Origin of the sequence: Mariprofundus erugo (assembly GCF_005818865.1) — a bacterium.
Taxonomy (GTDB): Bacteria; Pseudomonadota; Zetaproteobacteria; order Mariprofundales; family Mariprofundaceae; genus Mariprofundus; species Mariprofundus erugo.
On record NZ_VBRY01000004.1, the window covers coordinates 115,344 to 173,014 of the forward strand.

A 57,671-nucleotide genomic window follows, 5' to 3' on the forward strand; every position below is an offset into this window, starting at 1 on the left:
GCAATGCCCATCACCAGGCAACCCAGCAAAAATGGCTGCCATATCGCGGCAAGCCCTGAAAACAGCCATTCAACCGAAAGGTTATCGAAATTGAAGTTGCCACTGGGCACTCCCAGCAGCCAGGCCCCCAACAGGTAGGCGACATAAAAAATCGGTGGCATGGTCAACGGATTGGTCAGCCACACCATCGCCACCGATATAGGCAGGTTACCGTTAAATACAATCGCCCCGCCTGCAGCCAGTACCATCTGGAACGGGACGGGAACAAAGGCGAAGAAGAGGCCGACGGCAAAGGCTGTCGCCACTGAGCGACGGTTCAAATGCCACAATGACGGCTTGTGCAACAGGGTTCCAAAACAGCGCAAATGCTTGTGCGAGCGAATCATCTCGTAGCTGGGCATATAGCGCTGAATCATTCTCTTCGGCATAGGCTGAATGGTGCAACCAAATGCGCTCGTTGACAATATTTCGTGATGCACGTCACAGACAAATCACCTGAATATACTTTAGCGACCTGTCTGTGACACCCGGAACCCGAACAATACAATCACAAATACATATGATTTTTCAACATGTTACATCAACAGATAAAACACTATTCCATGCGCGGGAAAATCGGCTGCGGCTTTTCACACTGATGACCCGCTTTTAAAACACCCCAGCCACCCTGCGAGGCAAACGAGATCTCCTGCGGCAATGAGCCACCATGAATCTGAGTCAGCATTGCAGCCATTCTGGTTGGCATAAACGGCAACAACGCAATGGCGATCAGGCGCAGGGTTTCCACCAGGTGATAGAGGACGGTATCAAGGCGTGCATCATCGCCGGCCCTGGCCAGTGCCCATGGTGCATTCTCTTCCACATAACGGTTACCATGTCTGACCACTACACCGATCCGCTCCAGCGCCAGATGAAATGCCTGATGATCCAGATGTGCTGCAACATCACGCTGCATGCCTTCGATATCAGCAATAAGCGCACGATCCGATGCATGCTCTTCGCCTGCCTCGGCCAGCACACCGCCCCGATATTTCTGCAACATGGCCAGAGAGCGATTGAGAAGATTACCGACATCGTTGGCCAGCTCGCTGTTATAACGCTGTTTGAGGGCGGTAAACGAGAAATCACCATCCTGTCCGAATGGCACTTCCCGAAGCAGGAAATAGCGTATGACATCGGCATCATATTGGGCCAGAAGCTCCGCCGGACGCAGTGCATTGCCCCTGGACTTGCTCATTTTCTCGCCCTCGACCGTCCACCAGCCATGGGCAAAAACCCGTTTAGGCAGCGGCAGGTTTGCAGCCATCAGCATACATGGCCAGTAAACGGCATGGAAACGGAGAATATCCTTGCCGATCAGGTGTACATCGGCCGGCCAGTAGGCTGGTATCTCCTGATCGGGAAAACCGAGCGCGGAGAGATAGTTGGTCAGCGCATCAATCCATACATAAATCACATGCCCTTCATCATCGGGAACAGGTACCCCCCAGGAAAAGGTGGTACGCGATACCGACAGATCATTCAGCCCTGACTCAACAAAGCTCAGCACCTCGTTGCGACGGGAAGCCGGTGCAATGAAATCGGGATTGTTTTTGATATGCTCAATCAAACGCTGCTGATAATCACTCAGACGGAAGAAATAGGACTCCTCCTGCACCTTTTCTACGCTGCGACGGCAATCCGGACAATGCTTGTGATCCCAGCAATCGGCATCCTTGAGCTGGGTCTCCGTCCAGTAGCTCTCACAGGGAACGCAATACCAGTCCTCATAAAAATCTTTATAGATCGCACCGCCATCCTGCAAACGCTTCCACATGGCCTGTACGCCCTTCTTGTGGCGGTCGGAACTGGTACGAATAAAATCATTGTTGGTAATGTGGAGTTCAGGCCACAGGCTGCGATAGCGCTCCACCACCTGATCCGCCAGTGCGATCGGTGCGATGCCACGTGCCTCTGCAGCCTGCTGCACCTTTTGTCCATGTTCATCCACACCAGTCAGAAAAAACACATCACGGCCGGCCAGACGCTGATAACGCGCCAGCACATCTGCCGCAATTGTCGTATAGATATGGCCAAGATGCGGCTCATCATTCACATAATAGATCGGTGTCGTGACGTAGTAACTTTCCATATTCGCAGTCCAGTGAAATAACAAAAATAGTAAACGGGTACGCCGTTACTCTAGGAGCCTGTCGGACTTAAGCAATCCGTAGTGAGCAGGAGCAAGCCATTTGAAGCCATGCCATAGCTTCAAATGCCGCGATAGAAATTTCTGCAAAAAAATATTCCGGGATTGAGGAGCATAGTGGTGACTATGCGACAAAAGACCGGGGCATTTTGGGCCGCTATCCCTGCCGCACAGTAGATTTGAGTTAAGTCGGACAGACTCCCGGGGAGATGCTGATTTATGGCCATCCTGGCAAACATCCGGCTGCAGGGTGCGAATCAGCACACCCCGGTCATGATCAGCTCACAGCTTTAATGCACGGAACCGGTCAGCCAGCCCTGAACCTCGGATACCTGCCGCTCGCCCAGCTCACCCACTGCCGCATAGAGCTGCAGTGCTGCCATGCCCTGGGATGCCACACTGTCAGCGTATCCGGCCCGGGCCGAAGCCAGTCGTTCTTCTGCATCCAGCACCTCTGTCATCGTGCGCAAACCTACCTCAAAACCGGCACGGGCAGCCTCCTGCTCGGCATTGGCACTGGTCAGTGCCGCCTTCATCGCATCCATCTCGTAACCGGTCCCCTGCCACTGCAACCACGCCTGCCGTATTGCCAGCTGTGTGGAGCGCTTTGCTTCATCGAGATCTGCTGCAGCTTTTATTTTCTCCTGTTCACTTTTACGCTGCTGAGCCCATGTACTGCCACCGGCATAAAGCGGCATCGTCATCTCAACGCCAAAATAGCCTGTCTGGGTATGGGAACCCGTACCGAATGTGCCGGAGCTGCTTTTTTCCCGGTCCCAGCCGGCAACAAACTGCACCTTCGGCAGTGCTGCACCAATGGCCTTGAGCTTGCCCGCCTCGGCCAGATCCACGGACCGTTCAGCCAGCTGCACCTGATCGGCATGATCCACCTGCTGCAACCACTCCTGCTGCGGCTTCATCTTCAGCGGAACAAGCTGAGGCGTGGCATTGGCAGCCACATCAGCATCATGTCCCAGCAGTGAGGAAAGTACCGCACGGCTCTGCTCAAGCGCTTGCTCTGCCCTGATGCGCTGGGCACTGGCCAGATCGCGACGGCTGGCTGCGGCAAGCGAGGTATTCACCGGCTCAAGTCCGACATCAAAGGAGGCTTTTGCCTGCTCGGCAAGTCTGGTCATCGCCTGCTCACTGGCACGGGCTGCATTCAGCCGGTCATGGGCACGCATCACATCCAGCCATGCCGCTGCAGCTGCCAGCATCGTTTGCCGTTCGCTGCGCCGGAAGGCCGCTTCCCCCATCGCCTCGGATGCCTTGCCCTGTTCATAATAGGACCATTTCTCCACATCAAACAGCGGCTGATACATCTTGATACCATACTTCTGTTGCTTCATATTCATTTCGTTGGCCAATGGAAGCAGCGCGATCGGTCGGTCATAGACCACATCCTGCTGCATACTTTTCCACGAGCCGCTGGTCACCACATATGGCAACAGCCAGGCACGCCCCAGTAATCTGTCCTCGCGGGCACTGTTGCGTGCAGCCATCGCTGACTGCAGTGCCGGTGCATGATCCAGCGCATCCCTGATCGCCTCCTCCAGCGAAACCGGAGCTGCCAGCCCCCACTGTGGCAGCAGCAACGCAAACAGACAGGGAATCAGCTTAACAGGTTTCATACCTTCTCCTCCTCATGCGGGTGAAAACGGGCACGCAGTCGTGCCAGACCATGCTCAAGCAGCGAATAGGCTGCCGGAACAACGACCAGTGTCAGCAGTGTCGATGACACCATACCACCGATCACGGCGACCGACATCGGAATCGTCATTTCCGACCCTTTACCCATCCCCAATGCCGTCGGCAGCAGGGCGAAAATAATCGTCAGGGAGGTCATCAACACCGGCCGCATACGGACAGGACAGGCCTTGCGCAGTGCCTCATCAATGCCCATTCCCTGCTGACGATACTGATTGGTCAGATCCACCAGCAGAATCGAGTTCTTTGCCACCAGCCCTACCAGCAACACCAGACCGATCATCGAGAAAATATTCAGCGTGTTACCACTGATCCACAGCGCGGCAATACCACCGACGATCGCCATCGGTTGCGCCAGCATCAGCACCCACGGCTGAGCCAGAGAATTAAACTGGCTGGCCAGCACCATAAATACGAGCACCATGGCAATACCGAAGGCGAAAATCATATTCTCACCGGTTTTGCGGAACTCCGATGCCTGACCGGTAAAGATAATACCGTAACCCGGCGGCAGCAGCTCCGCGCCCACGGCATTGATCCGATCCACCGCAGCCCCCAGTGGCAGGGTTGGTGCCGAATAAAACATGCCTGCATAACGAAGATCCATCTTCTGTATCACGGCCGGTCCAAGCCTCGCCTGCCAGCTGGCGATCGTATCCAGGCGCACCTGGGAACCATCACGTGCTCTCAAATAGATCGTACGCAAATCCGCCGGTTGCTGCAGCTCACCCGGTTCAGCCTTCAGACGCACATCATAACGATTACCATCGCCCGGCTGGTCGTTATAACGGGCAATATCAAATCCGCCGGCCAGCACACCGACCGTCTGGGCGACATCGGCAGCGGATATGCCCAAATCACGGGCCCGCACCCGATCCACCTTAATATCCAGCTGGGGTAAATCGAGCTGCAGATCAAGATCCATATGGCCCATCCCGTCAATATCCCGCAAACGCTGGAGCATCTGCCGGGATACTCTGGCCACGGTATCCAGATTCGGACCGTTAATGGCAAACTGCAATGGCTCACCGCGCTGCCCCCCTCCGACAATCGGCACCTTGACGGCAAAAGCGTGCAGACCGGGAATCTCATCCAGCTGCTGCTGAATCACCGGCAACACCTCCCACTGACGGTTGCTGCGCTCGCTCTTCGGCAGCAACCGCACATAGGTAATACCCTGATTCACCTGCCCCAGCTGCCCTGAACCGATCAGACTGAAGTAACTGCTGATATCGGAATTTCCGGCCAGCACCTTCTCCACCGCTTTCAGGCGCATATCGGTATCGCTGATCGAGGCACCCAGTGGCACCTTGAAGATCACCATAAAGCGCCCCTCATCCTCTTCCGGCACAAACCCCTTGCCGATCATTCCGAACAGCGATGTACTGGCAACAAAAATACCGGCAGCCAGCAATAACACGATCACCCGATAATGCAGACAAAAGCCGAGCAGTCGCGTATACATCCGGTCAAGGCGGATAAAGGCCCGGTCAAAGAAACCAAAGAGAGCCCCGTGTGTGTGTTGCACCTTCAGATAGCGCGAAGCCAGCATCGGTACCAGTGTCAGTGACACAAACAGCGACGCCAGCACACCAAAGGTGACGATCACCGCAAATGCATTGAAAAAGCGCCCGATCATGCCATCCATAAAAATCACCGGCGCAAAGATCGCTACCAGCGTCAGACTGGCGGCAATGACAGCAAAGGTAACCTGACTGCTGCCGGCGATCGCCGCCTGTTTCGCATCCGGCTCCAGCCCCTGCTCACGGTGGCGGTAAATATTTTCCAGCACCACAATGGCATCATCCACCACCACGCCGATCAACAACAGCAGTGCCAGCAATGTCATCAGATTCAGGGTAAAACCGAACAGATAGGCCATCGCAATGGCGGCCAGCATCGATACCGGTATAGCCGTCGCCACGATCAGTGTTGAACGTATGCTTTTCAGGAAGATCAGCACCACAAGCGCCGCCAGCAGTACGGATTCAAAGATATGCTCGATCAGGCCATCGACAATTCCCCGCACAATATCGGCATCATTCGAAGCAACACCAATATGCATACCAGCCGGAAGGCCCGGAATAATCTCCTTATCAAGACGGGACTTTACCTCATCCACAATCGCCACCACATTGGCACCGGTCACCCTGACCACACCGATACCCACGGCCGGCTCGCCGTTGTAACGGGCCAGCTGGCGCGGATCGGCCATACCATCCTCGATACGTGCGATATCACTTAGCCGGATCAGGTTGCCGTCACTGGCGCGCACCACCATATCCCTGAGCCCATCCAGCGAATGGAACTCCATATCAAGCTTGATCATATACTCACGCTTGCCGCCGGTCAGGAAGCCACCGGGGAACTGGACATGCTCACTGCGGAAGGCAGCAAGCACATCGGCAATGGTCATATCCATCCCCTGCATGCGCGGCAGATCCAGCCAGATGCGGATATTGCGCTTGCGCTCACCGCCAATCTGGACCTCACCGACCCCATTGATATTTTCCAGCCGCTTTTTAATCACATTACGGGCATACTGATTCAGCTGCTGCAGCGTGCGATCACCACTGAGCGTCAGCCACAGGATCGGCGATGCACCAATTTCCACCTTGGCGACCACAGGAGGATCCGTACCATTGGGCAGTTGCGGCAGGACCTGGTTGACCTTGGCCTGCACCTCATTGAAAGCGACATCGATGTTTTTGGCCAGTTCAAACTGCACCGTTACAATCGACACACCCGGTGTGGAATAGGAGATCACATGGTCGATTCCCGGCACGCTGTTCAGCTTCTCCTCAATCAGCGAGGTGATGGATGTATCGATCACATCCGGGTCAAGGCCTGTCTGGACGGTGGTCACCGAAACCATTGGAAAATCAACGGTAGGAAAGCGGTCCACACCAATGCGCTGGTAGCTGATCAATCCGAACAACACCAGCAACAGCGACATCATCCATGCCAGTACATGGCGATTAATCGAGATAGCGGAGAGATTCACTTGTCGGCCTCATCACCCTGCACAGTAACGGCAGCGCCGTCGCTGAGGTAGCCGGCTCCATTGGCAGCCACAAGCACCCCGGCGCTTATGCCTGCGGTCAACTCAATCATCCCCCCCTGCCTTACTCCGGTCTGAACCAGGACTGCATGCGCCACCCCCTGATCAATTTGGTATATCACCTCACCGGCAGGTCTGAGCACGACACACTCCTCAGGCACCATGACGGCAGCCGCATGGGTATCGGTGATAATTTCAGCCATCACAGAGCCGCCAGCCCTCCAGCCACCGGGGTTATGATCCATCACAACACGTGCCTCAAAGGCATTGCTGCGTCCAACCATGGGGGTCAATTCACTAATCGGCAGCATGGTCAGCTGCTCACTGCCCGGCAAATGCATACGCACCATCTGTCCGACCCGGATGCGGGCTGCACGCGTCTCCGGCAACGCAATGGCCACCGTCAATCGACTGCCATCCGCAACCTGAAACAAGGGCTTGCCGAGACCGATATAGTCACCTGCTGCGACATAACGCACCTGAATCCGGCCGGCTACCGGTGCGGTCACCCGGGTGCGCTGCAGATTTGTTTTCGCCTGCTGCAGACTCGATTCCGCTGCGGCAACGCCTTCGTGCAAGACATCAAGCTGAGCCTCGGCCTGCTCAAGAATCGTTGAAGAAACAAAGCGTTTCTCAATCATATTACGGTAACGCTGCACCAGTCGCTGCTGGGCATCATACTGGGCAGTCAGCCGCTTCAACTCAGCCTGAGCCACCGCCACAGCAGTTTTCGCATCGGCATCATCGAGCTCGGCAAGCAGTTGCCCCTGCTCCACAGCATCCCCGGCATCCACCATGACACGTTGCACACGCCCCGGAAGTTCGGCCCCCACCGTTGTCGCCTGAGGATCTACCACACGCCCCAGTGCCGACTCACTGACCTGAATATCCTGCAGCGTCGTCTGGCTGACGCTGACTTTGACTGTTCGTTGCGGCAACGCCGCATCCTTACCTTCAACGACTGGCTTGTTACTGTCTCCACAACCGGATAACGACAGGATCAGTAGTGCAACCATCAACGACTTCTTCATTTATTTCCCCTGCTCTTTTGGGTGATTCGATTCCCTGAGGCCATGGATCAACAGACTGAACATCGATTCAGCAGCCGTATCCATGCGTACAAACGGCGTATCCGGCAGATGGCGGAGCACCGGCCAGACCAGTAACAGAAACAGATTAATGCTGACCATCGACACAGCAGCAACCCCGGTATCGATATCCGATCTGAGGGTTCCTGCCTGCTGGGACTTTTCCAGCAACCGGCGCAAATGGATGAACTGACCACCGAACACATCCTCGGCCAGCGCCCTGGCCTGCCTGTCATGACCCAGTGTCAATTCACGCAACACCAGACGCACCACATCTGCATGCGCCTGCATCTCTTCAAAATCACGCCGGTGATAATCAGCCAGCGCCGCCAGCGAATGACTGTCCTCACGCGCCACCAGCTGCTCGACGTATGCACCGATTCCCTCACAGGAGCGACGAACCACGGCCTGATACAGGGTATCCTTACTGTCGAAGTAGTGAAATACGGTGGCTTTGGAGATACCGGCAGCCTCCGCTATTTCACGAATAGAGACGGCATCGACACCCCTGGCGGAAAACAGCGATGCCGCGGCATCGAGAATCTTTGTCTCTCCTGACAATGGTCACCCCCGGCCGAACCGCGACGCCAAAGTACAGCACGGTGTCCGGCTCTGAATATGGGCGAAAGCATAAACCAACCGACCGGTCGGTCAATAGCACCATCATTGATGCAGATTCCGAACAAACTCAGACAATATGATAAAAACCCTATGGTTTTATGGGACTCCAGGAAGATGCTGATTGATTGCCAGCCGGGCAAACATCCACCTGCAAAGCGTGACAAAGAGTCAGCAAGCCGATACTGGCAGCCAAAGGCCGCCCGCAGGACAAAGGCATGATGCCCGGGTCATTTTCCCTTTACTTACCCAACGAGACACATATGTGCCTGATTTGACGCTGTATCGTGCAGCTCACCTGGCGATGAAAAGCCGTCCAATCCGGCATCCTGCCGGCGAGACCTCCCCCCTTGATACTCCGCTTCTCACAGGAGAGCGGAATAACAAAAACGGCCGGATCACTCACGCAATCCGGCCGTTCATTTTTACCGCCATTCCTGATTCGGAGGTTAATGAGCCTTCTTTTTAGCCTCGGCAAGCTTGGCTACGGCCTCTGCCTTTCTGCCTTCACTGTATACAGGACGGTTGGCTACGCCTGGCAAGGCGATCACCTTTTCAAAGTATGGGACAGCCTGCTTGTACTTATGCTGCTCCATCCAGTAGTCACCCATAAAATAGTTGGCATCCAGATCATCCGGAGCCACCTTCTGCGCCTTGTTCAAATACTCAAGCGCCTTGGCATCATCACCAAAACCGATAAATCCACCCGGTGTCATATAATAGAAGCTGCCAAGCGTGGTATAGACGGAGCCATGCAATGCATTGGCATCAATTTTTTCAGCCTGCTGCAGCAGCGCCAGCCCTTCCTTCATCTGCGGCATGGCATTAAACATGGAGCTTACGCCGCCCATGGCACCGGCATAACCGGCACGGATAATCGCCTCCCAGATTTTCGGCTCTGCACGATTCGGATACTGCGCATTCAAGGCAGCCGCCTTTTCCACCAGCGCCTTGAAGGCTGCCTCTTTGGCACTGCCGTCAGTTTTATAGTTGGCTGTTGCCCACTCATGCTGGAGGTTCAGCACAGCATCATCCATCGCTTCCGCAGATGCCGTCAGCGGGGCGGAGAAAAGATAAAGCGCAGCTGCCGCTGCAGTAACCCAATGTTTCACACTCATCGAATAAAGCTCCTGTTTATTGTTTCCTGGCAAAGGTACGGGCAATACGGTTCTGCGCTGCCAGCGCCTTGTCCACCAGACGCGGAAAAAGCACATTAACACGCACAAACAACGCCTCGGGAAATCCGAAATAGATATCCTTACGATCATTATTAATGGCGGCAATAATTTTTTGCACAACCTCTTCCGGCGCATCCATATTCATGCCGGTGGCTTCCCCCATCTGCATGACAGCATCGGAATTCATCGGGGTCTTGACCGCACGCGGCGCGATATAGGTGACCTTGATATGCGTATCGGCAAGCTCACGGCGCAGTGCCTCGGAAAAGCCGCGCAGCCCGAACTTCGTTGCTGAATAGACGGAGAAATAGGCGAATCCGATCGAACCAAAAATCGAGCCCACATTGACGATACGACCCGAATTCTGCTTCTGCATGGAGGGTAAAAAGGCCCGTGCCAACCACATCGGCGCAAGCAAATTCACATGCATCATCAACTCGATCTTGCGAGGATCTTCATCCTCATAGGCCGCAAAGCTGTTGATACCGGCAAGATTGATCAACAGATCGATACCGCCAAGCAACTGCATGCATTCATCCGCAGCTACTCGGCACCCTTCTGCCGAAGCAAGATCGCCTGCCACCGGATATACCGTGCCCAGTTTTCCGGCCAGTTGATGCAGCGCATCCGCATTGGCATCCACCATGGCAAGCCTGGCACCGGCAGCCACCAGCTGCTCGGCCAGAATACTTCCCATCCCACCGGCAGCACCGGTTAAAACAACTCTTTTACCGTTAATTTCCATCTACTTCTCCAGCTGAATGACGGGCAGACTGCGGAAGATATCGCCATACAGACGATACATCATTCTCGCACAGTGAATCACCGCCTGCCTGTCCTCTTCCAGTTCCAGACGGTTCATCAGTTTTTCATAAAAATCGACGTGTCCGACATCGAGTGAACCATGGGAGTTCAGATATGAGAATGCGGCCTTGGGCAGATTCAGCGCCTGCTGAATATTGGCGGCCGCGTGCGTCGCCAGCGATACACTGGTTCCCTCAAGCACCAGCACCATTCCAAAAAATCCAACCGGATTATTACGGTAAACAGTATCGTAGGCATACGACACCATCAGCTCGGTTGCCGGCAGAGGCATGGCATGACGCACAGCCTCCTTATCCGCACCACAAGCCTCAATGTCATTCAGAATCCACTCCTGATGTCCCATCTCTTCTTCAATATATTCACCGATTGCAACGCGCAGCCACTCCAGACGCTCGGGCAAGCGCCCGCCTGTCGCCATCAACAGAGGGATGGTATGCTTCACATGGTGATAAGCCTGACCGAGAAACGCCAGATAACTCTCGAGCGACAAACGTCCTTCAGCACCCAGCTGAATCAGCGGAATTGAAAGCAGATCATTGCGTTCAGCTTCAGTCGCCTTGAGCAAATCGTCATAAAATGCCATCTACATTACTCCTCATACATGAGATCCAGTTGATCCCGATAACAGTTTTCCAGATGCTGTCTGCGCGGGCGTCCGGTACCGGTCCACAATCCATTGGCAACCGTAAATGGCTCAACGGCAGGAATCCAGCGGGAAATCCGGGCATAATCCGGCAGTCGCATGTTGGCCGCAGCAATCGCTGCATCCACTGCACCGGGTTCATAACCCTTGCGCGGGCAGATGACAGCCACATTAAACGGCCGCGCCTCTCCGAACACACAACACTGGGCAATTGCCGGCTCAATCGACAGCTCCCGCTCCACCCATTCAGGCGAAACATTGCGCCCGAATGCAGTGATGAATATATGTTTCTTTCTGCCCGAAAGGTGAAGATAACCATCCTTATCAAGATAACCGATATCACCGGTCGGCCATGCCTCATCTGCTGCCAGCTGCCGTTCACCAAGATAGCCGGAAAACAGGCTGCCGCGCACCATGATCTCGCCATCTTCACCAAAGCTCAGGAGCACATGGGGCAACGGACGCCCGACACTGCCCGGACGGTGATCACCCGGGGCATTGACTGCCACCACACTGGAGGCCTCGGAAAGCCCGTAGCCTTCGTATACATGCAGCCCGAGTGCAGCCGCTGCCGCCAGCAGGTGCGGAGAAACCGGCGCGCCCCCCACTGCAATATAACGAAGCCGTTCGGGACGAGGAGCACCGGCGGAAACTGCGGCAACAAGTGCATGCAGCATTTGAGGGATCATGATACAGGTCGATGCACCTGTCGCATGCAACATGGAGACAAACCGCTCCACATCCAGACCACTGGCACCACTCATGCCGATTGCAGCCATGCCGGGCGCATGAATGGTGGCACCCGCTATCAGGGGCGCATACAAGCCGCCGATATTTTCCAGCAATGTCGCATAAGGCAACAATGCCAGGTGATGATCGGTCGAACAGGCAGCGGTTCGTTCAGCCAGTGATGCGGCCACCCGCTCCATCGCGGCCAGCGTCAGACACACACCCTTAGGTTCACCGGTCGAGCCGGATGTATAGGTGATTTTTGCACAGGCTTCCGGCAGTTCACGTGGCTGTGCCGTGATACGGAGCAGCTGCAAGCCGGCGATTCCGGCAACCGATTCATGCGCAATCGACATCGCCGACAACAGCCCGACAAGCTGGTCGGCCCGGTCGGTAAGAATGGCGTCCACACCCGCCTGCTGCAGCATGTGCGCCACCTGGGTTGGCGAGAAAAAATGTGGCACCGGAATCAGCGGAATGGACGCCTGCATACAGGCCAGATCGGCAATCGCCCAGGCCGGTGTATTGTCAGCAGCCAGAGCCATCATATGGATATCGCAGTCACCTAACTGAACAGATGCCTGCGAAACCGCATCAGACAATTCTGCATAACTGATTGATACAGAGCCGGAAACAAGCGCCGGGTGATCAGGCTGATTGACTGCGTGCCCCTGCAGTGCGGAAAGGACGAGACTCACCTGTTGCCCTGCCAGTCACTATTGCTCATAGCCAGGTCACGCATACCGTTATCCTGCAGGCCGGCCTCTTCAGCGGCAGCCCAGGTATCACGCAGACTGGCCCACAAGGCCTGCAGATTATCATGTCCCTGCTGAATATCGGCAAAACAGACTACGGGGTTATTATCGTAATATGCCCCCCACTTGGCCACCTCTTCCGGAGACAGGCGACTCTCATCGGCAGCCATCAACTCGCGTGTATCAAGCCCGAGACGACGAAACACATTGCGCATGCGCGTCACACCGGTAAAAACGACCCAGCGGAAACCACGTGCACTCATATAGGCTGTGGCAGCGATGATCGCCATGCGCGCATCACCGGGATCGGCCTCGGCCAGGTTACCCACCTCAACAATCGTCGAACGGTCTATGCTTTTACCAAGGTAGCGGGAGATCGCCACTTCGATCGGGTCATCCAGATAGTGCTCAAGAAAAAGTTTGCCCTTGCCAGCATCGCGATAGCCCATCACGGCACGATAGGCACCATTGGCATCGGTCACACGCATAATCTGGGGCATGAAAGAATCAATTTTTGCGCCATAGGCGCGGCGATAGGTATCCCGAATAAAGGTGGTCACACCATCCCATTCAGGGTCATCCATACGAATCACTTTAAACAAAGTGCCCTCCCGCCGTCTTGCAGATCATCCAAGCGTATATTACCTCTGCGGGCCGACGCCGGAAAGTGATAAGTCTCCTGCTGCAGCCGGCACAGCCGCAGCAGGAGCACTTCAGAATCAATAATCCCTGAGCATCTGCTCGTATTCGGACATGGACTGGGTAAATGCCGGGCGCTCGAACAGGCGATCCATATAAGCCTCGAGATTCGGCCACTTTCCAGTGTCGATATCCAGCGACTGCAGCCGCCACAAAATCGGAGCAAGGGTAATATCAGCCAGCGTATACTGCTCACCGATAAAGTACTCCTGACGCGCCAGATAACCATTCAAAGACTCAAGGTAGGCAGCGATTTTCTTGATCGCGTCCTTTTTCTTGCGCGGATTAAATGTATCATCGTAAAGCGGATAAAGTTCACGCTCCAGCTGCAAAACAGCCAGACGCATCTGGGCACGCTCGGCAGGTGAGCCCGGCTTCAATGGCGGATGTGGATAACGCTCATCCAGATATTCGTTGACCACAGCAGATTCAAAGAAAACGATATCGCGATCGATCACCGTAGGCAGCTTGCCATAGGGATTCAGCTTGAGAAAATCTGCCGGAAGATTGTCTGCTTCCAGCTCAAACGTTTCGACCGGCAGCTCTTTCTCTGCCAATACGATACGAGTACGATGCGAATCCGGGTTCCGGGCATCGGAATACATTTTAATCATCTAAGCCTCCAAACAAAATCCCGACTGGCAGCACGAGCCTGTCAAAACGGTGGCGCATTATAGCGACACTGCCGAAAAAAGAAAGCTTGTTTAAATTTCTATTTTTATTTCAATAAGTTATAAATGTACGTTCGAGAGAGAAATAGCGGCATCACAAGCCCTGAAAACGCTCGGCTGCTGCAGCAACAGCCTGCTCAGGCACAAGACCCGCGGCCATGGCTGCGGTCACCAGCGATGCCAGCCGACAACCGGTTCCATGAGCCTGCATCTCCCCCCATGGCTGACGCGCATGACGGTAATGGTGAAGCTGACCATCAGCATCACAAAGCACATCAAGCAACATATCCGATTCTTCGGCATGCCCGCCTTTAAGCAGGACCGCGCAACCGAAGCGACCAGCCAACCGGCGGGCAGCCTCCTCCTGATCCGTAACAGTTTCACCAAGCAGCACTGCCGCCTCATCAAGATTCGGGGTCACCATGGTTGCCAGCGGCAACAGCGCATGCACCAGTGTATCTACCGCACCGGCATCGAGCAGCCTTGCCCCGCTGCTTGCGACCATCACCGGGTCGACAATCAATGCGCCACGGTGATGCTGCTGCAGCACTGCGGAAATCACAGCAATATGCTCGGCATCCAGCAGCATGCCGGTTTTAACTGCAGCGACATCGAAATAGTCAAAGATCGCATGCAGCTCGGCATCAAGCTGGGCCAGCGATACCGGTTCAATACGGGTAATTGCACGTGGATTCTGGGCCGTCAGGGCAGTGATGACAGAACAACCATAGACCCCCATGGCGGCAAATGTGCGAAGATCAGCCTGAATACCGGCCCCGCCACAGGAATCGGAGCCACCGATTGTCAGACAAACCGGCCGCCCCTGCAGCGCCATTTTCGAATCCATCTTCATGCCTGATCCCATATCGCCACCAGCTTCTGTGCTTCCGAAACAATATCATCGGCAGCAAAAAGCCCGGAAATCACTGCGGCACAATCAGCGCCTGCCGCCTTGACCATGGCAATATTACCACTGTTGATCCCGCCGATGGCGCAGATATTGGCATCGGGAAACATCTGGCGTGCCTTGGCAAGCCTCGGTAACCCGATCGCCGGCACCTCAGGCTTGGTGGCAGTGGCCCAAACCGCACCAAAAGAGACATAGTCAGCCCCCTCAGCCAGCACATGCTTTGCCAGTGCGGCATCTGCGCGACAGGTCACTCCGACCAGCAAATCATGACCTGCCTCAACACGCAACCGGGTCAGATTAATCAGATCATCACGACCGAGATGGACCCCGTCCGCCTCTGACTCCTGAGCCATCTGCAGTGAGTCATTGACAATAAAACTACAACCGTATGTGCGGGTCAGCGCCCTGAGCGCCTTTGCCCGCTTCAACGCCCGGTGATAGCCGGATTTTTTATCCCGAAACTGCAGGATACGCACCCCGCCCTGCAGCGCGGCTTCCGCCTTCGTTAAAAGTTCGTCGGTTTCCAGCCCGGCAGGAAGAATGGCATAGATACCGGACAGCCGCCTCTCACTCATCCAGCAACCTCAGCAGATCGGTAAAGTGGTGCAGCACAACCAGGCGATCGGCATAGGCTGCAGGTACATCCTGATAACCATGCTCGGCAAATGCGACACTGTGACAACCCGCATTCAAACCGGCCTCCACATCAAACAGTGTATCACCCACCATCACGGTTTCGGACGGATCCACACCCATCACCCGACAGCACTCAAACAGCATGTCAGGGGCCGGCTTCTTGGGAAAGCCATCCTCAGGTGAAAGAGCCAGTGTCAGATAAGGCGTAATACCCAGTGCATTAAGCACCTGCACGCGTGCCTTGGCCGGTTTGGCCGTGACGCAGCACATCGGCACAGCACGCTCTCTGAGCGTATTGAGAACATCCATCACACCGGGAAACGGCTTGCTGAAATCAGCCGGATGCTGCTCATAGATATCGGCAAATGCGTGATAGAGCGCCATGGTCTCTTCATGCTCCATCGGTAAACCGAGCACGTTGGAGGCCAGCTTGTGTGCCCCCCCGCCCACATGCGGCTGGGTATCTTTCAGGCTCAGGCGCAACTCATAACCGAGCGACTCCAGTGCGCGGTTGGCATTGGCCTGAATATCCGGCAATGCATCCACCAGTGTACCATCCAGATCAAATATAAAGGCTTTAGGTGTACTCATGATTCATCCTTATCTGCTCATCGGCCAGAAGCAGCTCCCTGACCACAGCATCATTTTTTTCACGCTCCCGCATCGCAGCCAGGGCCGTGAGGAGCGTATCCCGACAGTCGCGATCTGCCAGCTGCGCCAGTGCCCACACGGCATGGCCGCGTATCAAAGGCTCCGGATCCCCGGTGACCGCCAGCAATGAAGGCACGAAGGTACGGTTGCCCGAATTACCCATGGCGATACATACATTGCGCAACAACTTGCTGCGCCTGCTGCGTCGCACAGGTGATTTTGCAAAACGGAGACGGAATCCATCCTCATCCAGTCGCAGCAGACTAGCCAGTTCCGGCAAATGATTCTCCCCGCGGGGTGTAAGGTGATCCACTGCCAGCCCGCCAAACCCGGCCGCATGAGCGTTCCACGGGCATACCATCTGACAATCATCGCACCCATAGATGCGATTGCCCATCAACGGCCGCAACGCATGCGGAATAAATCCGTCAAACTCGATTGTCAGGTAGGAGATACAACGACGGGCATCAACGATGTACGGGGCAACAATGGCTCCGGTCGGACAGCCACTGATACAGGCACTGCAGCTTCCACAGTGATTGCTCGCCGCCAAATCGGGCAAAAGTTCGGCCGTCGTAAAAATCTCGCCCAGCAAAAACCATGAACCAAGCTGACGGTCAATCGTCAGTGAATGCTTCCCCTGCCAGCCAAGCCCCGACGCCCCGGCCAGCGCATGCTCAAGCACCGGCGCTGTATCGACGTAAATGCGCTGATCGAATGGCCCCAGCAACCCGTCAAGATCGCGGGCCAGCGCCTTCAGCCGTTTTTTCATCACATCATGATAGTCATCACCATGGGCATATGCTGATATCACACCCTTATCAGCAACCGCTGCAGCTTCATCCGGGCGGTATGCAGGCGGTGAATAGCGCATGGCCAGCGTTACCACCGAGCGCACACCATCAAGCATGGAAGCAGGGTCCATACGTCGCTGCAACCGGACCTCTTCCGCCATCCATGCCATCTCCCCCTGCATCCCCTGCTCAAGCCAGTGCTGCAGCGCATCTGTATGACGGGATTCAATGACCGGCCGGGTAATCCGGCACAGGGCAAACCCATGCTCAACCGCTTTGGCACGGATACGTGCAGTCATGGCAAGCGTCCATGCCCCGCCCGCAACCGATGCATCTGTCTGCCCGGACACGGACCTACCTCAGCAACACACGTGAAACCTCGGCACACAGATCGCCTGCATGATAAGGCTTGCTGACAAAACCGTCATAACGCAACTCCCCTTCATCCGCATCCAGGGTCGTCTCACTGTAACCGGTCAGAATCACCACCTTCATTGCATCATAGCGATTGCGAATCGCCCGCAGCGTCTCCAGTCCGCCGATACCGGGCATATTCATATCCAGCAGAACGAGATCAGGCCTGACGACACCTGCGGCCAGCACCTCCAGTGCCTCCTCACCGCTGGCCACCGTATGCACCTCAAGGCCGGAGCTTTCAAGCACACCGGCCCCCACCTCGCGCAACAGTTCTTCATCATCCACCAGCAGCACACAGCCGCTGATCGCCGGTAGTTCCGGATGCAGTGGCTCGCTCTGCTCAGCCGCCTTTTCCGGCTCCTCATAGAGCGGCAGCGAGATTTCGAACGATGTCCCCTTGCCGGGCGCAGAATCCACCGCGATCTGTCCGCCAAGTTTTTCGACAATACCATACACCATGGCCAGACCGAGACCGGTTCCCTTGCCCGTTTCCCTGGTGGTGAAAAACGGCTCGAAAATTCGCTTCATCACCGTGTCGGTCATACCGACACCGGAGTCCACGACACGAATCACCGCCCGACCACCCTTCAGGCGCCCCATCAGTGACAAGCGGCCACCATCAGGCATGGCATGCAACCCGTTAATGGCAAGGTTCATCAACACCTGATGCAGCTGCCCCGGATCACCGGTCACCCTCAATCCCTGGTGGCATTCTACCGACACATGCACGCGACGATCACAGGTCTCCCTGATCAGACCTGCCACCTCATCCAGCAGTGAACAAATCTCGACTGTTTCACGGCGCATGGTGCCCTTGCGGGCAAAACCAAGAAGGTTGCCGGTCAGCTCGGAGGCTCGCTTGGCCGCCTGCATGATCCGCTCGGCATAATGCTGACTCCGCACATCATCACTGATCACATGCCTGACCAGCAGATCGGCATTACCAAGAATGATGGCAAGAAGGTTATTAAAGTCATGCGCAATGCCGCCGGCCAGCTGCCCTACCGCCTCCATTTTCTGAGCCTGCATCAGGTTGTGTTCCAGCACCTTGAACTCGGTCAGATCCTGAATCACACCCTCAACGCCCAATGGATGCCCTTCACTGTCGGTTACCAGGCGGGCGTGCAGCAGACACTGCAGCACACCGCGATCATGCGACATCATCTGCACATCACGACTGACAATACTCTCTTCACGTAACAGCTCGGCCACCAGCAGGTCCCGATCGCCATGGGTTCTGAACAGTTCGGTGGTACGCCGGATATGTTCAAGCATCTCCGGCTCGGTCTCATAACCGAACATCCGGGCCATGGCCGGATTACACTGACGTATCGTGCCATCGATGTCCGCCATATACATGGCAACGGGGATATGAACAAACAGCTCCCTGAAGCGCCGCTCGGACATCGCCAGCGCCATGGTATGAGCCTCGATGGCATGACGATTTCCGGCGAGCGAATCGGTCATGCGGTTAAAGCCAATGGCGATACGGGCCAGAGGCTCTGGAATATCGGCGTTGATGGTAACATCCAGCCGGCCATCGGCCACCGCATCCACGGCGTAAACCAGTTCATTAAGCGGACGGCCCAGCTGCCTGATCGCCAGCCATGCCATCCACCAGAAGAGCAGCAACAGCACAATACTGATCACCGCCGAAGTCATCAGTGCAGATGACAGAGCACCATTGACGACGGCACGGGAAAGCGTCAACACGCTGTAACCGATCACCTCACCACTTTTGGTGTGCATGGCGGCAATGACCCGCTCCTGTTTACCCCCATTGATTGTTTCATAGAGCAGCCCCGACTGAAAAGAGGCCGTCAACTGAGATACGGTTAACGGTTCATGGCTGCCCTTGATCTGAATCATGCGCTGCCCGCTGGCATCATAGATATCCACGGCCAACACATCCGGAATTGCAACCACACTGGCAGCACCGTCACGGACGAAGTCCGTTTCACCGAGCTGCACACCGAGCTGGATACCCTGCTCAAGACCTGCCGACAATGAGCGCCCGTTTTGCTGCAACATTGTTTCCAGCGAGTTACTTTCGGTCCACCAGATCACCGCAAAGAAGGCCAGAAAAACCGCGGCTGCAGCGAGGGTCAGAGCCACATACAGGCGCCCCGTCAGCGAGAGATGACGATTGTTGTGCATTACTCGCGCCCTCTGACCACGCTGTCAGGCGTACGGATACTCAGGCGCATGTGCGCCGGATGCTCGAGCGGAATCCCTGCTGCCACGGCACCGGCCAGAATCCTGTTGGCCATCACCGCAGCCTGCTGGCCGATCTGATGGACATCGGGCGTCCATGCCAGCAGTGCGCCGGCCCGAACATATTTTTCCGACAGTCCAACCAGGGTTTTGCCCTTTTTGGCCAGCGCAAACAGCAACCGGAGTGTATCAGGCGCCACACTCTTGTACTCCATCTGCATCCAGTAACAGTCGGCCCCCTTCATCTGGTTATTCATCTCCGTCCAGATATCACCTTCAGGCCAGGCACGGGCGGCAAGCAGCAACCCCCGCTTTTTGAACAACTCCGCTGCCTCTTTGACATAATCACCGGAATATTCGGGGTTATAGTAACTAAGTACCATGGCTCCCGGTGCCAACAAACGCGAAAGCTCATCGGCAACCATCTGCGGGGCCGGACGCAAATCAATACCGGTCAGAGGAATCCGCTGCTGCAGTTTGGCACGAATCGTCATCGACATGACAGAAAGGACAGGAATACGAATATCTTCCTGTAAGGCCGCCTGCAATGCATCCTCGCCCACCACAATCAGCAAATCCGGCTTGCGCTCGACAATACGCTGCAGCTGAGCCACCTCCTCGCTGATATCCCCGTTCTCGACACCCGAGAACAGACGCACATCATCCGCTCGCAGCCCCTGCTGTATCGCCTGCACCGCTTCCACATGCGGCCTGTGCCTTTCCGATAAAAGCACATCCACCTCAACGGCATTCACCATGGGCACTGCCAGCAACAGCAGCACCGAAAACAGTAGCAACCTTCTCATTACTTAATACGCATAAGAGAGCGAAAGCATAAACTGACGCTCATATATCGGCAGATCCGACATCGTCGGTGTCGCAAGCGGACTGTATATCTTGTGATTAAACAGATTCTTCACAGAAAAGCTTGCACTGGGCCCTGCCACCGGGTTGCCGGTACGCATGGCCAGATCAGCCACCCATGTAGGGGCGAGTGCAGGCCGGGGATCTCCCAAAGCACGCTGCTGGGAGCCTGTCCACTGTACATCTCCGTGCAGATGCGTATCAAATGGCAGCGGTGCATCACCACTGATGCGCACCATCTGATTGGGTACACCGGGCAATTTCTGACCGGTGGAGCTGTTACTACCGGTTTGCCAGGTATAGAACAGCGAGCCGTACAATCCTTTCTGCACATCGGCACGCAGCTCTATCTCCACCCCTTTCAAATCCGTACGACCGGCATTAATGGTCAGCGGACTTGGAGCAATCCGGGCGATCTGGCGATTGTAACGGCTATAGTAGATGTTGCTGTCCAGATGCCAGATACCATCATGGGCTGATCCGCCCAGCTCAAAGGTATCGACTGTTTCAGGTCGAATGGCCGTATTGCCGACAATGGACGGGTTATTGCTTGAGTAAAGCTCGATAAAATTGGGCGCACGGAATGCATGCCCGTACATCGCCTTGATATCGAGCATATCCGACGGGCTCCAGATAGCGGCAAAACGGGGCGAGAAGTGGCTGCCGACATCAGAGTAGCGCTCCATGCGCAGACCGGTGGTAAGGGTCAGTTGTGAAACAGGAGACCACTCGTTCTGGATCACCAGTGCCGGCACCTGTCGCACGGCATTACGGTTGTGATTGAGCGTCGCTGAAACATCCACCCCGTTGTTATAGGTGCGTACACCATACTGCCGGATATGGTCATAGCCCAGACTGAGCGTCCACTCCTGCTTTTTCCAGCCACGGTAATGCAACAGCCCGCGCCCGGTGAGGGTCAGATCCTTCACCTGTGAGCGAACAGTCAGTGCCCCCCCGTACAACTGCCAGTTCGGATCCAGGTTAAACAGATCGGCATCCGTACGCAGCTCTGCATCCCAGTCATCGCCCTCCTGCTTCCAGGTCAGGGCCGCCACACTCTGACGGATGGCAATATCGGTACTGTGATCAATCTGGTTGGTACCATCAAGCAACGAGCCCCTGCGCTTGTTGGCCTGCATGGCAAACAGTGACCAGTTTCCGGACGAGTACGATAAAAAACCAGACTGCTGGCGACGCCAGAAATTGGTAGTACCGCTCGCCCCCACAGCATCCCGTGCCACCGGCAAACGGCTGCCATGGGTGGATGATGCATCCAGACTCAGCATCACCTTCTGCTCGGCGTTATTGTTACCGGTGGTGATATGGCCACGCTGCAGACCGTTATTACCGGCTGAAACTGACGCCCGCGAGCTATGTAACCCATCGGCAGTATTGGTAATGACATGAATCACCGCAGCCATGGCATTGGAACCATACAGAGCTGATCCGGGACCACGGATAATTTCAATCCGGCGCACATCATCGAGCGGAAACTCATCAAAAAGATAGTTCCATGAGCCGGAATAAGGGTTATTCACGCGATGGCCGTTAATCAGCAGCAGGGTTTTTTCCGCCTCGGTGGTTTTAAGGCCGCGTACGGTCAGGGTATTGCTGGTACCGAAATCCTGAGGGTAGCTGATACCAAGTCCGGGTACCGTTTCCAATGCATCAATCAGGGTATGGGCACCCATATCACGAATCTGTTGCTCGGTAATCACAGTGACAATGGCCGGAGCCTGCCCCAGTGCCCGCTGCGACTCGGTCGCCGTAATGACGCTATCCTGCTCATCAAAAAGAAGATCGACCGGTGTTTCCGCCCTTGCAGGTGCGGCAGCAGCCAGCATGATCAACAAGCAGCCAGGCTTCCATACCATAGCGCCCCCCCGATTCCCGTGTTTAAACCCCTTTCGCATAGTACGATTTCCCCTTGAACAAGCAAGTGCCTGTTGATGCTGCTTGCTGCCCCACAGCAAGCTCATATCCATATCACTGCCGATACTGCGCATAGCGGAAGCGCTTGCTTCCTCTCTTCACCTGTTTGCAGGCACCATCGGCAAGTTCGACAGCACCATCATCATAGAGCACGGTCACCGTGCCAGCGCGCACAACCAGTGCTTCCGGCGCCGAGCCCGGACCGGCATCCAGCTTGCTGAGCAGAACCGGTGGCGTCTCCTGATGCGGATGCCACTGATACAACCTGAACGGACCACCGGCAGCGGCTCTTCCGGCGATAATAAGCATACGCCCCTTATCGGCATCATATGCCATATCGCGCAGCCCCAGCCCGCCAAGATCAAGCAGCTGCGGCAATCCGAACCGTGCCCTCACACCACTCCCGCGCATCAATGCGGCCGGATTTTTCAACTCAAGTACCACCGCCTTGCCTTCAATAAGCGGGTTACGCAAACCGATCAACAGCGATTGCTCCTGCGGCCATGCGGCCAGTGCCTCGATATTCACCCCGTCCCGTTTCGGAGCCAGCGCCTTAACCCGTTTTTGGTCAAGCCTGGCCGCCCGCTCCAGAGCACGCATCACGACTGTGACCTCTGCACGGTCTGAATCCCAGCTTTGTGCATCAAGCGCATCCTGCAGCAGCCGACTGTAACTGCCTCCCCAGGAGAGGCTCACCGCTGATAATGGTGACTCACTGACGAGATCCGTGGCAAACAACCGGTAACGATTCGGATGCAGCACGCCTTTACCATTGCGCCCGTGAGAGGTGATCCAGTAGATCCGCTGCCCCAATCTGGCGGCCCCTTCAATATCGCTCTCCCGATCAGGTTCCGGGAGCTTCATCCCGGCAGTAAAATCAAACTGCGCGAGCGGCCCGTGGACATGCCCGTTCATCGCATAAAGCTGCAGTCGATCGCCCTCATCTTCTCCGACCAGAATCCCGTTCTGCCCCACTGCAACGGCGGCCGAAGCGTCACACACTCCGGAGAAGTAACCTTCGCCGGAGAATGCAATTGACTGAAAAGAAATCATAATTACTGCAAAAACAAAAGAAGAAACAGACCACCCCATCAGCATGACACAGCAACGGGGAGCAATGCAATCATCACCCTGAAACCACCTCAGCCTGCATCAGGCAAAAACTCTCGAACGGAATAACGATCCTGCGCCGAGATCTCTCTGGCAGAGTACGTCACCGCCCTGCCCGCATATACCGTCCCCCCCAGCCACAGCTCCTCAGCGGCCACATCGGTCATGGCCACCACCTTGCTCCACACTCCCTTCTTCACATGACCGGAGCGATCGGTAAATGCAGCGTCGGCCAGCCAGTTATAACCCCGCTGTCTGAGTTGATCCTTCATTTCAAACGGAGCACCGATGGCGAAAAAGCGCTTGCTCTTCTCGCGCGCTTTCAGCAGCAACGCCTGCATGGCCCGCTGTCCGGATTGCGGTAGCTGCCGGGTTAACAGATGCAGCGTCGCCTGCGCATCGATCACTGCCCTGTGACCATCAAAAAAGTAACCCAGGCAAAAAGCGATATAATCGAGCTTCCTGCTTCCAATTCCCTCAGCCTGCCAGTCGATTTCCATCAATGTGCAGGCCCAGTTTTTCTCCCGTACCAACGGAAAACGGCGCTCAATCATCTGTCGATCAAATGCCGCATTATGGGCAATCAGCAGGTCGGCCTGCGCCAGCCAGTGTGTGATCTCATCATCATTGAGGTGCTGACCGGCCACCATGGCATCGCTGATGCCCGTCAGCTGTTTGACCACATCACTTAACGGCTCACCCGGATCCTCAAAACCATCGTATGCATGCAGCACCTGATAGACCTGTCCGGAAGCAGCGTCATAGGAGAAAGCAACAAAACCAAGTTCGATGATTTTATCTCTGGCGGTATCAATACCTGTTGTTTCCGTATCAACAACCAGACCGATGCGTGCTGTTGATGGCGCGCCATCAAGATAACGGGCGGGCGGATTCAACCGCTCCAGCACACGATAGCGACCGCTCTTCTGTAAATGTTCTATTGCATCCGTATCATTCATATCTATCCAACCATTAAGGAAGCGCTGATTCATTCGGTGCTTCCGAGCGAGCCATGGACGGCTCGCCAAATCAGACGCGTAAGTGCCTGATTTGTAAGCAAAGACAAAACAACGCTTTTGTCTTTGCGAACTGATTTTTGCCAGGATGGCAATAAATCAGCATCTCCTTAAGGAAGCGCTGATTCATTCGGCGCCTGCGTACGGAAACTGGCAATCACCGCAACCCGACGACACCACCAGATCGGAGGCCTTTGGCCACTCGGCTTACCTGGCGCTGTCTGTATCACTGACACGCGCCTGATGCGCCTCATCATTCGCATTGACAGACCGACATTGATGCCTGTTTCTGAACCATTATTTCATAAATAACAGAACGGCATCTGCAGTCGGCCATGGCATAGGCAGAAGCAGCTTACAAGGCACTGCTTCTGCCGTGATCAGCCCTTATTTTTTATCTTTCACTTCATCCGGACGCAGTTGTCTTGCCAGGTTATCCAGCACACCATTGATAAAACCGCGCGGTGCCTCACCGGCATAATCACGGGTCAGCTCAAGCGCTTCATTGATAATGACTCGATAAGGAATCTCCAGACGATTCTGCATCTCCCAGACGGCCAGACGGATCACATTGATCTCAACCTGGGCAACTGATCGCAAACTTCTGCCGCGCACAGCTGTTTTAATAATTTCATCGAGCGCATCCACATGATCGGTAATCGCATATACAGCCTCACGCAGATATGCCTCATCCTGATCTTCCCGCTCTTCATGCTGCAAACGGGTCGCCAGCAGATCGGGAATCATACCACCGTCCTGAGCTGCCGAACTCCATGCATACAATGTTTCCAGCGCCGATTCTCGCGCCTGATGACGATTCGCCACTATTCCTCCAGCTTCTGCTCTATATACTGTAACTGACGCGCCACTTCGATTGCGGTCAATGCTGCTTCTTCACCCTTGTGCCCGTGGGCACCACCGATTCGCGCCCGTGCCTGCTCGACGGTATCAAGCGTCAACACACCGTTGCCCACACCGATATCCCCGCGCTGGGCAACCACACCGATGGCATCCATCGCCCCCTGGCAGACATAGTCAAAGTGAGCTGTATCGCCACGGATCACACAACCGAGACAAACGATGGCATCAAAGCGCCCGGAGTTGGCCATTTTGGCCGCAATCGTACCAATCTCAAAAGCACCCGGCACATGAATGATCATCAGATCTTCATCAAGGCTGCCATGCTCTTTCAGAGCACGAACAGCACCATCAAGCAGTGCCTCGGTAATTTCGGTATTAAAACGACTGACAATAATGCCAACCTTCAGCCCTGTGGCATCCACATTTCCCGCCAGGTGCGGTGCATCAAGACTCATGCCTTGCCTCCTTTCAAATCCAGCAGGTGCCCCATCTTCTCCCGCTTGGTTGTAAGATAGGCGATATTGTCCTCATGCGAGGAGGTTTCCAGCTGAACACGTTCACATACTTCCAGACCATAACCATCCAAAGCGATGATTTTCTTCGGATTATTGGTCAGAAGATTCAATCTTCTCAAGCCAAGATCACGCAGAATCTGGGCGCCGATACCGTAGTCCCGCAAGTCGGCCTTAAAGCCGAGTTTGTGGTTGGCCTCAACCGTATCATGCCCCTGATCCTGCAGGTTGTAGGCTCGCAACTTGTTCAGCAGGCCGATACCCCGCCCTTCCTGACGCAGATAAAGAATCACCCCTTCACCGGCTTCGCTGACCTGTCGCATGGCGGCATGCAGCTGTGAGCCGCAGTCACAGCGACGAGAGGCAAACACATCACCGGTCAGACACTCTGAGTGGACACGCACCATACACGGACGTTCAGCCGATGGCTCACCCATCACCAGTGCCACATGTTCGGCACCATCAATGGCATTGGTGTAACCGATCATACGGAATTCACCAAACTCGGTCGGCATACGCACTTCAACCTCTCGCTTGACCAGTGAGTCATGCTGCAGGCGATGCCTGATCACGTCGGCAATCGTGCCCACCTTGAGGTTGTGTTTACGGGCAAACTGCTTGAGCTCGGGCATGCGCGCCATCGAACCGTCATCATTCATAATCTCGCAGATCACACCCGCCGCTTTCAAACCGGCCAGACGGGCAAGATCGATACTGGCCTCGGTATGACCGGCACGCACCAGCAGGCCGCCATCACGTCCCACCAGAGGGAACACATGGCCCGGGGTATGAATATCGGCCGGCGTTGCGTCATCGCGTATTGCCGTCCGAATGGTATGCGCGCGATCAAACGCCGAAATACCCGTGGTCACCCCTTCCGCCGCTTCAATAGAAATGGTGAAATTGGTTTTAAACTTGGCATTGGTATTGGCCACCATCAACGGCAATTGCAGCTGATCGGCGTGCTCCTGCGTCATGGCCAGACAAATCAGACCACGACCATGCGTGGCCATAAAGTTAATGGCTTCCGGAGTCACCCACTCTGCGGCCATGACCAGATCGCCTTCATTTTCGCGATCCTCATCATCGGCCAGAATAATCATGCGACCGGCGCGTAACTCATCAATCAATTCCTGACTGCTGGCGAGACTCATTGGGGCTCCTGTAAATAGTGATGCAAACCCGCATCGGGCAAGCTGCTTATCATGTTGTTCTTTTTAGCGACCGGCAAACTGACTCAACCGTTCTACGTAACGCCCGTACATATCGGTTTCAATATTAACGGCATCACCCTCAACAAGCTGACCAAGTGAGGTATGAGCAAGCGTATGCGGAATCAGATTCACCGAGAAACGACATTCATCTACTGCGTTGACCGTCAGACTGACACCGTGCACAGCCACCGAGCCCTTCACCACCACATAGCGGGCAAGTGATACCGGCAGCTCAAACTCAAGTACGCGGTGCTCACCCACCTCGGTCAGCCGGCAGAGATGCCCCATACCATCGACATGACCACTGACCATATGACCGCCAAGTGCATCACCCATACGAAGGGCAGGCTCCAGATTCACCGCATCACCCACGGCCGCCGATGAAAAACAGGTCAGCGCCAGGGTTTCAGGCGAAAGTGTTGCGGCAAAACGATCTGTTGCAGGAAATGCTGTCACCGTCAGGCAGCAGCCATTGACGGCAACCGAATCACCAAGCTGCCACCCCTGCATCTGCAGCGAGGTCTGCACCTCGATATGCATCTGCTGAGGCTCGCGCCTGACTACGGCAATTCGGCCTACATCCTGAATAATTCCGGTAAACATCGCCGCACCCTAACCCGATTTATCCTCGACGCCATGCGTTTTTAATTCCACGACCATCGGCGCCGGATGATCGCCCCGGGAATATGCAGATAAATAAAAGTATCGAAGCCGCAGCCTCTTTTGATCAGGGCCGCCTATTTCCGTCACGCCTGTGAATAGTCACAGAATATATAACTACCTTTTCAAGTCGTGGCTTACCCTGTTCTCGCGCACGGCCTGCATTGGCAGTGGAGATGTCATTGTATTGCCATCCTGACAACAATCAGTCCGCCAAGACAAAAGCGTGACAAAGAGGCAGGAAGCCGATTGGATGGCCAACAGCCGCCCGCAGGGCAAGGGCATGATGCCCGAGTCATTATGTCTTTACTTACAAATCAGACACTTACGCGTCTGATTTGTCTCGCTGCATCCTGCAGCCACAGGGAAGCGCCGAGTTAATCAGCGTTTCCCTGTGGCTGATTTAAAATCACTTCCCCTCAGCACTGCATGATCAGCGCTACGACTTCGAAAGCGACTTGCGGGCACTTGTTTGATACAACGACTGGCTGGCATCCTCCCCCATGGCAGGCATGTCGAACATAATCGCCCTCGGAGTGATCCGATATATCGGCTGCGCGGGCAGATATATCATTTGCCATCGGTACATTTGATTGCATACAACAGTATTCACTACCCCTCTGCGGGCAGCGGATTCACTGCGGATCAGCGGGCTTTTGCCACAACCATTCACCGGTAATCCGGCAACCAATGGCCTCCGGCAGGCTGTGCAGCCAGGCATAAGCCTCTTCACGCTGACCCGGAGTCGTCCAGAACTGCTGACGTCCGCTGACCCGATCAAAACTGCGAACCACGCCGAGCCCGTCTTCTCCCTGCAGGATCGATTGCAACAAGATCTGCTGCTGTTGCGGAATTTCCAGCTCGATAATCAAAACCTGGTCGATATCACTCATCTATTTACCCTGGTTACGCTGGCGCTCAATACGAACCCACTGGCGCACGTTTTTATCATGCTCGGCCAGCGTCGAGGCAAAGGCATGACCGCCACTGCCATCGGCAACAAAATAGAGATAACTGACATCTGCCGGCGCTGCCGCTGCACGCAATGAGGCAGCACCCGGATTACAGATCGGTGTCGGTGGCAAGCCCTTGCGCGTATAGGTATTCCAAAGCGTATCGGTGGAGAGATCCTGCTTGTGGATATTGCCCGAAAAAGAGCCTTTGGTGCGGTAAATACCGTAAATCACGGTCGGATCCATCTGCAGCGGCATCCCCTTTTTCAGGCGATTATGAATGGCCGCCGATACCAGCGGACGCTCGCGGTCCAGAGCTGTCTCTTTCTCAATCACAGAAGCCATAATGCGCAGCCGCTGTTGCTGTTCGGCATCGCTGGTCAGGCTATCGAGCAGTTGTTGCTGGGCCTGCACTATCGTTTTAAGCAGCCGCTGCGGATCCAGCGGTTTCGTATACTCCCATGTTTCCGGCAACAGCCGCCCTTCTGTTTCACCACTGATCAGCGACTTCAGGCTCTGTTGCCATTTTTCTACCGGAACTCCCGTCTGTGTCGCCAGCAACTGTATGATTTCGTCATTGCGCAACCCTTCCGGTACCGTCACACTAAAATGCATGACATCGCCCTTTTCCAGACGCTGCACAATCGTCCGCATCGAATCAGCATGCTCAAACCGGTAAAGGCCGCTCTTCAGCCCGTTTTCACCATGATTCAAACGCAACCACAAACGGAATACCAGTGCTGAGGAGACCACCCCTTTTTCCTCCAGCATACGGGCGATATGGCTGCTGGCTGTCCCCGGCGGAATCATCAACTCCACTGCTGAGGCCGGCGCATAAGGCTTGCCCACCTGAGCATAAAACCAGCCTCCGGCTGCCAGTGGCAACAGCAGCAGGGCCAGCAACAACCATATCAATTTACGCATCCATATCCTCCGGAACACCGGCATGACCGGCGAGGCAGGTGGTCAACTCATCACACCGGCCCGCCTTCATGAGCACCCCTTTCTCACTGATGATCGAGCCAACGTTACGAACAAAAAAACCACTTGCTGTCAGTGCGATAGCCTCACAATCCTCAAGCCATGTCACAGGGCATGCAGCCTCATGCACAACGCCCGCCAGAATCAGCTGCTGCCTGATAATACCCGGCAGGACCCCTGCGCTTAACGCCGGCGTCCACCACTGACCGCCTCTGCGAATCATCACATTGGCCGTCGCTGCACAAAGCAGCTGCTGCTCATGACTAAACAGTACATTGGCATGCCCCACCCCCTGCAATGCCCGCAAGGTAAGCGCATAATCGGCTGTAAATTTCGCCACCCGTGCGGCCGGCGGGTGATGCCATTCGAGCAGCGTTAACTGAACCGGCTGTAACTGTGCATGATACGGCATCGCCTGAATCCTGATGACCGGCTCACCGCCAGCAGCAAACAGCCCCCATGGCGCTTCACCACCCGATACCGTCAGCCGGATCAGTACATCATGGCCATGATCTGCCGCAGCACGAATACAACCGGCATAAAGCCGGGCCAGATGATCATCGTTCAATCCAATGGAAAACGCCTGTAATCCCCGCTGCAACCTCGCCGCATGCAGCGGCCAGGCAAAGATCTCGCCCCGGATCACCCTGAACGTCTCGAAACAGGCCTCGGCATAACCAAGTCCCCGCTCCATTTTCCCGATCACCTCAATTTTCAAACTCGAATCCGCCTGACATTCATGGTAGAAGCCGCCCCTATGTGCGATTTATACCTTGAAGCTATCGAACAGGCACGCGTCTATGATGTCGCGATCGAATCTCCGCTGGAGCTTGCCCCCAAACTATCCGCCCGTCTTCATAATGAAGTGCTCTTCAAACGTGAGGATCTGCAACAGGTTTTCTCATTCAAGTTGCGCGGTGCCTACAACAAAATTGCCCAGTTAACCGATGAAGAGCGCCAGCGCGGTGTCATCTGCGCATCGGCGGGCAACCATGCCCAGGGCGTAGCGCTTGCCAGTCATCGTCTTGGCATCACCGCCACCATCGTCATGCCGGTCACGACGCCCGAGCTGAAGGTGAATGCCGTACGCCGTATGGGAGCCAATGTCGTTCTCTTCGGTGACAACTATTCCGATGCCAGCGTCGAAGCCGATCGTCTCTGCCGTGAACATCAGATGACATTCGTCCACCCCTACGATGACCCCCTGGTCATTGCCGGCCAGGGCACCATTGCTGAAGAGATGATGCGCCAGTATCCGGGTGATCTGGATGCGGTATTTGTCCCCATCGGTGGCGGCGGTCTGATTGCCGGCATCGCGCTGTATCTGAAAACCCACTCACCGAACACCCGTATTATCGGTGTTGAACCGGTCGATTCCGCCGCCATGCATGATTCCATCAGGGCTGGCGAACGCGTGACCCTGCCGCAGGTCGGCATCTTTGCCGATGGTGTCGCCGTCAAAAAGGTCGGCGAGTACACCTTTGATCTGGTCCGGCGCTATGTCGATGACATTCTTCTTGTCGATACCGATGAGATCTGTGCCGCCATCAAGGATATTTACGAGGATAATCGCTCGATTGTCGAACCAGCCGGTGCGCTGGGCGTAGCCGGCCTGAAGAAATATGTACGCCAGACCGGTGTGCGCGGCCAGTTACTGGCAGCCATTAACAGTGGCGCCAACATGAACTTCGACCGCCTTCGCCATGTGGCCGAGAGAACAGAAATGGGCGAAGGGCGCGAAGCGCTGTTTGCCGTCACCATCCCCGAGCGCCCCGGTTCATTTCTCGAGTTCTGCCGCATTATCGGCAACCACAACATCACCGAATTCAACTACCGCATGTCCAGCCGCAGTGAGGCGCATGTATTTGCCGGCATCAGTATTGCCAATGCAGCGGAGGCGGAAAAGCTGCAACAGACCATGGAAGCAGCCGGACTGCCGACACTGAACCTGCTCGACAATGAGCTGGCCAAGCTGCATATCCGCCACATGGTTGGTGGCCGCTGCCCGCTGGTGGAAAACGAACTGCTCTATCGTTTTGAGTTCCCGGAACGGCCCGGTGCCCTGCTTGAGTTTTTAAGCCGCGCCGGTGGACGGTGGAATATATCCCTGTTCCACTATCGCAACCATGCGGCCGCATTCGGACGTGTACTGGCCGGTGTCGAAGTACCCCCAGGTGATCGGGAGGCATTCGAGCAGTACCTTGACGGACTTGGCTATCCCTATGTGAATGAATCGGAAAACCCTGCCTACACCCTGTTCCTGAAATAACAAAACGAAGGGCCCGTTGTGATCAACGGGCCCTTCGTTTTTCATTCACTGGCAGATGCTGACTCTACTGTCGTCGATGGCTCGCACACGTAAGCCTGAAAACGTTACTTCTCTTTTTTATCGCCCTCGCCATCACTGCTGACAGCATCAACCACAGCGCCCCCGACCTTGAATGGCACCTTGATCACCTCGGTGGTCACATCCACTGCCGTACTTACGGCAGTGGCTACACAGCCACCCAGCAATGACAGCAGTGCAAGCAAATAAAGCATTCGTTTCATCATCACCTCACGCCACCATACTGACACGACGCAATGACAGAGCCAGAAAAATTGCTGCCGGCAACCACATTCACATCGCCCGGGATAAATACACGGTCACCACTTCCACTGACTGACATTGGCGCATAGCGTTACCCCCATGCCTGTCGTTTTCCGCTGGATATTTTTCGGTTGCCTGAGTCGTTCGCTGATCACCATGTCAGCGCTGCTGGCCATATTTATTATCGTCGAATCGTTCGATAAAGCCCGTTATCTCGGGCACGGCCTAGACGCCGCACTGATGATCGAATACATGCTGCTGAAGATTCCCTTTATGCTCGCCGAGTTCATGCCGATTATCGTGCTGATCGGTGCCAGCCTTTATCTGATCGAGCTCTCCCGCAATCAGGAGCTGGTTGCCATCCGGGCAGCAGGCATGGGCATCAGCAAAATTCTGATTCCGCTGGCGGCGGTCGCCGGCATGGCCGCCCTGACCAGTTTTATCATCGGTGAATGGGTCACCCCTGTCACCAACCAGCGCCTCGACTCGATCGAAGAGATTCATATCCAGCACAAACAGAGTAATAAGCAAGGCATTCAATGGCTTAAGGATGGGCGCAGCTTTTTCCGTCTGACCCCGCTGGCAGACCACCAGTTTGCCATGCTGGTGCTGAAAACCGACCCGCAGGGCAGCTGGCTTGAGCGCATCGACAGCCCCCGCGCCAGCTACAGCAACGGTGTATGGCACCTGAGCAAGGCTCTGATCAGTACCCCTACCGATGATCAGATGATGCACATGGAACAACGGGAAACAATGGAAATCATTTCCGATATCGGCCCTGAGGCGGTCGAGCTGCCCAATGCCCATCACATGAACTTTGCCGAGCTCCATCGCTATATCGGTGAGCTGAAACATGCGGGCCTGGGTACGGGTGCATATACCTATGCACTGCAACGTAAATTTTCCGCACCATTCGCATGCCTGCTGATGGTGATCATGGCTGCTGCACTCTGCCTGCATGCCGGCAATCGCAACAACCAGGCTTCATGGGGGCTGGTCCTCTCACTATCACTGGGCCTGGCATTCTATGTCTTCGGTAATGCCGGTTATCTTTTGGCCGGCAGCAACCGGATTCCGCCTGCTTTTGCTGCCTGGCTGCCAAGTCTGGTATATGGTGGTACGGCAGTGTTTCTGCTGTTACGCCGGGAAGGGCACTAAAAGTCCCTGAAGCCCGTACACGATGGACTGAAGGTTTCCCGCCAGCCCCGCGCTACAAACCTCCCTTCCCTCTTTTCAAACAATACGCATAAACATCTGATTTATAACAGGATAATAAGCCGGACTTTTACCTCTGGTGGCATCCATGGCAAAAGAGCTGTGCATCGGCAATGTACTGACAAGCTGCAAAGCGGACAAAAAAAGAGGAGAGGCATCACACCTCTCCTCCTCCGGATTCATGCTGACTGTTCGGGCGGGAAAGCCCCGACAGTTATACTTTCAACAGTGCTGCAACCTTGGCATGCAGATCAGGATTGGCAGCCAGGATATCGCCCTTGGTCAGATCCAGCGTGCCGGACTCAAGATCGGTTGCGATACCACCTGCTTCCTGAACCAGCAGATAGCCGGCGGCAATATCCCACTCGCGCAGACCTGCCTCCCAATAGGCATCCAGACGACCGGCAGCGACATAGGCAAGATCAAGTGCGGCAGAGCCACCCCGACGATATCCGTCCATGGCACGCATACATGCATCCATCCGCTTCTGGAACAGATCAACCGTATCGCGGCGATATGGCGGCATGCCTGAGGCAAACAGGGCATGATCCAGGCGCTTTTCACCACTGACACGCAGACGTCTGCGATTAAGGAAGGCGCCGCCACCATTACGAGCCTCAAATGTTTCATCCCGGATCGGATCATGAATCACGGCCAGCATCGGCTTGCCCTGCTTCCATGCAGCGATGGAGACGGCAAAATGAGGATAGCCATGAATAAAGTTGGTTGTGCCATCAAGCGGATCAATATACCACTGAATCGCCGCATCCGGATTGATGCTGCGCTCCATCTCCTCACCGACAATGCCGTGATCCGGGTAGTGTTTGGAGATCTCGCGTACGATCAGGGCTTCAGCGCGCTGATCAATGTCGGTCACATAGTCACGATCGCTCTTTTTACTTACTTTCAGGTCATCACGCTCATCATAGGCGCGGGCAATCAAATCCCCCGCTCTTCTGGCAGCCCTAACGGCAACGTATAACATGGAAAACTCCTGCTTCGATGATGTCGCATGCGATGATATCAAGCCCGTGCAGCTGCAGGCGCGGCGCACTTTAGCACATCATTCTGTAAATGGCAGCGCTGATACTGATTGCCATCCATTCTTCCTTGATCATCACTTCATCGATATGATGGCTGACGCCCTTAAAAGCGGGCGGGAGAGCGTATGAGACAATATATCATCGAGCACTGGCTACTGAACAATAGCGGTCGACCGGCAGACAAGTCACTGAGCGAAACCCAGATAGAACAGAGCTGGGCGCGACTCGGCTTTGCTACTCTTGCCCTGCTCTTCCTGTCATTACACGGTGCCAATTTCGAATATTACCGCACACCATTCCTGATCACATCCGGCTTATACTTTCTGGCCAATATTATCTCGCTGTTTACCATCCGCAAAAATCCGCTATCGGCCTTGCGCACCATTTCCATGCCGGTGCTCGATGTCACCGTCGTCAGCTTCGGCATGCTGGTGGATGGCGGCGGTAACAGTGGCATCTACTTTGCCTACCTGCTGATCATCTTCGGTAACGGCTTCCGCTTTGGCAACAGCATGCTCCTCTATACCCAGGTGATGAGCATGATCGGCCTGACGATCATGGCAGCTGTTGCCGCTCTCTCGGCTGCCCCGATCATCTATGATCCCTCTCTGCTTTACTGGCAACTGATCACCCTTTTATTGCTGCCGGCCTATGTATATATGATTGGCAAACGCACGGAGAAAGCGATCAAGGCGCAGACCGAGGCGGAAGAGGCTTCATTCAACCTGCTGGATCAGGGTCCGGTGCCGGTATTCACCTTTGAGCTGGACCAGAACGGCAAACCGATGATTGTCTACACCAACAGGGCCATCCATGAGCTGTTTCAGATGGATCATGCCATGCTGGCCGGTGAGTGCGTGGATCGCCTGATCCTGCCTGAGGATAGCCGCGAGATGTTTGACTTCTGTGCCCGGACACTGGATCTGCAGCTTAAGGATGAGAACAACACCATTTATATACGGGGCATCAATCGCGCCGGTACGCCGTTGAAACTGACATGTACGGCGATACCGGTTCGCTGGCGAACCCATCGCATTGGCGTCTGTTTCATTCTCGATATCACCCAGCGCGAAACGTTGCAGGAGCAACTCGAAGCGGTTCATAAAGAGGGCTACATGTCGACACTGGTTGCCGGGGTCGTGCATGATTTCCGCAATGTGCTGAACAACATGATCGGTTATGCCGAATTGTTGCGTATGGAGTCGGACAAGGAGGACGTATGTGAGCAGCTGGATGCGATTATTGCCGCCGGAGACCGGGGCTCTGAACTGATTACCCGCCTGCTGAAGCTGGGAAAAAATAACAAAAACAACATCCCGCTCCAAATCGTCCGAACTTCGGGTGAATCCATGATCAAACCACTGGAAAACATCACCGGACTGGCCCGCCTGCAACTGCCGGCGCGCATTCAGATGCACTGCCGTATTGATCATGAATTGCCTGATGTCGCCATCACTGTCATTGAGCTTGAGCAAATGCTGCTGAACCTGATCAATAATGCGATGCAATCGATCCAGTCAGCCGGTCTGATTCAGGTCACAATCAGCAGCGATCATAACCATCATCTGGCCATTGCAGGTATGGGCGCACTCAGCATCCGGGTATCTGACGACGGCCCCGGCATTGCGCCTGAAAATATCGACCTTATCTTCAAACCATTCTGGACCAGCCGCAGCAACCATGGCGGATCAGGCCTTGGTCTGGCGATGGTCCAGCGCATTGTCAAACGTCATCACGGAACCATCAACGTTGCTTCAGTGCCATATGAAGAGACCACATTCACCATCGTACTTCCGCCCTTCCGCGAACATACGCATGCGGCCACGATAGCGGCGCCGACTCAGGCCCCCGCCTCCATCGAAGTGCCACCACCGATGCGCATCCTGCTGATCGATGATGCCGCTGAAATTCTCCGGGTTCATCAGGCGATGCTGATGCGACTGGGTCATACGGTGGAGACGGCAGAGAACGGGCTGCAGGCACTTGAGACGTTCAGCAAAGACATGGCAGCCTTTGACCTGATTATCACCGACTTTCATATGCCGGTCATGGATGGCCTGGCGCTGACCGAAGAGATCAGGGCTGTGAACAGCCATATTCCGATTCTGATGGTCACCGCCTATGGCGAGGATCAACGCCTGCAACAGAGCAGTCACCATCACATTGCCCTGCTCGGCAAACCCGTCACCATGGACAAGTTCAATCAGGGTATTATCGAAGCGATCCGTATCGTCGAACAGGGAGGCTCATCGCAGTGATTGTCAGGGAGGTGAGCATTCACCTCCCGTCTCACCATGGACGAATACCACAAGCCCTTAACCATCCCGGACCGGTCAACGTTGTGCCGACACAGGATACAGCGAGCTAAATCGGGCACGTATGGATTTGATTTAATAAGCAAAGGCAAACGGGCGATCATGCCATCGCCCTGCGTGCGGCCTTTGGCCGTCCACCCGGTTTCCTGCCTCTTTGTCACCCTTTTGCCGTTGCGAGCTGATTTTTGCCAGGAGGGCAATCAATCAGCATCTCCCTAACTGTCGGAGATCTCCCCTGATATGCCAACAACATTCAGCGCTGGCTGTTGTATCACAGGCTTTGGCCGCGGGGCCACCTTGCAGCTGATACCCGACTCAATACGATAATGGCCACCGCGTTTTAACTGGGCAATGGTCAGCTTGCCACCCCAGACACAACCGGAATCGAGCCCGAGTACATGCGACTGATCCACCACCAGCCCGTTTGCCGCCCAGTGACCGTAAACCACCTTGCAGTCATCACGCCAGGCAAGCTGCTTATGCCGGAACCATGGCTTCTCTCTTCTGTTGGTACTGATCCCTGCCCGCACATCCCAGTTAAATACGCCGTCCTGACTGCAATAACGGGTACGGGTCAGTACAGCGGTACTGAACAACACCCGGGAAGCATCCCCCTTGGCAGGTTCCGAGACAGGGAAGCGCAAGTGATGCAACTGGGCACAAAAATCACGCCAGTTGTCACCGCGCAGCTGCTGCTCAATCGCCGCAGCACGTTTCCTGGCTTTTTTCAGTGACCAGTGAGGATGAAGTCCGGCATGGACCATACACCAGTTCAGCTCTGCATCGTAATGCAGCATCGGCCGGAAACGCAGCCACTCGACCAACTCATGACAGTCCGGTGCTTCAAGCACATCAATCAGGGTATCGCGATGGTAGGGTTTACCACCGGCCACCAGTTCAAGCAGGTGCAGATCATGATTACCAAGTACACAGACACAGGCATCGCCCAGCCACTTCAGAAAACGCAGCGTTTCAAGTGAATCTGGCCCTCGATTGACCAGATCCCCGGTACACCAGAGCTTGTCTTTCAGCGGATTGAACTCGACCCGCTCAAGCAGCTTGCGCAGCTCCCTGTAACAGCCCTGAACATCGCCGACCGCATAAACAGTCATCTGTTTAGTTACCCTCCACCGCAATCAACAGTTGCGGAATAAATGCACTCAGCTCCGCCGCCATCAGGGCAAAATCGGCATCAAATCGCGCCACCTCATCATCTCCACCCTGATCAGCCGCCTCATCGGTCACTTCAGTATCAAAACGAAGACGTTTTACCGACAGCGTATCATCCAGCACAAATGAAAGGCGGTCCTGCCAGACCAGTGCCAGCTTCTTGACTCGCAGCCCCTCATTAACGTGCGCACGCACCTCATCGGACATCACATCGACATTGCGGCAACGAACCACGGCATCGCTCTCGGCATGATGAAGCTCGCACTCTTCACCGAATGCAAATCCACCCGGCAACGTGCCATCATACATCAACCAGCCGGTCATCGCCGTTTCAGGTGACTGTTCGGTCGATGGTTGCACCACAGGCAGGGTAATCAGTGCCTTGTTCAGCTCTTCAATCACCTCATCGGCTTTGCGCGCACTGGATGCATTGATAATCAACCACCCTTCAGCCGGAAGAATACAGGCAAATGTGTGGCCGGCCCGCACAAACGCACGTGGCAACAGCTCCGTCATCACCTGCTCGCGAATATCGCTCTTCTCCTTGCGCCCGGGCTTGCGACCGGTCTGCTCAATCTCGAACAACCGCAACTCGACCTGCTCACGCACCAGCGACGACGGCAGCACCTTGTCCTCCCGACGCAGACAGAACATCAGATTACCATTGGTTTCATGCACCAGCATCTGACCGCCATGGCCAAGCGGCTCGATCCAGCCGCTGGAGGTCAAATCCATCTGTCCGCAGGGACGCGCCCGGTGCTTCTCCAGCTGCTCATGCAGCTGCTGGCCGGTCAGCTTAAACGGCTCCTCAAAACGGTAAAACTGTATGTTTTTAAACCACATGCGCAAAATCCTTTAGATACCAAATAAATTCACCGGCCATTCCGGCGCATACAACGCCTGCATCTGCCAGAGACTAAAACGGGCTCACTGTTATATCACTGCCGCTCCCACGCTCTAGCAATGAGGGGGCCATTGTAGCGACTCTCTACCATCTGCGCATCGTCATCATGTGATGATACGCACAATAAGCACGATCCGGCCGATGCAGATTTATTCACTCCTTGCAAACAAGCCCGTATGAACGCCTTCTGTGCAATGGCGAAAACCGGGCAACACAACGCTCTCGTTGATGTTCAGTTTCGTTTAAGCTTTCTGTCGCAGTGTTTGCCCATCGTATCCGTACAGCAAAGGGGCCGGTGAATGACAAAGTCAGTACACATTGCAGTTGCAGCATCGATGATGATGGCATTTTCATGCGTCGCACAGGCATCAGAGCCATATGTCGGCCTCGGTGTCGGAGCCTTTAACCTTGGCAGCGGCGTTACCAAGAAAGCTGTGGGTGGTGCTTATCTTCAGGTAGGCGATGATTTCTGGGAAAACCTCGGTGGCGAGTTCCGCATCGGCAGAACCGGCAAAACCGGTGAAGAGTTTAACCTGCAACCGCGTATGGGCATCGATTATTATGCGGCCTTCTTCCTCAAGCCGCGCTATCAGTTCAACGATGCATGGATGGGTTACGCCTTGCTGGGCGGTGCAACCGTACGCGCCAGCTACAGCGAACTCGGATTTCCCGGCCAGAAGAAAACCCGCTTCGGCTACGCCTATGGTCTGGGTCTGCAGTACCGTCTGGCAGACAGCTACAGCCTGGGCCTTGAGTACTCACACATGCTCAGCAAGCCGAAAACCAATGCCACCACGATTAAAACATCTTTTCAGGGACTTGAGGCGAGCTCTCTCTCGCTCAGCGGCAAGTACCACTTCTAAACAGACAACCGGATTCAGGGCCGGCCCTTTCCTCTCCTCCCTCTCCCCTCCACGGAAAGGCCCCCTGATAAATGGCGGAAGCTTCGGCTTCCGCCATTTCTGTTTATAGCCCTTCATAAAATCAAACAGAGCCGCAGCCGGTTACCTTCCGTTTGCCCGGCGAGACCATCACATCAGTGCATAAGGGCCTCAGCCAATTCCGGAAATCACATCAGATACCGATCAATTGCCATTTATATTCAGATGGATCAATCATATGGGCTTCATCGCGGCTCCGGGAATATTCGGAGGCGGATTGCCCTTCCTGCCATCACCTGCGCGCCAGATTTACCTCGCGATATCGATACGCGACAAACTACTGATTGATCAGGGCATCAGCCCACGTGTTGATGCAGCTCCGGTCCGTCAAACACGATTCAAACCTGTGCCGAGACGACGAAAGTGATCAGGGTTGTGGCAGCGTCATGGTCACACATAGCCCATGCAGTTCAGCCGAACGTCCAAGCGTAATGGTTCCGTCATAGGCCTCGACAATCTCATTGACGATGGAAAGGCCGAGCCCATGCCCCGGCGTTGATTCATCCAGGCGAACCCCGCGCTGAAGTAACAGCTCTCCGGCCGCATCATCAATACCCGGCCCGTCATCCTCGACATTGATCACCAGCTCACCCAGCTCATGCCGGATGGTGCAGCGCACCTGTGTGCGAGCCCATTTGCAACCGTTCTCAAGCAGGTTACCGAATACCTCCAGCATATCCTCACGATCGGCCACCACCGTCGCCATCCCGGAAAGATTGAGCGTAATCTCTTTGGCGGGGAAAATTCTGTTTAACATGCGGGTCAGATCATTGAGATCGGCAGAGGGATCGGCCCAGTTTCCGCCCGGCGCCCGACCGGCTGTGCGGGCACGTGCCAGCTCGCGATCAATGCGATGCTCGATGTTTTTCAGCTGCTGTCGCAATTCGGCCACATCCGGCGTATCCGCCTGGCGCTGAATGATCTGCCCCGCCACAGACAGAGGGGTTTTCAACGCATGCGCAAGATCCCCCAGCGCATGGCGGGAACGATCCAGCCTCATTCTTATCAGCTGAACCAGGCGGTTAATCTCCTCGACCAGCGGCATGATCTCGGATGGCGTGGTAATGGTGACCCTGTCGATCTCCCCTTTTTCCAGCTGGCTCAACTGATTACGAATGCGCTGCAATGGTTTGAGGCCGTTCTGGACCAGCCAGCCCTGCAATACCAGCAGAGCAAGTACGGCGGCTGCGGCAAAGAGAAGCAGATGGCGCTGAAACGATGATGTGGTCGCTTCAATATGGGAGATATCTTCAGCCGTACAAATCTTCACCGTCTGCCCGTGCAGAGTCACGCTCTGGGTTAGCAAAAGAAGACGCTGCCCCACCGGCCCTTCGATATCCCGGGCAATCTCCTCATGTTGTACGGGCAACTGTTCATCCCAGAGTGAGCGGGAATGCATGGTCATACCGGCCACATCGATCTGATAATAATGGCCGGAAAACGGACGCTGATAGATTTCAGGAATGCGCAATGGTTCAATCACAGGTCGATCAGGTGGCTGCCAGTTCAGCGCCGTCAGCAATGCCTCCTGATCATGTTTGAGACGGGAAAGAAGGTTCTGCTCGGTCAGTGTCTCAACCTCGCGGCCGATCATCACCGTCTGAGCCAGGAAAAAAAGCACCAGACTGGCCGCAAGACTCAGTGTCAGCCGCCGGTTCAGCGAGTACATCACTCCTTGCTCTGCAACGCGTCCGGATTCAGGAAGTAGCCCTGACCACGACGGGTACAAATCACATCCTTACCCAGCTTCTTCCTTAAACGGCTGACATACACCTCAATGACATTGCTCTCTTTTTCGTCATTGAAGTCGTAAACGTGTTCAACCAGATGGGTGGCGGAAAAGACCTTTTTCGGGTTTAACATCAGGTAGCGGAGCAATCTGAATTCAATGCCGGTCAGATCAATATCACGCGGCTTGTCAGCCTCCTGACACCACGAGGCAGTCTGCCCCTGCTCATCAAGTTGCAGCATACCGATCGTGATATGGGCACCGGCAACGCCGGAAGAGCGACGAATCAATGCCTGAATACGAACCAGCAACTCTTCGAAATGGAAGGGTTTTGTCAGGTAGTCATCCGCGCCTGCCCGAAAGCCCTCCACCTTTTCATGCCAGGCGCCGCGCGCTGTCAGAATCAGTACCGGCGTGGCAATTTTTCTCGCCCGCCAGCCAGCCAGAATATCCAGCCCCGGTCGATCCGGCAGACCGAGATCGAGAATGATAATATCGCATGGCTCTGTCTCCCCCATATGCGCACCATCAATACCGCTATTGGTTGCATCCACAGCAAACCCCTGCTGGCGCAGACGGTTGGCAAGCTCAAGGCACAGGGAGGGATCATCCTCTATCAACAGCAAACGCATCAGTGGTCTCCATTGTCGATAAAACTTCCGCTTCGGGCGTCGATTTCAAGGTGGTGTACCTGGTGATCATCACCAAGAAACTCTATTTCGTAGACCACCTTACCATGCTCTTCTTCCAGCTCAACATCCAGCAACTTTCCGGGATAGCGGGCCTCAACCATTTTCACGATCGTTGCCAGCGGCATAATGCTATCGGTACTGCGCAGCTGGCGCACCCGATCGGCATCATCGGCCAAAGCCATGGCTGTCGTGCTGATCACGACAACCATGGCCAGGACAGCTTTATGCAACATATGCATCAATAGCAGCTCCGGGAGCCGAAATCCAATCAGTCCTCCCAGCGCCCAAAACCGGGAATGCGCACACCATGCTCATCAAACGAACCGTGTGTGGCTGAACTATGGCAAGCCAGGCAATTGGAGAAGGATTTGACCTGAGGGTTATCAGCCACCATACGAGCAGGAATCTCACGATGTTTATGCACAAAATAGCCTGTTTCGGTAATTCGCATCGGCGTCTGATTCTCGTCCACAGAACGCAGAATGCTGCGACTGAAGCGGTTGGGAATATGATCGGCAGCATGACCGCGCAGATAGTTTTCGATGGTCTCGCGGGTCTCCTTGTTCAATGATGCGTTATCGCCAAAGTGATCATCCAGGTTATTCATGATCTTCACCCATGAACGCTCGGGCAACAATCCGGCCGGATAGGCAAAATGACAGGCAGAGCACTCCGCCTTATAGGTTTTATTCATCACCGGCTCGACACCGCTGGTCACCGGTAATACGCCATGCTCTCCGCGCTCTCCTCTTTCATGCTCCCAGCGCTCATCTTCACCGCTCCAGCCCAGTGTAGCCATCGCCACCGTCACACATCCTGCCAGCAACATGACGCCCATAAATTTTTTACGATTCATGATTATCTCCTTTTGAATATTCATTTAAAGCTGTCCGCAAAGCAAGGGCGATAAACAGATTGCCTGCTGCGGGAAATGTCATCAAACCGGACTTGCTTCCGGTTATTGAGCCTTCAGGAAGGTGAGAATGTCGCCCTTCTCCTGCGCCGTGCACTCACGACCCCAGGTCCAGGTGCAGTTGCGACCAAACCATTTCTCAATCTTTTCAGCATCACCGAAACGTTCTGGATTCACACTCGGAGCCAGCGCCTCGATGCGCTTGCCGGTTTTGATATGCGAACCGGCCTCTTTCAGATTGGCACCATGGCAGGAGGCACAATTCACCTCTTTGCCCAGCTTCTCCTGCATATGCTGCTTCTGCCACATCGCTTCACCATTGGCGGCATTAAACGGGCCTGCGCCCTGGCTGCGATATTGCTCAAGCTGCCCCTGAATCACCGCTTCGGAGGCTACTGCCGCCTGAGCACTCAGTAATACGGTTACTGCCAACATATATCTTTTCATTTGATAGCCTCCTCTTTCTCTTTTCGGCCTGTGATCATCGACAGGGTCAGGTTTCGGCGCTGCAGCAGACTTTCAACCACCACACCAGCCAAATGCATTGCAATCAGATACTGCAACAAATCAAGGCACCAGCCATGGATCTGCTGCAGCAGTATCTCGGTTTCAAAACTTGCGGAAGAAGCCCAGGGAGAAAACAGGCCAACCCCCATCTGCAAAGCAAGCAGCGCCATACCGCTGACCACCAGCACCAACAGCGATAGCAGCAACATATAGATCATCAGGCTGCCGATCGGCGTATGGCCAATATAGCGAGCAGCCTGCAGGCGAATCAGATCACCGGCATGGCCAACAAGCATGGACCATGTCGGCCGGAACATTTTGAACAGAGCATGCTTCTCACCGACAAAACCCCAGACCACCCTGTACAACAGCAGCCCGGCAATCACACTGCCGGCGATGATATGCAACCGGATATCCCGACCTTCCGCCCACCATGCGACAAAAAAGGCCGTGGCAAGCAACCAGTGAAACAGCCGAAGCGACAGATCCCATACCTCGATCATTTTTTCACGCATGGAGCTACACCTCCGGTCGTCTGCTTACATGGCGGCATTCTGGCTATAAAATCTGAAATAAACCTGAACTCAATAGGGCTTTCCGATCGGACTGACAGAACGGATGCAATCAAAAGAAAAAGAGAGGAAGAAGCGGTTAAACAGTCATGGATGCGCAGATCCAAGGAGATGCTGATTTACTGCCCTCCTGGCAAAAAGGAGTTCGCAAAGGCAAAAGCGCGGAGTAATCGAGCGATTCCGGACAGGCCATGGAAACACCGATCAATTCAGCCCCCGGAGCACGCACGGAGCCATAAATCAATGGGGCCATCATTGATTTTCAAATAAACTTATAAAGCAACCCCGTGCGGTTACCCTGGCAGTCGAATCTTTACCAGGATCCCACGCGGCTGATATGCCTTAAGGAGATGCTGATTAATTCGCTGGATTAATCAGCATCTCCTTAAGCGTTACAGGCTGGATTCGTATTCGGCCACAGCCTTCATCTGATCTTCGCTTAACTTGCTGGCCACATCCCGCATCGTTTCATTGTCACGCGCCCCCGATTTAAAGGCCTTGAGCTGCTTGATCAGATAGGCTGATTTCTGCGTGGCAATTCGAGCGATATTCTCTCCGCCCAGCCCCTTGTCACCATGACAGGCAAAACAGACCGAGGTAAAGATCTCTTTACCCTTGGCCGCCAGCGCCTTGTCAAAGGTATTCGCTGCCGGTGTAATCGTAGCATAATGAGCCGCAACCACCTTGATATCATCATCACTGATGGCCTCAACCATCAGCGACATAGTGAAATCCTTGCGGGTTCCGGCCTTGAAATTTTTCACCTGATTAAAAATATACTCGGCATTCTGTCCTGCCAGATTGGGAATATCCGGCGCACTGCTCGTCTCTACGCCATGGCAGCCGGAACAAACCTGTAGTTTTTTCTCTGCATCGGCATAAGCCATCGAGGCCGGTAGCAACACCATTGCCCCGGCAATCATTTGCGTCATTCTTTTCATATCGCACTCCTCCCCGTTGTTACTCTCCACGAGATTTTCTAAAACCAAATCAACACGTTGTCAATCTCAATAAAAGCATCGCTCAAATTGAAACAGGAGATCAGCTGCTGCTGCGCGCGCCCGTCAAACAGCACTTTCATCCTCCACAGCGCATCGCTATACTTTTTCCATGTCAGATCAGATGCCGACCGACATCCCGTTTCAGCACTCCAGCACCGGCACACTGGGGGTGGAAATGGAGTGGATGACCGTTGATCAGGGTAGCGGTGCACAAATTCCCGCGGCCCCCTTCGTATTTGAAGTCACCGGGTCATCTGCCCGCATCAAACCGGAATTGTTTACCTCAACGGTTGAGATCAACACCGACATTCATCACACCACCGCTGCCGCTATCGACCAGTTACAGGCATTATATAATCAGGTCAGCGATATGCTTGCCGGCCGACAGGCCGCCCTGCTCTCAACCGGTACCCATCCATTTTCTCACTGGCGTGATCAACAGATCAGTGATGACCCCCGTTATGGTCGTCTGCTTGACCGGCTGCAATGGATGGCACGGCGCTTTAATATTTTCGGCATTCATGTGCATGTCGGTATGCCGGATGGTGACAGCTGTATTCATGCCATGAATCACCTGCTGCCTGTACTGCCGGTCTTTCTGGCGATCTCTGCCAATTCCCCGTTCTGGCACGGTGAAGATACCGGGCTGTCGGCCAGTCGCATCAAAATTTTCGAAGGCCTCAGCCAGGGAGGCATGCCCTTCTATTTTGAAAACTGGCGCGACTTCGAACACTGTGCCGGCCGCTTGCAGGCCACCGGCAGCATCGACTCGGTCCGTGATATCTGGTGGGAAATGCGTCCGCATCCGGATTTCGGCACCCTTGAGGTACGCATCGGCGATATGCCTGCCTGTCGCGATGATGCTGCAGCCTATATCGCCTATGTCCGGGCCGAAGCGATGGCTGCCCTGCATGCAGATGCGATTCCGCGCATCCACCCCTCGCTGATCCGGGAAAACCGCTGGCGCGCCTGTCGCTTCGGCATGCGTGCCACGATCATCGACCCGTTCACAGAAGAGCTGATCCCCGTTCTCGACTGGCTGGAAAAACGTCTGGAGCGACTGGACCAGTGCGGCATTGATCGAAGCGAACTTGCGCTGGTTGCCGGTCGCATGGACTGTTGGCGCAGCCATGGCGGTGGTGATGCCATACAACGGCATCTCTTTTCGCGCCAGTCATCACTCCCGGATCTCGTCCGGGCAATACGTCTTCAGGATGGGTGGAACAGTTGAAACCGTGCAGTGAAATCATCGATGCCATCATGCCGGAAATCATCCGGATCCGTCAGTCCATGCACCGGGCCCCGGAACTCTCCGGTCAGGAGGAGAACACTGCAGCCATGGTCGCCGAACGCTGTCGTGCGATGGGATTGCGCGTCCGTGAACATGTCGGCGGCTTTGGCGTCATCGCAGAACTCATCACCGGTGAAAAGCGACCATGGCTTGCATTCCGTGCGGATATGGATGCCCTGCCGATTCAGGAGGGTGGCCAGAGCGGTAATCTTCCAGCTTATGCATCACAGGTTTGCAATGTCTCCCACAGTTGTGGCCACGATGCCCATACGGCCATCCTGCTGGGGACTGCCATGACCCTGACAGCGATCAGGAACCGCCTGCAGCACAATATCGCGTTTGTTTTCCAGCCGGCTGAAGAGACATGTCAGGGGGCAGCTGCGATGTTGCGCGAAAACCTGTTCGGCAGCTATCAACCCGATCAGATCTATGCCCTGCATGTCTATCCGAGCCTCCCTGCCGGTGCCATTGGTATCCGGCGTGGTGCCATGTGTGCGGCTGCGGATATGTTTGATGTGGAAATCAGGGGCCGTGGTGGCCATGCTGCCCGTCCGCATGAATGCGTGGATGTGGTTCTGATTGCCAGCCATATCATTCAGTCCCTGCACCAGATCATCGGTCGCCGGGTTAACCCGCTGCACCCGGCTGTACTGACCATTGGTCAGATCCATGGTGGCCATGCCGGCAATATCATCCCTGAATCCATCTGTTTTTCCGGCACCATCCGCAGTCTGCACAGCGGTGTACATGAAGAGATTCGCAGCCGTATGGATCAGGTGATCCGTCAGACTGCAGAAGCATGGGGTGCCACCGCCCGCTTCACCCTGCGCCAGGCAACACCGGTATTAAATAATCCTGCCGAGTTGATGGATCGTGCGGTCGCTCTGTTTCAGCAACATACTCCCGAGCTTGAGCTGATTGACATTCATGAGCCATCGATGGGAGGCGAAGATTTCGCCGAATTTCTTCACACCATTCCCGGCTGTCTCTTCCGTCTTGGCACCGGCAGCGGTCCTGAAACCCGTTACCCGCTGCATCACCCCTGTTTTGATATCGATGAGAGCGCAATGCGAAGCGGTATTGCCGCCTTCACCGCGCTGGCGCAACAGTAGCCCGGTCATTCTCCCCGATCATCTCAGCAGGCTCACTGCCCGGATTCAGCCCCGGACAGGGCCTGATGCAGGGTCATGGCCAACTCGGAGGCAGAAAATGGTTTGGCAAGAATCATACTGTCAGGAGGAATGTCACCGGTGTGTATTTGATCTTCCGGGTCATATCCGGTGGCGAATACAATCGGCAATTCAGGCACATGGCGTCTGAGTTCACGGGCCAGCCTTGCTCCCCGCATCCCCGGCATCACAATATCGGTCAGCACCAGTGACACCTCATCGATATGTTGGCGGAACAACGCCAGCGCCTGTTCGCCATCAGTCACATCCATCACCCGATAGCCCATGCTCTCCAGAACCTCTCGGGTGGTGGCTAACACGCGCACATCATCATCAACCAGAAGAATGGTCCCACCCCCCTGCCACTCAGGATCGGCCATCACATCACTATTGTCGGGTGGTACATGCACCTCCTCAACCAATGGAAAATAGAGATAGATACAGGTGCCCAGCCCCGATTCGCTGACGACATCCACAATACCCCCATGCATATTCACACTGCCAAACACCATCGCCAGCCCCAGGCCGGTACCCCGCCCAACCTCCTTGGTGGTAAAGAACGGTTCGAACACCCTGGCCATAATCTCCGGATCGATGCCGCATCCATTATCACATACGCTCAGGCGGGCCAGTGAGTGATGATGCAATTGAGGATGCTTATGAAGAAACGCTGCATCCGCCTTGAAAGGCCTCAGCGTGCAGGTAATTTTCGGGTGATCGATTTTCTCCACGGCATCGCGAGCGTTCACCAGCAGATTCATCAGCACCTGCTGAATCTGATTGCAGTCGCCCAACACGGTGAGCGGAGAACGACACACATCGAATTTTAACTCGATGTTTTTATCAATGACATTGACTGCCAGAGAGCGCTCCGCTGACAACAGATCATTCAGTCGGAACGGCTGCATGACCACGTGATCCTTGCGGGCAAATGCCAGCAACTGCCTGATCATGGCTGCCGAACGTCCGCCCAAATCCTCCAGACTATTCAGTCGTTTCAATGCATCCGGATTGTTTTTTGATGCCAGGCGGGCCAGATAGATGTTACTCATCATCGCAGCCAGCGTATTATTGAAGTTATGGGCAATCCCGCCTGCCAGGGTACCAATCGCCTCCATCTTCTGTGACTGGATAAACTGGGACTCCATCTCCTGGCGCCGCACTTCGGAGATAAAACCTTGTCTGCGATAATATTCGGTCATATATCCACCGGCACTGCCGATCAACATCGCTGCCAACATATAAAACATATGCGCCGCAATAAAATTCGAAGCCATTTCGTTGACCGGCCAGAATGCGATAAACTCGATGACAAAAATCAGCATGACCCTGGCTGACTGGGCTACATGAAGCCCTGAAACCAGCCAAACCCACATGATCATCAGGTATGCTTCCCCTGCCAGCGCCTCGATACCTCCGATCGTGCTCAGGTAGAGATGATCGGTCCAGGCAACAATAACAGTGCCTGCAATCATGCCGGTATGATAGCGCATTGAATCCAGACGCAAGCCGAACAGTACCAGCAGAGAAAATACAACACCCTGCGTCACATGGATGATCCGGGCCTGAGTGGCAGCAGCGGCAGACAACACCTGCGAATCCAGAAAAGAGAAAATCAGATAAAGCAGAGCCGGCATCAAAAGGGCCAGACGCATCTGCAACTTGCGCGACGACTCGGTTGCAGCCAGGTAGCTGGCCTCCATGGCCACATCACTGAATTCAAGCCCTGGTATTTTCAAGCCACCATCCTGATGCTCCATCACAGTGCAGTTTCATCAGGGACCATCTGCATAACTACGTCCCTGTAGCGATTCTGTTCAGCACGCAAAAAGTGTGATTATTTTCTATTTTCACCCAACCAGATGCGCCATAACCGGCACGGATTCTCCGGCTTGTTCGGCGCGTGCTTAGTCAAACTTAACGGAAGCAAGCGATCTATACCAGCTTTCCCTGTCTCGGCCGGGCTTCCTGTATCAGCTGATCATGTTTATCATTTTGGATGAGCTGAACTGCTATATTCTGCAGTGGTTCAGCACGAGGCTGGCATCAACGGGGATAGAGGCCGGGCAACAGCTCCTTTTCCGGCGCAGCCGTGACTCTGGCAAAATCATGCTGCTCAAATGCATGCAACAGCTCATGCCCCTGCCAATGCCCCTGATCGCGGCCATAAAGATGTTGTTGCAACTGGCCGATCTGCCCTGACAATGGTTCATCGCACCGCTTCATCAACGCCGCCATCGCAGCGCCCGCTTCATCCGGCCAGCTTGCTGCCGCGAACTGCAGCAATGCCTGTTCACTGCCTCTGGCATCATTGTTTCTACAAGCATCGATCACCGCCCTGCGCGCAGCACGAACATCAGGGGATTGCTGTTTCACCATGGTCTGCCCGAGATGCGGACGACGCCTGCGGAATACCATCCACAACAGCGTCAGTAACCAGCCGATGGTGCTGATGATCGCTACCGGCCGCCACCAGCCGGCATCACTGACAACGCGCTGAACAGGGGCAGCAGTGGCAGTCTCTGCCGGTTGTGATGAGCCGGGTAATTGCGGAGTCATGGCGGGGGCAGCTGCAACCGCGCCTTCGACCCTGAATGTACGGGGAGGCAGCGTGGCATGCTCCACCTTCCCTGTGGCCACATTCCACCAGTCCAGCTCGATTTCCGGCAACATATAGGTACCCGGTTGCGTAGGCATCATCGCCACCTTCTCACGGCGCATACCGACGATACCATCTTCACCCTTATCATCACTCAGTGCCGGTTGATCAGGATATGCTTTCAGATGATCGGGAAGCAGTGAGGGAAGCGCGGGCAACTGACTCGATGCCAGCCCCTCCGCCTTCACAGTCAGCGTGCGTGTGATCGGCTCCCCTGTTTTAAATACTTTTCCTTCAGGCCAATCCTCCGTTAACGTCACATGCGTAGCCGGTAACCACTCCTTGCCATGCCAGCTGGCAGGCACCGGATCAACCTGTACGACCAGATGATTCGAGTGCGCCTGCAGCGGCCGCGTTGACTGAAAAAAGGGTGAAAATCCGCCCCCGCCAGCGCCGGCCATGGTGACCGCATCCAGCTCAACCGGTGCAATTTCAATCTTGCCGCTCTGCTGTGGAAACAGGGCATATTTTCTCTCGGTCACTTCCCAGCTGCGACCGTTCCTGTTCTGCTGATATTGACGGTCCTCCCCCAACCGTTCAATCACCGCATCCTTCACCTCAGGCTCGGTCAGCTGCGCCTGTGCCAGCGCCACACCCTGATAGACCCGGATGGTGACAATGACCTGCTGCTGAACCAGGGCATGATCGGGTTTGAGACTCATCTCAACCCAGACATCTCCATCCGGCTGCCCGCCCGCTCCCTGCCGCACCTCTGCCTTTGTCACCTCTATGGTTACGGCCGCCGTTTTCTCATGACCGACAGCGATCGGAGGAATCACCAGTGTCCCGCTTGTGCGCGGGCGCAACACCAGTTGCCAGTTGGAGCTGCTATGCATCGAGCCGTTGGTGATGGTATAAGAGCTGCTGTGATTACGGGACAACAGCTCGAAATCCTTCTCAAGTACCGAGGTATCCGGCTCTCCACTCTGACTGCCACTGGTTTCAATCGTCAGATTCACCGTCTCATCCTCAGCAATCGTATGGCGATCGACACTGGCGGTTACCGTTGCCATCGCGGAAGATGCCCATAGCAGCATGGCGGCTATCAGCCAGATGCATCGTAACTGTTTATGGCCGAAGCATTTTACCATGGCTGTACCTCCTCATTGCGATGACCACCCTGCTGTTGATATTGATAAAGAAACTTTCTTCTTAGCAATCCACCCGGATCATCCGGAATCCGTCGTAACCACTGGCGGCGTGCATTCTGCTCCTCCAGCTCTTTCTCACTCATGACTGAAGCAGGCTTGCCAGCTTTATCCGAACCACTCTTCGCCTGCTGGTCGCTCTTCTGCTCCTGAGGCTGCGGCTGCTCCTGTGACTGCTGCTGCTCCTGTGACTGCTGCTGATCCTGTGACTGCTGCTGCTCCTGAGACTGCTGCTGCTCCTGAGACTGCTTCTGCTCCTGAGACTGCTTCTGCTCCTGAGACTGCTTCTGCTCCTGAGACTGCTTCTGCTCCTGAGACTGCTTCTGCTCCTGAGACTGCTTCTGATCCTGAGACTGCTTCTGCTCCTGTGGCTGCTTTTGATCCTGTGACTGCTGCTGCTCCTGAGGCTGCTGCTGCTCCTGAGGCTGCTGCTGATCCTGTGACTGCTTCTGGCCCTGTGACTGCTGCTGATCCTGTGACTGCTTCTGGCCCTGCGACTGCTGCTGATCCTGAGACTGCTGCTGATCCTGAGACTGCTTTTGGTCCTGTGACTGCTTTTGGTCCTGTGACTGCTTTTGGTCCTGTGACTGTTTCCGGTCCTGTGACTGCTTTTGCTCCTGCTGCTGTTTCTTTAACAGCTCATCGACAAGCTTGCGATTAAAGCGGGCATCCTGATCATCGGGTGATTGCGCCAGTGCATGATCATAGGCGTCGATCGCCCCCTTCAAATCTCCGGCTTTCGCCAGCGCATTGCCGCGATTGTACCAGCCGGATGCAGTTTCCGTCCCGGCCAGAGCCGCGGCCGCCTCCCTGTAATGGCCGGCACGATAAAGAGCCGAACCCTTCCACGCCGGATCACTAAACTGTTTTGCCGCAGCTTCCGCATCCCCCTGCTGCATCAATGTCTGCCCCTTTTGATCAGGGGTCTGCCACAGATGATCCCAGCTACCGGCATCGGCATGATCGGGCAGCAGCAGCGGCACCAGCAGCAGTAATAACAGCCCTCGCCGGAAAACAAGCGCCATCAATGGCAGCAGACAAAGCACCAGCCATGGCCCCTCCTCACGCCACTGATCGCTATGCATATGCGTCTTTGTATCAGTGCCGGCGGTGGTTGTGACAGGCAGGGCAAGTACATCCTGATTATCCGCCCGTATCATCCGATAAATGCCATGACCGGCACGAGCCACCGCTTCCAGCTCATCCTGATGCAGACGCGGAATAACAATATTGCCAGCGGCATCCTTGAGAAAACCGCCATCCGGCAGCGGCACTGGCGCGCCTTCATCCGTACCGACAGCAAAAACACTGACCTTGTGGCCCGCTTCAAACAGTGCCGAAGCTGCAGCATCGGCGGCAGCATCCACCCCGTCACTCAGCAGGACCACCGAGCCGTGCTCAATCCCGCCCCGCTCAAGCATCATGCGGGCGTGGTTCAGCCCGACCGATGCCATAGAGCCCTGAACCGGCATCATCGAGGTATCCAGGCTCGGCAGTAATGTCAGAATTGCCTTGCTATCGGTCGTCAATGGCACCACATCAAAAGCGGTACCGGCAAATACCACCAGACCGGTTTCTCCCTCCAGGCGATTGTGAAGAATATCCTGCACCTTCTGTTTGGCCCGAACCAAACGCGCCGATGCAAGATCTGCCGCATCCATCGAGCGGGAAAGATCCAGTACAATCACCATGCCCGACTGAGCCCGGTATACCGGCTGGGGCAATTGCGTCCAGGCGGGCCCGGCCAGCGCCAGTAGCGCAAACAGGCCGCCCGCGACAAGCAACAGGTATGGCCACCGCGGACGCCTGCTGTCACCTTGCTCGCCCACCAGATACGCAAGCAGTGCCGGATCACACAGCGTTTGCCATCCCCCCTCATCACGCCTGCTCCGCCATAATCCATACACAAGCAGCAGCCACAGCGGCAATGCTGCAAGCCATAGCGGCCTCAGCAGATGGATATGAGTCAACGTATCCATCGGCGCCCCCGCTCTGTCAGTGCAATCATCAATACCACAGCGAACAGCAGTGCCAGCGACAAAGGCCAGACAAACAGACTATGCAGCGGGCGAAACACCTCGCTGTCCCGCTTGACCGGCTCGAGCTTGTCGATGACCTGATAGATTTGAGCCAGCTCCTGGCTGTCATGAGCCCGGAAATAGCGACCTCCGGTTTTATCGGCAATTGCCTTCAGCATCGTCTCATCCAGCTCTGCAGACGGATTGACCTGCTGGGCCCCGAAGAGTGAGCGCACCATCATCGCATCCGCCCCGATTCCGATGGTATAGATCACCAGACCGCTACCGGCAGCCAGATCGGTGGCCTGATCGACCGACAGCCGTCCTGCCGTATTGACGCCATCTGTCAACAGAATCAGCACCTGCTCATGCGATGCAATCTTCTTGTCACTGTTACTCTGCTGTAACCGTTTGACCGCAAGCCCGATCGCATCACCAATGGCTGTTGCCTTGCCAGCCAGCCCTGCTACAGCCTCATCCAGCAACGTGATCACAGTTTTCCTGTCGAATGTCAGCGGTGCCTGCACATATGCTTCCGAACCAAACAGAATCAAACCGACCCGATCCCCTTCACGCCGGTTGATAAACTCATCCGCCACATGCTTTGTCGCACTCAGGCGATCAATCTGTTGCCCTGACAGTTCAAAGTCCCGGATTTGCATGGAACCTGAGATATCGACCGCCAGCAACAGATCGCGGCCACTCACCGGCAAGGCGACCGGCTCACCGTGCCAGGCGGGCCTGGCTGCGGCCAGCAACAAAAGGAGCCAGACAAGCGAGGCCAACAGCAGGCGTATGCGGGCACCTCGATCAACCACGACCAGCGCCTGTTCACCGGCAAATTCATGGGCAAACGGCAGCCATGCCACCGGCCGATTCTCCCTGACCGGAGAGAGTATGCGGCGCAACAGCCATGGCAACGGCAACAACAACAGCAACCATGGCCAGCCGAATTCCAGTGCCTCCGCCATACTCATCGTTGGGCATCCAGCCACTGCTGGCACAGCGTTATCAATTGATCCCCGTCGATCGCCACATTCGGGCGATAAGGTGCTTCTATCATAAGGCGACCGTAACCTGCTGAAAAATCATCTCTATCCCACTTGCCATCCAGCCACGCCAGCCACCTGTCTCCGGATATACCCGCCACATCCGGTTCCAGCTGTACAGCCACTCGCCGCAGCAGCATGGATAGTTCTGCAATCAGCTCCGCATCAGGTTGCTGCTGCAGCAACACAAGCTCAGAAGCTGCGGCGGCAAGCATGGCCCGACGCAAGCGCCGGCTCCTCGCCTCAGCACTGTGGTAACGACGATACATCAGCCATGCAAACGTTCCGACCAGCAGCAGCACCATCACCAGAAGCCCCCACCAGCCAGGTGCCGGGGGCCACCACGACACAGCCGGCGGCAGGTGAATATCGTGCAGCGCCGAGAGTGCATCCGGCTTCATCTGCGCCCCCCGATCCTGCTCTTGAGAACTGTGAACGGATCATCATCAGTGGCGCATTCTATAAGGATAAATCCCCGGTGACGCTGCAACCTGGCCAATGCCTCACGGCGCTCGCGAAAGCGGATGGCATGCTCTGAACGGGTCGACTCGCGACCGGTATCAATACTGCACTGCTGCTGACCATCGGATGCATAAAGGTGGCCGACATCGGCCATTGCCTTCTCAAACGGGTCAAAGACAAGGACAAAAAGAATCGTATGGTGGGTAAGCAGGCGTGCCATCATCAGCTCACTGGCGGCATCCAGGCCTCTGCCGTCACTGACCATGATCATCAGACTGCCGGTCGGCGCTGCTGCTGCACTGCGCTGCAATACCCGCATCAACGACTCCTGGCACGGGGCAGGCCTTTGCTCCCAGCTCCGGTGGCAAGCCAGCTGGCCAAGCATACGCATCACCGTACGTTTACCACGCGCCGGCCGGATCGCAGCAGCTGTACCACTGCCGTCATCATCCAGAATCATGCAGCCGACACGATCGCCCTGGTGCAGCACACTCCAGGCAAGCAGCGCCGCACACTCGGCTGCGATGACCGCCTTGAGTGCTCCCCTGGTGGCAAAAAACATCGCCGGTCTGAAATCCACCAGCACCATGGCCGGGCGCTCTCGCTCCTCTCGAAACAGCTTGGTATGGGGTTTCCCTGTGCGGGCAGTGACCCGCCAGTCCATATTGCGAATCTCATCACCCGGCTGATACAGGCGAACCTCGTCAAATTCGATACCATGCCCCTGAAATCGGGACAGGTGCGGGCCTGTCATCTGCGCCCGTGGATAACCACTGGCCAGATGCAGCATGGATGCCTGGCGTTGCAGTTGAATCAGGTGGGCAAGATCAGCTCTTAGCGGGTTTGGACGCTGCAGGGGATTCTCCTGTTATTCATATAAATAATTGAAATAAATACTATTTATAAAAACACCTGAATCATGGAATCGGCACCAGCCTGAGTAATTCTCCGATCACTGCATCCACCGTGACACCGGCAGCTTCCGCTTCAAAGCTGAGCAGAATGCGATGCCGCAATACATCCGGTGCAACGGCCTGAATATCCTCCGGGCTGACAAAATCACGACCGGCCAGCCAGGCATGGGCACGGGCACAACGGTCCAGTGCAATCGTTGCACGCGGACTGGCTGCATATTGAATCCATGCTGCAAGCTCGGCACTGAAGCGGGCCGGCTCTCTTGTCGCCAGCACCAGATGGACCAGATAATCCTCCAGCCCTTCCGCCATATATATACCCATCGCTTCAGCACGGGCGGCAAAGATATCAGACTGGGAGATTTGGCTGACCGGCGGCAATGGTGAACCGGTAAATTCGTCACGGGAAAGGCGCAGAATGGCTTTTTCAGTGGCCGCATCCGGATAACCGATACGAATGTGCATCAGAAAACGATCAAGCTGAGCCTCCGGTAACGGATAGGTACCTTCCTGCTCAATCGGATTCTGCGTTGCCATCACCAGGAACAGTGAAGGAAGGTGGTGCGTGGTCTTGCCAACAGTCACCTGACGCTCTGCCATCGCCTCCAGTAATGCCGCCTGTACCTTGGCCGGGGCCCGGTTGATCTCATCAGCCAATACCAGATTATGGAATAGCGGCCCCGCCTGAAAACTGAAACTGCCATCCTGTGGCCGGTAAATCTCGGTACCGGTCAGATCCGATGGCAGCAGATCCGGTGTAAACTGGATGCGATGAAAGTTTCCCTCGATACCGTCACTCAGCACCTTGATTGCCCGGGTCTTGGCCAAGCCAGGCGCCCCCTCCACCAGCAGGTGACCATCGGCCAGCAGTGCAACCAGCAAACGATTGACCAGAACCTCCTGGCCCAGAATGCGCTGCTCCACCTGTTTTTTCAGCTGGTGAATCGGGTTTGACATGACTGACTCCGCTATTGCGTTGGCTCAACGGCAAACAACACAGCCAGTGGATGCATCGCCCGCTTTGCCCCCGTGCTTTGTTGGCGAAGCATAAACACGGTCACAACAGCGATGCAACCTGCCTGTGGCTTCGCCGTGGCTCAGGGCGTGTCAAACACGCCCTGTATATCCTGTGTTTCCTGATCAGTCGCGAAAGTTGGTAAATGAGAGTGGCCGATCCGCCTCAAACGCACGCAACAGCGTCATGACCGCCTGCAGATCATCCCTCTTCTTGCCGGTGACACGCACCTGATCACCCTGAATGGCTGCCTGCACCTTCATTTTCTCGTCCTTGATCTTTTTCACGATCTTTTTCGCCAACTCACTGCTGACGCCCTGTTTAATCGTGATCACCTGACGCTTGCAACCGCCACTGGCATCCTGCGGATCACCATACTCGAGACATTTCGGGTCCAGATTGCGCCGAACCAGCTTGGCGCGCAGGATCTCGGTCACGGTATTCAGTTTGTTGATGTCATCACCGAC

General features: G+C 55.3%; 53 protein-coding genes (2 of these 53 cut by a window edge). 6 read left to right on the forward strand and 47 right to left on the reverse strand.

What is annotated here, in order from left to right:
* The 28 genes from FEF65_RS05375 to FEF65_RS05510 form a co-directional block, all read right to left on the reverse strand.
* A protein-coding gene (locus FEF65_RS05375; protein ID WP_138238776.1) for a DUF2062 domain-containing protein crosses the window boundary here: on the reverse strand, positions 1-428 show its 5' portion. Its footprint begins 97 nt before the window's first position; 428 of the gene's 525 nt are visible here — the first part of the coding sequence; the start codon lies at positions 426-428; its stop codon lies off the left edge, out of view.
* Between the two features lie 167 nt (positions 429-595).
* Positions 596-2,131 (reverse strand): methionine--tRNA ligase, encoded by a 1,536-nt coding sequence (gene metG, locus FEF65_RS05380; protein WP_138238777.1) that lies wholly within the window; start codon positions 2,129-2,131, stop codon positions 596-598.
* 347 nt (positions 2,132-2,478) lie between these two features.
* Complete coding sequence (locus tag FEF65_RS05385) at positions 2,479-3,819, reverse strand: TolC family protein (protein WP_138238778.1); 1,341 nt, start codon at positions 3,817-3,819, stop codon at positions 2,479-2,481.
* Complete coding sequence (locus FEF65_RS05390) at positions 3,816-6,899, reverse strand: efflux RND transporter permease subunit (RefSeq protein ID WP_138238779.1); 3,084 nt, start codon at positions 6,897-6,899, stop codon at positions 3,816-3,818. The genes FEF65_RS05385 and FEF65_RS05390 overlap by 4 nt, the downstream gene beginning before the upstream one ends.
* On the reverse strand, positions 6,896-7,987 hold the full coding sequence (locus tag FEF65_RS05395) for an efflux RND transporter periplasmic adaptor subunit (RefSeq protein ID WP_138238780.1): 1,092 nt from the start codon (positions 7,985-7,987) through the stop codon (positions 6,896-6,898). Before FEF65_RS05395 ends, FEF65_RS05390 begins: the two co-directional genes overlap by 4 nt.
* Entirely contained in the window at positions 7,988-8,605 is a 618-nt protein-coding gene (locus FEF65_RS05400) for a TetR/AcrR family transcriptional regulator (RefSeq protein ID WP_138238781.1), read from the reverse strand.
* A gap of 506 nt (positions 8,606-9,111) precedes the next feature.
* Complete coding sequence (locus FEF65_RS05405; protein WP_238701199.1) at positions 9,112-9,780, reverse strand: tetratricopeptide repeat protein; 669 nt, start codon at positions 9,778-9,780, stop codon at positions 9,112-9,114.
* Positions 9,781-9,796: 16 nt separating this feature from the next.
* A complete protein-coding gene (locus FEF65_RS05410) occupies positions 9,797-10,585 on the reverse strand; it encodes an SDR family oxidoreductase (RefSeq protein ID WP_138238782.1) in 789 nt (262 codons plus the stop codon).
* The gene (locus tag FEF65_RS05415; RefSeq protein WP_138238783.1) at positions 10,586-11,248 is read right to left on the reverse strand and encodes an iron-containing redox enzyme family protein; all 663 of its coding nucleotides are present in this window, start codon (positions 11,246-11,248) and stop codon (positions 10,586-10,588) included.
* Between the two features lie 5 nt (positions 11,249-11,253).
* Positions 11,254-12,735, reverse strand: coding sequence for an AMP-binding protein (locus tag FEF65_RS05420; RefSeq protein WP_138238784.1), 1,482 nt, complete (start codon positions 12,733-12,735; stop codon positions 11,254-11,256).
* The gene (locus FEF65_RS05425) at positions 12,732-13,385 is read right to left on the reverse strand and encodes a thermostable hemolysin (protein ID WP_238701212.1); all 654 of its coding nucleotides are present in this window, start codon (positions 13,383-13,385) and stop codon (positions 12,732-12,734) included. The genes FEF65_RS05420 and FEF65_RS05425 overlap by 4 nt, the downstream gene beginning before the upstream one ends.
* Positions 13,386-13,511: 126 nt before the next feature.
* Positions 13,512-14,105: a glutathione S-transferase family protein gene (locus FEF65_RS05430; protein WP_138238786.1), complete on the reverse strand. Its 594-nt coding sequence runs from the start codon at positions 14,103-14,105 to the stop codon at positions 13,512-13,514.
* A gap of 151 nt (positions 14,106-14,256) precedes the next feature.
* Positions 14,257-15,027 (reverse strand): bifunctional hydroxymethylpyrimidine kinase/phosphomethylpyrimidine kinase, encoded by a 771-nt coding sequence (gene thiD, locus FEF65_RS05435; RefSeq protein WP_238701200.1) that lies wholly within the window; start codon positions 15,025-15,027, stop codon positions 14,257-14,259.
* The gene (thiE, locus tag FEF65_RS05440; RefSeq protein ID WP_138238787.1) at positions 15,012-15,647 is read right to left on the reverse strand and encodes a thiamine phosphate synthase; all 636 of its coding nucleotides are present in this window, start codon (positions 15,645-15,647) and stop codon (positions 15,012-15,014) included. Before thiE ends, thiD begins: the two co-directional genes overlap by 16 nt.
* Complete coding sequence (locus FEF65_RS05445) at positions 15,640-16,299, reverse strand: HAD family hydrolase (protein WP_138238788.1); 660 nt, start codon at positions 16,297-16,299, stop codon at positions 15,640-15,642. Before FEF65_RS05445 ends, thiE begins: the two co-directional genes overlap by 8 nt.
* Positions 16,286-17,503 carry a tRNA epoxyqueuosine(34) reductase QueG gene (gene queG / locus FEF65_RS05450; protein ID WP_238701201.1) on the reverse strand — a complete coding sequence of 406 codons (1,218 nt, stop codon included), beginning with the start codon at positions 17,501-17,503 and terminating at the stop codon, positions 16,286-16,288. Before queG ends, FEF65_RS05445 begins: the two co-directional genes overlap by 14 nt.
* A gap of 4 nt (positions 17,504-17,507) precedes the next feature.
* On the reverse strand, positions 17,508-19,727 hold the full coding sequence (locus FEF65_RS05455) for a hybrid sensor histidine kinase/response regulator (RefSeq protein WP_138238789.1): 2,220 nt from the start codon (positions 19,725-19,727) through the stop codon (positions 17,508-17,510).
* Complete coding sequence (locus FEF65_RS05460) at positions 19,727-20,590, reverse strand: ABC transporter substrate-binding protein (RefSeq protein WP_138238790.1); 864 nt, start codon at positions 20,588-20,590, stop codon at positions 19,727-19,729. Before FEF65_RS05460 ends, FEF65_RS05455 begins: the two co-directional genes overlap by 1 nt.
* 3 nt (positions 20,591-20,593) lie before the next feature.
* Positions 20,594-22,522, reverse strand: a complete 1,929-nt coding sequence (locus tag FEF65_RS05465; protein ID WP_161595184.1) for a TonB-dependent receptor plug domain-containing protein — start codon at positions 22,520-22,522, stop codon at positions 20,594-20,596.
* A gap of 112 nt (positions 22,523-22,634) precedes the next feature.
* A complete protein-coding gene (locus FEF65_RS05470; protein ID WP_161595185.1) occupies positions 22,635-23,633 on the reverse strand; it encodes a DUF3616 domain-containing protein in 999 nt (332 codons plus the stop codon).
* Between the two features lie 89 nt (positions 23,634-23,722).
* Positions 23,723-24,649 (reverse strand): 3'-5' exonuclease, encoded by a 927-nt coding sequence (locus FEF65_RS05475; RefSeq protein ID WP_138238793.1) that lies wholly within the window; start codon positions 24,647-24,649, stop codon positions 23,723-23,725.
* A 444-nt stretch (positions 24,650-25,093) separates the two neighbouring features.
* Complete coding sequence (nusB, locus tag FEF65_RS05480; RefSeq protein WP_138238794.1) at positions 25,094-25,531, reverse strand: transcription antitermination factor NusB; 438 nt, start codon at positions 25,529-25,531, stop codon at positions 25,094-25,096.
* Positions 25,531-26,022 (reverse strand): 6,7-dimethyl-8-ribityllumazine synthase, encoded by a 492-nt coding sequence (ribH, locus tag FEF65_RS05485; RefSeq protein ID WP_138238795.1) that lies wholly within the window; start codon positions 26,020-26,022, stop codon positions 25,531-25,533. Before ribH ends, nusB begins: the two co-directional genes overlap by 1 nt.
* Positions 26,019-27,233: a bifunctional 3,4-dihydroxy-2-butanone-4-phosphate synthase/GTP cyclohydrolase II gene (locus FEF65_RS05490; RefSeq protein WP_138238796.1), complete on the reverse strand. Its 1,215-nt coding sequence runs from the start codon at positions 27,231-27,233 to the stop codon at positions 26,019-26,021. The genes ribH and FEF65_RS05490 overlap by 4 nt, the downstream gene beginning before the upstream one ends.
* A 63-nt stretch (positions 27,234-27,296) precedes the next feature.
* Positions 27,297-27,896, reverse strand: coding sequence for a riboflavin synthase (locus FEF65_RS05495; protein ID WP_138238797.1), 600 nt, complete (start codon positions 27,894-27,896; stop codon positions 27,297-27,299).
* Between the two features lie 692 nt (positions 27,897-28,588).
* Positions 28,589-28,846 (reverse strand): DUF4911 domain-containing protein, encoded by a 258-nt coding sequence (locus tag FEF65_RS05500; protein WP_138238798.1) that lies wholly within the window; start codon positions 28,844-28,846, stop codon positions 28,589-28,591.
* Entirely contained in the window at positions 28,847-29,830 is a 984-nt protein-coding gene (gene mltG, locus FEF65_RS05505; RefSeq protein WP_238701202.1) for an endolytic transglycosylase MltG, read from the reverse strand.
* Entirely contained in the window at positions 29,823-30,605 is a 783-nt protein-coding gene (locus tag FEF65_RS05510) for an aminotransferase class IV (RefSeq protein ID WP_238701203.1), read from the reverse strand. The genes mltG and FEF65_RS05510 overlap by 8 nt, the downstream gene beginning before the upstream one ends.
* A gap of 39 nt (positions 30,606-30,644) precedes the next feature.
* On the opposite strand from FEF65_RS05510, the gene ilvA reads away from it, so the two are divergent.
* Positions 30,645-32,156: a threonine ammonia-lyase, biosynthetic gene (gene ilvA / locus FEF65_RS05515; protein ID WP_138238799.1), complete on the forward strand. Its 1,512-nt coding sequence runs from the start codon at positions 30,645-30,647 to the stop codon at positions 32,154-32,156.
* 104 nt (positions 32,157-32,260) lie between these two features.
* On the opposite strand, the gene FEF65_RS13495 is transcribed toward ilvA, so the two are convergent.
* A complete protein-coding gene (locus FEF65_RS13495; protein ID WP_162847941.1) occupies positions 32,261-32,437 on the reverse strand; it encodes an NF038104 family lipoprotein in 177 nt (58 codons plus the stop codon).
* A 139-nt stretch (positions 32,438-32,576) separates the two neighbouring features.
* On the opposite strand from FEF65_RS13495, the gene FEF65_RS05525 reads away from it, so the two are divergent.
* The gene (locus FEF65_RS05525) at positions 32,577-33,635 is read left to right on the forward strand and encodes an LptF/LptG family permease (protein WP_138238801.1); all 1,059 of its coding nucleotides are present in this window, start codon (positions 32,577-32,579) and stop codon (positions 33,633-33,635) included.
* Positions 33,636-33,906: 271 nt separating this feature from the next.
* Here FEF65_RS05525 and FEF65_RS05530 read toward each other — a convergent pair whose 3' ends face one another.
* The gene (locus tag FEF65_RS05530) at positions 33,907-34,677 is read right to left on the reverse strand and encodes an inositol monophosphatase family protein (RefSeq protein ID WP_138238802.1); all 771 of its coding nucleotides are present in this window, start codon (positions 34,675-34,677) and stop codon (positions 33,907-33,909) included.
* Between the two features lie 183 nt (positions 34,678-34,860).
* On the opposite strand from FEF65_RS05530, the gene FEF65_RS05535 reads away from it, so the two are divergent.
* Entirely contained in the window at positions 34,861-36,993 is a 2,133-nt protein-coding gene (locus FEF65_RS05535; protein WP_138238803.1) for a hybrid sensor histidine kinase/response regulator, read from the forward strand.
* 272 nt (positions 36,994-37,265) lie between these two features.
* Here the strand turns inward: FEF65_RS05535 and FEF65_RS05540 are convergent, their stop codons facing one another.
* Both FEF65_RS05540 and FEF65_RS05545 read right to left on the reverse strand, forming a co-directional pair.
* Positions 37,266-38,162 (reverse strand): symmetrical bis(5'-nucleosyl)-tetraphosphatase, encoded by an 897-nt coding sequence (locus tag FEF65_RS05540; RefSeq protein ID WP_138238804.1) that lies wholly within the window; start codon positions 38,160-38,162, stop codon positions 37,266-37,268.
* Positions 38,163-38,166: 4 nt separating this feature from the next.
* Entirely contained in the window at positions 38,167-39,063 is an 897-nt protein-coding gene (locus tag FEF65_RS05545; RefSeq protein WP_138238805.1) for a recombination-associated protein RdgC, read from the reverse strand.
* Between the two features lie 360 nt (positions 39,064-39,423).
* Here FEF65_RS05545 and FEF65_RS05550 point away from each other — a divergent pair, with 360 nt between their 5' ends.
* On the forward strand, positions 39,424-39,987 hold the full coding sequence (locus FEF65_RS05550; RefSeq protein WP_138238806.1) for a porin family protein: 564 nt from the start codon (positions 39,424-39,426) through the stop codon (positions 39,985-39,987).
* A gap of 445 nt (positions 39,988-40,432) precedes the next feature.
* Here the strand turns inward: FEF65_RS05550 and FEF65_RS05555 are convergent, their stop codons facing one another.
* The 7 genes from FEF65_RS05555 to FEF65_RS05585 form a co-directional block, all read right to left on the reverse strand.
* Entirely contained in the window at positions 40,433-41,734 is a 1,302-nt protein-coding gene (locus tag FEF65_RS05555) for an ATP-binding protein (protein ID WP_138238807.1), read from the reverse strand.
* Complete coding sequence (locus FEF65_RS05560; RefSeq protein WP_138238808.1) at positions 41,734-42,426, reverse strand: response regulator transcription factor; 693 nt, start codon at positions 42,424-42,426, stop codon at positions 41,734-41,736. Before FEF65_RS05560 ends, FEF65_RS05555 begins: the two co-directional genes overlap by 1 nt.
* Positions 42,426-42,725 carry a PepSY domain-containing protein gene (locus FEF65_RS05565; RefSeq protein ID WP_138238809.1) on the reverse strand — a complete coding sequence of 100 codons (300 nt, stop codon included), beginning with the start codon at positions 42,723-42,725 and terminating at the stop codon, positions 42,426-42,428. The genes FEF65_RS05560 and FEF65_RS05565 overlap by 1 nt, the downstream gene beginning before the upstream one ends.
* Positions 42,726-42,754: 29 nt before the next feature.
* On the reverse strand, positions 42,755-43,342 hold the full coding sequence (locus FEF65_RS05570) for a diheme cytochrome c (RefSeq protein WP_138238810.1): 588 nt from the start codon (positions 43,340-43,342) through the stop codon (positions 42,755-42,757).
* A 102-nt stretch (positions 43,343-43,444) separates the two neighbouring features.
* Positions 43,445-43,846 carry a DUF1924 domain-containing protein gene (locus FEF65_RS05575; protein ID WP_138238811.1) on the reverse strand — a complete coding sequence of 134 codons (402 nt, stop codon included), beginning with the start codon at positions 43,844-43,846 and terminating at the stop codon, positions 43,445-43,447.
* Entirely contained in the window at positions 43,843-44,421 is a 579-nt protein-coding gene (locus tag FEF65_RS05580) for a cytochrome b/b6 domain-containing protein (protein WP_138238812.1), read from the reverse strand. The genes FEF65_RS05575 and FEF65_RS05580 overlap by 4 nt, the downstream gene beginning before the upstream one ends.
* 449 nt (positions 44,422-44,870) lie before the next feature.
* On the reverse strand, positions 44,871-45,419 hold the full coding sequence (locus FEF65_RS05585; protein WP_138238813.1) for a c-type cytochrome: 549 nt from the start codon (positions 45,417-45,419) through the stop codon (positions 44,871-44,873).
* Positions 45,420-45,588: 169 nt separating this feature from the next.
* On the opposite strand from FEF65_RS05585, the gene FEF65_RS05590 reads away from it, so the two are divergent.
* A complete protein-coding gene (locus FEF65_RS05590) occupies positions 45,589-46,710 on the forward strand; it encodes a carboxylate-amine ligase (RefSeq protein ID WP_138238814.1) in 1,122 nt (373 codons plus the stop codon).
* Positions 46,707-47,882, forward strand: coding sequence for a M20 metallopeptidase family protein (locus FEF65_RS05595; protein ID WP_238701204.1), 1,176 nt, complete (start codon positions 46,707-46,709; stop codon positions 47,880-47,882). Before FEF65_RS05590 ends, FEF65_RS05595 begins: the two co-directional genes overlap by 4 nt.
* Before the next feature lie 32 nt (positions 47,883-47,914).
* Here FEF65_RS05595 and FEF65_RS05600 read toward each other — a convergent pair whose 3' ends face one another.
* The 8 genes from FEF65_RS05600 to FEF65_RS05635 form a co-directional block, all read right to left on the reverse strand.
* Positions 47,915-49,678, reverse strand: a complete 1,764-nt coding sequence (locus tag FEF65_RS05600) for an ATP-binding protein (protein WP_161595186.1) — start codon at positions 49,676-49,678, stop codon at positions 47,915-47,917.
* A gap of 307 nt (positions 49,679-49,985) precedes the next feature.
* Complete coding sequence (locus FEF65_RS05605; protein ID WP_138238816.1) at positions 49,986-51,689, reverse strand: BatD family protein; 1,704 nt, start codon at positions 51,687-51,689, stop codon at positions 49,986-49,988.
* On the reverse strand, positions 51,683-53,725 hold the full coding sequence (locus FEF65_RS05610; protein ID WP_138238817.1) for a VWA domain-containing protein: 2,043 nt from the start codon (positions 53,723-53,725) through the stop codon (positions 51,683-51,685). Before FEF65_RS05610 ends, FEF65_RS05605 begins: the two co-directional genes overlap by 7 nt.
* The gene (locus FEF65_RS05615; protein WP_138238818.1) at positions 53,713-54,741 is read right to left on the reverse strand and encodes a vWA domain-containing protein; all 1,029 of its coding nucleotides are present in this window, start codon (positions 54,739-54,741) and stop codon (positions 53,713-53,715) included. The genes FEF65_RS05610 and FEF65_RS05615 overlap by 13 nt, the downstream gene beginning before the upstream one ends.
* Positions 54,738-55,214, reverse strand: a complete 477-nt coding sequence (locus tag FEF65_RS05620; RefSeq protein WP_138238819.1) for a DUF4381 domain-containing protein — start codon at positions 55,212-55,214, stop codon at positions 54,738-54,740. The genes FEF65_RS05615 and FEF65_RS05620 overlap by 4 nt, the downstream gene beginning before the upstream one ends.
* A complete protein-coding gene (locus FEF65_RS05625; RefSeq protein ID WP_138238820.1) occupies positions 55,211-56,065 on the reverse strand; it encodes a DUF58 domain-containing protein in 855 nt (284 codons plus the stop codon). The genes FEF65_RS05620 and FEF65_RS05625 overlap by 4 nt, the downstream gene beginning before the upstream one ends.
* A 127-nt stretch (positions 56,066-56,192) precedes the next feature.
* A complete protein-coding gene (locus tag FEF65_RS05630) occupies positions 56,193-57,146 on the reverse strand; it encodes an AAA family ATPase (RefSeq protein WP_138238821.1) in 954 nt (317 codons plus the stop codon).
* Positions 57,147-57,329: 183 nt separating this feature from the next.
* Positions 57,330-57,671, reverse strand: the 3' portion of a protein-coding gene (locus FEF65_RS05635) for a YajQ family cyclic di-GMP-binding protein (RefSeq protein ID WP_138238822.1). The gene runs 144 nt beyond the window's last position; the window shows 342 of its 486 coding nt (coding positions 145-486); its start codon lies beyond the right edge, outside the window; its stop codon occupies positions 57,330-57,332.

Bases quoted from the DNA above. Each gene is read 5' to 3' on its own strand.
- FEF65_RS05465 (WP_161595184.1), bottom strand. From the start codon at position 22,522: ATGGTATGGAAGCCTGGCTGCTTGTTGATCATGCTGGCTGCTGCCGCA.
- ilvA (WP_138238799.1), top strand. From the start codon at position 30,645: ATGTGCGATTTATACCTTGAAGCTATCGAACAGGCACGCGTCTATGAT.
- FEF65_RS05455 (WP_138238789.1), bottom strand. From the start codon at position 19,727: ATGCACAACAATCGTCATCTCTCGCTGACGGGGCGCCTGTATGTGGCT.
- FEF65_RS05525 (WP_138238801.1), top strand. From the start codon at position 32,577: ATGCCTGTCGTTTTCCGCTGGATATTTTTCGGTTGCCTGAGTCGTTCG.
- metG (WP_138238777.1), bottom strand. From the start codon at position 2,131: ATGGAAAGTTACTACGTCACGACACCGATCTATTATGTGAATGATGAG.
- mltG (WP_238701202.1), bottom strand. From the start codon at position 29,830: ATGCGTAAATTGATATGGTTGTTGCTGGCCCTGCTGCTGTTGCCACTG.
- FEF65_RS05470 (WP_161595185.1), bottom strand. From the start codon at position 23,633: ATGATTTCTTTTCAGTCAATTGCATTCTCCGGCGAAGGTTACTTCTCC.
- FEF65_RS05395 (WP_138238780.1), bottom strand. From the start codon at position 7,987: ATGAAGAAGTCGTTGATGGTTGCACTACTGATCCTGTCGTTATCCGGT.
- FEF65_RS05415 (WP_138238783.1), bottom strand. From the start codon at position 11,248: ATGGCATTTTATGACGATTTGCTCAAGGCGACTGAAGCTGAACGCAAT.
- FEF65_RS05430 (WP_138238786.1), bottom strand. From the start codon at position 14,105: ATGATTAAAATGTATTCCGATGCCCGGAACCCGGATTCGCATCGTACT.
- FEF65_RS05460 (WP_138238790.1), bottom strand. From the start codon at position 20,590: ATGAGAAGGTTGCTACTGTTTTCGGTGCTGCTGTTGCTGGCAGTGCCC.
- FEF65_RS05405 (WP_238701199.1), bottom strand. From the start codon at position 9,780: ATGAGTGTGAAACATTGGGTTACTGCAGCGGCAGCTGCGCTTTATCTT.
- FEF65_RS05445 (WP_138238788.1), bottom strand. From the start codon at position 16,299: ATGAGTACACCTAAAGCCTTTATATTTGATCTGGATGGTACACTGGTG.
- FEF65_RS05540 (WP_138238804.1), bottom strand. From the start codon at position 38,162: ATGACTGTTTATGCGGTCGGCGATGTTCAGGGCTGTTACAGGGAGCTG.
- FEF65_RS05550 (WP_138238806.1), top strand. From the start codon at position 39,424: ATGACAAAGTCAGTACACATTGCAGTTGCAGCATCGATGATGATGGCA.
- FEF65_RS05625 (WP_138238820.1), bottom strand. From the start codon at position 56,065: ATGCTGCATCTGGCCAGTGGTTATCCACGGGCGCAGATGACAGGCCCG.
- FEF65_RS05385 (WP_138238778.1), bottom strand. From the start codon at position 3,819: ATGAAACCTGTTAAGCTGATTCCCTGTCTGTTTGCGTTGCTGCTGCCA.
- FEF65_RS05565 (WP_138238809.1), bottom strand. From the start codon at position 42,725: ATGCATATGTTGCATAAAGCTGTCCTGGCCATGGTTGTCGTGATCAGC.
- FEF65_RS05535 (WP_138238803.1), top strand. From the start codon at position 34,861: ATGAGACAATATATCATCGAGCACTGGCTACTGAACAATAGCGGTCGA.
- FEF65_RS05590 (WP_138238814.1), top strand. From the start codon at position 45,589: ATGTCAGATCAGATGCCGACCGACATCCCGTTTCAGCACTCCAGCACC.
- FEF65_RS05410 (WP_138238782.1), bottom strand. From the start codon at position 10,585: ATGGAAATTAACGGTAAAAGAGTTGTTTTAACCGGTGCTGCCGGTGGG.
- FEF65_RS05500 (WP_138238798.1), bottom strand. From the start codon at position 28,846: ATGAGTGATATCGACCAGGTTTTGATTATCGAGCTGGAAATTCCGCAA.
- FEF65_RS05495 (WP_138238797.1), bottom strand. From the start codon at position 27,896: ATGTTTACCGGAATTATTCAGGATGTAGGCCGAATTGCCGTAGTCAGG.
- FEF65_RS05610 (WP_138238817.1), bottom strand. From the start codon at position 53,725: ATGGATACGTTGACTCATATCCATCTGCTGAGGCCGCTATGGCTTGCA.
- FEF65_RS05575 (WP_138238811.1), bottom strand. From the start codon at position 43,846: ATGAAAAGATATATGTTGGCAGTAACCGTATTACTGAGTGCTCAGGCG.
- FEF65_RS13495 (WP_162847941.1), bottom strand. From the start codon at position 32,437: ATGAAACGAATGCTTTATTTGCTTGCACTGCTGTCATTGCTGGGTGGC.
- FEF65_RS05475 (WP_138238793.1), bottom strand. From the start codon at position 24,649: ATGAATGATACGGATGCAATAGAACATTTACAGAAGAGCGGTCGCTAT.
- FEF65_RS05620 (WP_138238819.1), bottom strand. From the start codon at position 55,214: ATGAAGCCGGATGCACTCTCGGCGCTGCACGATATTCACCTGCCGCCG.
- FEF65_RS05630 (WP_138238821.1), bottom strand. From the start codon at position 57,146: ATGTCAAACCCGATTCACCAGCTGAAAAAACAGGTGGAGCAGCGCATT.
- FEF65_RS05545 (WP_138238805.1), bottom strand. From the start codon at position 39,063: ATGTGGTTTAAAAACATACAGTTTTACCGTTTTGAGGAGCCGTTTAAG.
- FEF65_RS05605 (WP_138238816.1), bottom strand. From the start codon at position 51,689: ATGGTAAAATGCTTCGGCCATAAACAGTTACGATGCATCTGGCTGATA.
- FEF65_RS05570 (WP_138238810.1), bottom strand. From the start codon at position 43,342: ATGAATCGTAAAAAATTTATGGGCGTCATGTTGCTGGCAGGATGTGTG.
- FEF65_RS05490 (WP_138238796.1), bottom strand. From the start codon at position 27,233: ATGAGTCTCGCCAGCAGTCAGGAATTGATTGATGAGTTACGCGCCGGT.
- FEF65_RS05530 (WP_138238802.1), bottom strand. From the start codon at position 34,677: ATGTTATACGTTGCCGTTAGGGCTGCCAGAAGAGCGGGGGATTTGATT.
- FEF65_RS05585 (WP_138238813.1), bottom strand. From the start codon at position 45,419: ATGAAAAGAATGACGCAAATGATTGCCGGGGCAATGGTGTTGCTACCG.
- thiE (WP_138238787.1), bottom strand. From the start codon at position 15,647: ATGAGTGAGAGGCGGCTGTCCGGTATCTATGCCATTCTTCCTGCCGGG.
- FEF65_RS05560 (WP_138238808.1), bottom strand. From the start codon at position 42,426: ATGCGTTTGCTGTTGATAGAGGATGATCCCTCCCTGTGCCTTGAGCTT.
- thiD (WP_238701200.1), bottom strand. From the start codon at position 15,027: ATGGGATCAGGCATGAAGATGGATTCGAAAATGGCGCTGCAGGGGCGG.
- ribH (WP_138238795.1), bottom strand. From the start codon at position 26,022: ATGAGTCTTGATGCACCGCACCTGGCGGGAAATGTGGATGCCACAGGG.
- FEF65_RS05580 (WP_138238812.1), bottom strand. From the start codon at position 44,421: ATGCGTGAAAAAATGATCGAGGTATGGGATCTGTCGCTTCGGCTGTTT.
- FEF65_RS05615 (WP_138238818.1), bottom strand. From the start codon at position 54,741: ATGAGTATGGCGGAGGCACTGGAATTCGGCTGGCCATGGTTGCTGTTG.
- FEF65_RS05555 (WP_138238807.1), bottom strand. From the start codon at position 41,734: ATGTACTCGCTGAACCGGCGGCTGACACTGAGTCTTGCGGCCAGTCTG.